General features: G+C 40.6%; 54 protein-coding genes and 5 pseudogenes (2 of these 59 cut by a window edge). 35 read left to right on the top strand and 24 right to left on the bottom strand.

Translation table 11 applies throughout. The features are described 5' to 3' along the window. A protein-coding gene (locus tag PGX00_RS01500) for a ComF family protein (protein WP_272132328.1) crosses the window boundary here: on the bottom strand, window positions 1–392 show its 5' portion. Its footprint begins 316 nt before the window's first position; only the first 392 of its 708 coding nucleotides appear in the window; it begins with the start codon at window positions 390–392; its stop codon lies off the left edge, out of view. A 79-nt stretch (window positions 393–471) separates the two neighbouring features. On the opposite strand from PGX00_RS01500, the gene bioH reads away from it, so the two are divergent. Both bioH and PGX00_RS01490 read left to right on the top strand, forming a co-directional pair. Further along, window positions 472–1,266 (top strand): pimeloyl-ACP methyl ester esterase BioH, encoded by a 795-nt coding sequence (gene bioH / locus PGX00_RS01495; RefSeq protein ID WP_272132326.1) that lies wholly within the window; start codon window positions 472–474, stop codon window positions 1,264–1,266. 106 nt (window positions 1,267–1,372) lie between these two features. Next, complete coding sequence (locus PGX00_RS01490) at window positions 1,373–1,843, top strand: ATP-dependent Lon protease (RefSeq protein ID WP_272132324.1); 471 nt, start codon at window positions 1,373–1,375, stop codon at window positions 1,841–1,843. 194 nt (window positions 1,844–2,037) lie between these two features. On the opposite strand, the pseudogene PGX00_RS01485 reads toward PGX00_RS01490, so the two are convergent. Further along, window positions 2,038–4,255: pseudogene (locus tag PGX00_RS01485) on the bottom strand (Tex family protein); the annotation flags it as partial. Between the two features lie 211 nt (window positions 4,256–4,466). On the opposite strand from PGX00_RS01485, the gene PGX00_RS01480 reads away from it, so the two are divergent. The 4 genes from PGX00_RS01480 to PGX00_RS01465 all read left to right on the top strand — a co-directional run bounded on the left by PGX00_RS01480 (window position 4,467) and on the right by PGX00_RS01465 (window position 8,247). Next, the gene (locus PGX00_RS01480) at window positions 4,467–6,353 is read left to right on the top strand and encodes a putative ATP-dependent zinc protease (RefSeq protein ID WP_272132321.1); all 1,887 of its coding nucleotides are present in this window, start codon (window positions 4,467–4,469) and stop codon (window positions 6,351–6,353) included. Then, window positions 6,353–6,913: a sigma-70 family RNA polymerase sigma factor gene (locus PGX00_RS01475; RefSeq protein ID WP_272132319.1), complete on the top strand. Its 561-nt coding sequence runs from the start codon at window positions 6,353–6,355 to the stop codon at window positions 6,911–6,913. The genes PGX00_RS01480 and PGX00_RS01475 overlap by 1 nt, the downstream gene beginning before the upstream one ends. A gap of 80 nt (window positions 6,914–6,993) precedes the next feature. Then, window positions 6,994–7,989, top strand: a complete 996-nt coding sequence (locus tag PGX00_RS01470) for a permease (protein WP_272132318.1) — start codon at window positions 6,994–6,996, stop codon at window positions 7,987–7,989. 21 nt (window positions 7,990–8,010) lie between these two features. Next, window positions 8,011–8,247 carry a thioredoxin family protein gene (locus tag PGX00_RS01465; RefSeq protein ID WP_272132316.1) on the top strand — a complete coding sequence of 79 codons (237 nt, stop codon included), beginning with the start codon at window positions 8,011–8,013 and terminating at the stop codon, window positions 8,245–8,247. Here the strand turns inward: PGX00_RS01465 and trmH are convergent. The 4 genes from trmH to gmk all read right to left on the bottom strand — a co-directional run bounded on the left by trmH (window position 8,244) and on the right by gmk (window position 12,144). Beyond that, window positions 8,244–8,930 (bottom strand): tRNA (guanosine(18)-2'-O)-methyltransferase TrmH, encoded by a 687-nt coding sequence (gene trmH / locus PGX00_RS01460; RefSeq protein WP_272132315.1) that lies wholly within the window; start codon window positions 8,928–8,930, stop codon window positions 8,244–8,246. The genes PGX00_RS01465 and trmH overlap by 4 nt on opposite strands. A 97-nt stretch (window positions 8,931–9,027) precedes the next feature. After that, on the bottom strand, window positions 9,028–11,148 hold the full coding sequence (spoT, locus tag PGX00_RS01455) for a bifunctional GTP diphosphokinase/guanosine-3',5'-bis pyrophosphate 3'-pyrophosphohydrolase (protein ID WP_272132314.1): 2,121 nt from the start codon (window positions 11,146–11,148) through the stop codon (window positions 9,028–9,030). A gap of 39 nt (window positions 11,149–11,187) precedes the next feature. Continuing rightward, entirely contained in the window at window positions 11,188–11,460 is a 273-nt protein-coding gene (gene rpoZ, locus PGX00_RS01450) for a DNA-directed RNA polymerase subunit omega (RefSeq protein WP_272132312.1), read from the bottom strand. A 60-nt stretch (window positions 11,461–11,520) separates the two neighbouring features. After that, the gene (gmk, locus tag PGX00_RS01445; protein WP_272132310.1) at window positions 11,521–12,144 is read right to left on the bottom strand and encodes a guanylate kinase; all 624 of its coding nucleotides are present in this window, start codon (window positions 12,142–12,144) and stop codon (window positions 11,521–11,523) included. A 799-nt stretch (window positions 12,145–12,943) separates the two neighbouring features. Between gmk and PGX00_RS01440 the strand changes: the two genes are divergently transcribed. From PGX00_RS01440 to PGX00_RS01420, 5 genes and pseudogenes are all read left to right on the top strand, one after another. Continuing rightward, a complete protein-coding gene (locus PGX00_RS01440) occupies window positions 12,944–13,900 on the top strand; it encodes a TRAP transporter substrate-binding protein (RefSeq protein WP_272132309.1) in 957 nt (318 codons plus the stop codon). A 66-nt stretch (window positions 13,901–13,966) separates the two neighbouring features. After that, window positions 13,967–14,445 (top strand): annotated as a pseudogene (locus tag PGX00_RS01435) (TRAP transporter small permease). A gap of 21 nt (window positions 14,446–14,466) precedes the next feature. Then, window positions 14,467–15,773 (top strand): annotated as a pseudogene (locus PGX00_RS01430) (TRAP transporter large permease). 383 nt (window positions 15,774–16,156) lie between these two features. After that, a complete protein-coding gene (locus PGX00_RS01425) occupies window positions 16,157–16,447 on the top strand; it encodes a helix-turn-helix domain-containing protein (RefSeq protein WP_114337649.1) in 291 nt (96 codons plus the stop codon). Continuing rightward, window positions 16,437–17,747: a type II toxin-antitoxin system HipA family toxin gene (locus PGX00_RS01420; RefSeq protein ID WP_272132308.1), complete on the top strand. Its 1,311-nt coding sequence runs from the start codon at window positions 16,437–16,439 to the stop codon at window positions 17,745–17,747. The genes PGX00_RS01425 and PGX00_RS01420 overlap by 11 nt, the downstream gene beginning before the upstream one ends. 210 nt (window positions 17,748–17,957) lie before the next feature. On the opposite strand, the gene PGX00_RS01415 is transcribed toward PGX00_RS01420, so the two are convergent. Then, window positions 17,958–18,824 (bottom strand): YicC/YloC family endoribonuclease, encoded by an 867-nt coding sequence (locus PGX00_RS01415; RefSeq protein WP_272132306.1) that lies wholly within the window; start codon window positions 18,822–18,824, stop codon window positions 17,958–17,960. Between the two features lie 166 nt (window positions 18,825–18,990). On the opposite strand from PGX00_RS01415, the gene rph reads away from it, so the two are divergent. After that, window positions 18,991–19,707, top strand: coding sequence for a ribonuclease PH (gene rph, locus PGX00_RS01410; RefSeq protein ID WP_272132304.1), 717 nt, complete (start codon window positions 18,991–18,993; stop codon window positions 19,705–19,707). Between the two features lie 191 nt (window positions 19,708–19,898). Next, window positions 19,899–20,540, top strand: a complete 642-nt coding sequence (gene pyrE, locus PGX00_RS01405) for an orotate phosphoribosyltransferase (RefSeq protein WP_272132302.1) — start codon at window positions 19,899–19,901, stop codon at window positions 20,538–20,540. Between the two features lie 64 nt (window positions 20,541–20,604). Here the strand turns inward: pyrE and lpxM are convergent, their stop codons facing one another. From lpxM to coaBC, 4 genes are all read right to left on the bottom strand, one after another. Next, the gene (gene lpxM, locus PGX00_RS01400; RefSeq protein ID WP_272132300.1) at window positions 20,605–21,558 is read right to left on the bottom strand and encodes a lauroyl-Kdo(2)-lipid IV(A) myristoyltransferase; all 954 of its coding nucleotides are present in this window, start codon (window positions 21,556–21,558) and stop codon (window positions 20,605–20,607) included. Between the two features lie 14 nt (window positions 21,559–21,572). Continuing rightward, complete coding sequence (gene lpxL / locus PGX00_RS01395; RefSeq protein WP_272132298.1) at window positions 21,573–22,517, bottom strand: LpxL/LpxP family Kdo(2)-lipid IV(A) lauroyl/palmitoleoyl acyltransferase; 945 nt, start codon at window positions 22,515–22,517, stop codon at window positions 21,573–21,575. Window positions 22,518–22,519: 2 nt separating this feature from the next. Next, window positions 22,520–23,110, bottom strand: a complete 591-nt coding sequence (gene slmA / locus PGX00_RS01390; protein ID WP_272132296.1) for a nucleoid occlusion factor SlmA — start codon at window positions 23,108–23,110, stop codon at window positions 22,520–22,522. A gap of 278 nt (window positions 23,111–23,388) precedes the next feature. Further along, a complete protein-coding gene (coaBC, locus tag PGX00_RS01385; protein WP_272132294.1) occupies window positions 23,389–24,606 on the bottom strand; it encodes a bifunctional phosphopantothenoylcysteine decarboxylase/phosphopantothenate--cysteine ligase CoaBC in 1,218 nt (405 codons plus the stop codon). Window positions 24,607–24,846: 240 nt separating this feature from the next. Here coaBC and PGX00_RS01380 point away from each other — a divergent pair, with 240 nt between their 5' ends. From PGX00_RS01380 to PGX00_RS01370, 3 genes are all read left to right on the top strand, one after another. Further along, on the top strand, window positions 24,847–26,520 hold the full coding sequence (locus tag PGX00_RS01380) for a methyl-accepting chemotaxis protein (protein ID WP_272132292.1): 1,674 nt from the start codon (window positions 24,847–24,849) through the stop codon (window positions 26,518–26,520). A 168-nt stretch (window positions 26,521–26,688) separates the two neighbouring features. After that, window positions 26,689–27,363 (top strand): RadC family protein, encoded by a 675-nt coding sequence (gene radC, locus PGX00_RS01375; protein WP_272132290.1) that lies wholly within the window; start codon window positions 26,689–26,691, stop codon window positions 27,361–27,363. 86 nt (window positions 27,364–27,449) lie between these two features. After that, the gene (locus PGX00_RS01370; RefSeq protein WP_272132288.1) at window positions 27,450–27,605 is read left to right on the top strand and encodes a hypothetical protein; all 156 of its coding nucleotides are present in this window, start codon (window positions 27,450–27,452) and stop codon (window positions 27,603–27,605) included. Window positions 27,606–27,622: 17 nt separating this feature from the next. On the opposite strand, the gene hldE is transcribed toward PGX00_RS01370, so the two are convergent. Beyond that, entirely contained in the window at window positions 27,623–29,050 is a 1,428-nt protein-coding gene (hldE, locus tag PGX00_RS01365; RefSeq protein WP_272132286.1) for a bifunctional D-glycero-beta-D-manno-heptose-7-phosphate kinase/D-glycero-beta-D-manno-heptose 1-phosphate adenylyltransferase HldE, read from the bottom strand. A gap of 91 nt (window positions 29,051–29,141) precedes the next feature. Continuing rightward, a complete protein-coding gene (gene lpcA / locus PGX00_RS01360; RefSeq protein ID WP_272132284.1) occupies window positions 29,142–29,726 on the bottom strand; it encodes a D-sedoheptulose 7-phosphate isomerase in 585 nt (194 codons plus the stop codon). 477 nt (window positions 29,727–30,203) lie between these two features. Between lpcA and rpmB the strand changes: the two genes are divergently transcribed. The 4 genes and pseudogenes from rpmB (at window position 30,204) to mutM (ending at window position 32,096) form a co-directional block, all read left to right on the top strand. Continuing rightward, entirely contained in the window at window positions 30,204–30,440 is a 237-nt protein-coding gene (gene rpmB / locus PGX00_RS01355) for a 50S ribosomal protein L28 (protein WP_004728407.1), read from the top strand. Window positions 30,441–30,453: 13 nt separating this feature from the next. Continuing rightward, entirely contained in the window at window positions 30,454–30,621 is a 168-nt protein-coding gene (gene rpmG / locus PGX00_RS01350; protein ID WP_084884015.1) for a 50S ribosomal protein L33, read from the top strand. 157 nt (window positions 30,622–30,778) lie between these two features. Further along, window positions 30,779–31,251, top strand: a pseudogene (locus PGX00_RS01345) (hypothetical protein). A 26-nt stretch (window positions 31,252–31,277) separates the two neighbouring features. Beyond that, window positions 31,278–32,096, top strand: a complete 819-nt coding sequence (gene mutM, locus PGX00_RS01340; RefSeq protein WP_272132218.1) for a bifunctional DNA-formamidopyrimidine glycosylase/DNA-(apurinic or apyrimidinic site) lyase — start codon at window positions 31,278–31,280, stop codon at window positions 32,094–32,096. A gap of 181 nt (window positions 32,097–32,277) precedes the next feature. Here mutM and coaD read toward each other — a convergent pair whose 3' ends face one another. After that, on the bottom strand, window positions 32,278–32,787 hold the full coding sequence (coaD, locus tag PGX00_RS01335) for a pantetheine-phosphate adenylyltransferase (RefSeq protein WP_272132216.1): 510 nt from the start codon (window positions 32,785–32,787) through the stop codon (window positions 32,278–32,280). A 134-nt stretch (window positions 32,788–32,921) separates the two neighbouring features. Between coaD and PGX00_RS01330 the strand changes: the two genes are divergently transcribed. Beyond that, a complete protein-coding gene (locus tag PGX00_RS01330; protein WP_272132214.1) occupies window positions 32,922–33,956 on the top strand; it encodes a glycosyltransferase family 9 protein in 1,035 nt (344 codons plus the stop codon). Here PGX00_RS01330 and PGX00_RS01325 read toward each other — a convergent pair. Both PGX00_RS01325 and PGX00_RS01320 read right to left on the bottom strand, forming a co-directional pair. Further along, a complete protein-coding gene (locus tag PGX00_RS01325; protein WP_272137881.1) occupies window positions 33,925–34,710 on the bottom strand; it encodes a glycosyltransferase family 2 protein in 786 nt (261 codons plus the stop codon). The genes PGX00_RS01330 and PGX00_RS01325 overlap by 32 nt on opposite strands. Then, window positions 34,701–35,789 carry a glycosyltransferase family 9 protein gene (locus PGX00_RS01320; protein ID WP_272132212.1) on the bottom strand — a complete coding sequence of 363 codons (1,089 nt, stop codon included), beginning with the start codon at window positions 35,787–35,789 and terminating at the stop codon, window positions 34,701–34,703. The genes PGX00_RS01325 and PGX00_RS01320 overlap by 10 nt, the downstream gene beginning before the upstream one ends. Before the next feature lie 98 nt (window positions 35,790–35,887). On the opposite strand from PGX00_RS01320, the gene PGX00_RS01315 reads away from it, so the two are divergent. The 3 genes from PGX00_RS01315 to waaA all read left to right on the top strand — a co-directional run bounded on the left by PGX00_RS01315 (window position 35,888) and on the right by waaA (window position 38,789). Then, window positions 35,888–36,592, top strand: coding sequence for a 3-deoxy-D-manno-octulosonic acid kinase (locus PGX00_RS01315; protein ID WP_407702367.1), 705 nt, complete (start codon window positions 35,888–35,890; stop codon window positions 36,590–36,592). 139 nt (window positions 36,593–36,731) lie between these two features. Next, window positions 36,732–37,523: a glycosyltransferase family 32 protein gene (locus PGX00_RS01310; protein ID WP_272132210.1), complete on the top strand. Its 792-nt coding sequence runs from the start codon at window positions 36,732–36,734 to the stop codon at window positions 37,521–37,523. A gap of 3 nt (window positions 37,524–37,526) precedes the next feature. Then, complete coding sequence (waaA, locus tag PGX00_RS01305) at window positions 37,527–38,789, top strand: lipid IV(A) 3-deoxy-D-manno-octulosonic acid transferase (protein WP_272132209.1); 1,263 nt, start codon at window positions 37,527–37,529, stop codon at window positions 38,787–38,789. A gap of 37 nt (window positions 38,790–38,826) precedes the next feature. Here the strand turns inward: waaA and PGX00_RS01300 are convergent, their stop codons facing one another. From PGX00_RS01300 to rfaD, 8 genes and pseudogenes are all read right to left on the bottom strand, one after another. Next, window positions 38,827–39,096 carry a hypothetical protein gene (locus PGX00_RS01300; protein ID WP_272132207.1) on the bottom strand — a complete coding sequence of 90 codons (270 nt, stop codon included), beginning with the start codon at window positions 39,094–39,096 and terminating at the stop codon, window positions 38,827–38,829. A 158-nt stretch (window positions 39,097–39,254) separates the two neighbouring features. Then, window positions 39,255–39,692: an O-antigen ligase family protein gene (locus PGX00_RS01295; RefSeq protein WP_272132205.1), complete on the bottom strand. Its 438-nt coding sequence runs from the start codon at window positions 39,690–39,692 to the stop codon at window positions 39,255–39,257. A gap of 412 nt (window positions 39,693–40,104) precedes the next feature. Further along, a complete protein-coding gene (locus PGX00_RS01290) occupies window positions 40,105–40,926 on the bottom strand; it encodes a glycosyltransferase (protein WP_272132203.1) in 822 nt (273 codons plus the stop codon). Continuing rightward, window positions 40,919–41,964 (bottom strand): annotated as a pseudogene (waaF, locus tag PGX00_RS01285) (lipopolysaccharide heptosyltransferase II). The gene PGX00_RS01290 and the pseudogene waaF overlap by 8 nt, the downstream one beginning before the upstream one ends. A 96-nt stretch (window positions 41,965–42,060) precedes the next feature. Continuing rightward, window positions 42,061–42,972 (bottom strand): glycosyltransferase family 9 protein, encoded by a 912-nt coding sequence (locus PGX00_RS01280; RefSeq protein ID WP_272132201.1) that lies wholly within the window; start codon window positions 42,970–42,972, stop codon window positions 42,061–42,063. A 229-nt stretch (window positions 42,973–43,201) separates the two neighbouring features. Continuing rightward, complete coding sequence (locus PGX00_RS01275; protein ID WP_272132199.1) at window positions 43,202–44,248, bottom strand: polysaccharide pyruvyl transferase family protein; 1,047 nt, start codon at window positions 44,246–44,248, stop codon at window positions 43,202–43,204. Window positions 44,249–44,311: 63 nt separating this feature from the next. Beyond that, the gene (locus tag PGX00_RS01270; RefSeq protein ID WP_272132198.1) at window positions 44,312–45,406 is read right to left on the bottom strand and encodes a glycosyltransferase family 4 protein; all 1,095 of its coding nucleotides are present in this window, start codon (window positions 45,404–45,406) and stop codon (window positions 44,312–44,314) included. 9 nt (window positions 45,407–45,415) lie between these two features. Further along, on the bottom strand, window positions 45,416–46,357 hold the full coding sequence (gene rfaD, locus PGX00_RS01265; protein WP_272132196.1) for an ADP-glyceromanno-heptose 6-epimerase: 942 nt from the start codon (window positions 46,355–46,357) through the stop codon (window positions 45,416–45,418). A gap of 310 nt (window positions 46,358–46,667) precedes the next feature. On the opposite strand from rfaD, the gene cysD reads away from it, so the two are divergent. The 11 genes from cysD to PGX00_RS01210 form a co-directional block, all read left to right on the top strand. Further along, window positions 46,668–47,582, top strand: a complete 915-nt coding sequence (gene cysD, locus PGX00_RS01260; protein WP_272132194.1) for a sulfate adenylyltransferase subunit CysD — start codon at window positions 46,668–46,670, stop codon at window positions 47,580–47,582. A 19-nt stretch (window positions 47,583–47,601) separates the two neighbouring features. Next, window positions 47,602–48,696 (top strand): SLC13 family permease, encoded by a 1,095-nt coding sequence (locus tag PGX00_RS01255; RefSeq protein ID WP_272132192.1) that lies wholly within the window; start codon window positions 47,602–47,604, stop codon window positions 48,694–48,696. Between the two features lie 11 nt (window positions 48,697–48,707). Further along, window positions 48,708–49,316 (top strand): SLC13 family permease, encoded by a 609-nt coding sequence (locus PGX00_RS01250; RefSeq protein WP_272132190.1) that lies wholly within the window; start codon window positions 48,708–48,710, stop codon window positions 49,314–49,316. A 27-nt stretch (window positions 49,317–49,343) separates the two neighbouring features. Further along, window positions 49,344–49,964 (top strand): adenylyl-sulfate kinase, encoded by a 621-nt coding sequence (cysC, locus tag PGX00_RS01245; RefSeq protein WP_272132188.1) that lies wholly within the window; start codon window positions 49,344–49,346, stop codon window positions 49,962–49,964. A 17-nt stretch (window positions 49,965–49,981) separates the two neighbouring features. Beyond that, the gene (gene cysN / locus PGX00_RS01240) at window positions 49,982–51,391 is read left to right on the top strand and encodes a sulfate adenylyltransferase subunit CysN (protein ID WP_272132186.1); all 1,410 of its coding nucleotides are present in this window, start codon (window positions 49,982–49,984) and stop codon (window positions 51,389–51,391) included. A 9-nt stretch (window positions 51,392–51,400) separates the two neighbouring features. Continuing rightward, window positions 51,401–52,471 carry a dTDP-glucose 4,6-dehydratase gene (gene rfbB, locus PGX00_RS01235; RefSeq protein WP_272132185.1) on the top strand — a complete coding sequence of 357 codons (1,071 nt, stop codon included), beginning with the start codon at window positions 51,401–51,403 and terminating at the stop codon, window positions 52,469–52,471. Continuing rightward, window positions 52,471–53,334 carry a glucose-1-phosphate thymidylyltransferase RfbA gene (gene rfbA / locus PGX00_RS01230; protein ID WP_272132183.1) on the top strand — a complete coding sequence of 288 codons (864 nt, stop codon included), beginning with the start codon at window positions 52,471–52,473 and terminating at the stop codon, window positions 53,332–53,334. Before rfbB ends, rfbA begins: the two co-directional genes overlap by 1 nt. A 14-nt stretch (window positions 53,335–53,348) precedes the next feature. After that, a complete protein-coding gene (gene rfbD, locus PGX00_RS01225; protein WP_272132181.1) occupies window positions 53,349–54,221 on the top strand; it encodes a dTDP-4-dehydrorhamnose reductase in 873 nt (290 codons plus the stop codon). 5 nt (window positions 54,222–54,226) lie between these two features. Continuing rightward, window positions 54,227–54,772, top strand: coding sequence for a dTDP-4-dehydrorhamnose 3,5-epimerase (rfbC, locus tag PGX00_RS01220; protein ID WP_272132179.1), 546 nt, complete (start codon window positions 54,227–54,229; stop codon window positions 54,770–54,772). Window positions 54,773–55,080: 308 nt separating this feature from the next. After that, window positions 55,081–55,287 (top strand): hypothetical protein, encoded by a 207-nt coding sequence (locus PGX00_RS01215; protein ID WP_272132177.1) that lies wholly within the window; start codon window positions 55,081–55,083, stop codon window positions 55,285–55,287. Window positions 55,288–57,062: 1,775 nt separating this feature from the next. Then, window positions 57,063–57,671, top strand: partial view of an ABC transporter permease gene (locus PGX00_RS01210; RefSeq protein ID WP_272132175.1) — the 5' portion only. It continues 204 nt past the right edge of the window; only the first 609 of its 813 coding nucleotides appear in the window; the start codon lies at window positions 57,063–57,065; the stop codon falls past the right edge of the window.

The following is a 57,671-nucleotide window of genomic DNA, read 5'->3' as shown; positions in this document are numbered from 1 at the left end:
TGAAAAAAGCGTTGCCAATGAAGGGGCATACTAGCAATGAGTGGAGCGGGATTATCTATTCTTTTAGACAGTAAGTAACTTAAATCATAACCGTATTTCAATCCTCCAGAATATTTTAAGTTGTAGATATAGTTAGAAAGTGGGGGCCTATAATCACCAACACAAAAAAGCCTGTCCCAAAGAGGAGGCTCGGTTAAGCAAGAGCCGCATTTAGCAACGGGTGCTAAGGTTTCTAAACCACATTGATAGCATCGTGGCTTGGCAGAAAAAAGGGATAAACAGTTGTGACACCAAATGATATCTTTTGTCTCTACGCCTTTGGTGAGACCACATAAATGGCAAACTGGGTTAGAATGGCGAGTAATATAGCGACGTAGTTTTGTTCCCCACATTAGAAGCTCCAATAGTCACTGTTGATATAAATAACTTGAGTACAGGTTAAATAATAAAAAAGGATTTAAGGGATAATTCATGAATGAAGTAGCAGATAAGATGATAGCCTCCCCAGCTTTATTCTGGCATCGAGAAGGGCAGGGTGAAAACCTAGTTTTGATTCACGGGTGGGGGATGAATGGGGCAGTTTGGCAGCAGACGGTCGAAAAATTATCAGCACACTTTACTGTTCATGTTGTCGATTTACCAGGTTATGGTCACAGCTCTGAATTACATGCAGACAATATTAATAGCGCAGCGGAAATGGTATTGGAACATGCGCCAGAGCAAGCTATTTGGGTTGGTTGGTCACTTGGCGGATTAATTGCTACCCATATCGCGTTGAATTTTCCAGATCGAGTTTCGAAGTTAGTGACTGTAGCGAGTTCACCTAAATTTGCAGCTGAAAAACGCTGGAGAGGGATAAAACCAGCGGTACTGTCCGCTTTCACAGAGCAACTTGTCGAAGATTTTCACCCAACGATAGAGCGTTTTATGGCATTGCAAGCGATGGGAAGCCCAACAGCAAGACAAGATGTAAAAGCATTAAAAAAGGCGGTTTTATCACGTCCTCTCCCAAACCCCGAATCGTTACTTGTCGGTTTAAATATGCTGGGGAATGTAGATTTACGGGGTGAGTTAAATCAAATCAGTATGCCATTTTTACGAATCTACGGTCGACTTGATGGTTTAGTGCCGATAAAAGTCGCGAATGACTTGCAAGAATTGTTATCAAATTCAGAGTATTATGTATTTAGTCAATCTTCTCACGCTCCATTTATGACGGAGTTAGATGAGTTTTGTTCACAATTAATACGATTTAGTGGTAAATAATTGAACAGTTTGGCCGATAAGGTATCTAACCAGTTACCAAATAGAGGAATTTATACTTAGGTATAGCCACTACTAAGTAAAAGGTTGTAGTAGAAGGAGGTTTGTTATGATTGTGTCACCGACCAATGTGAACGTGCCACTGATAGCTCCTTCGGTCAATGTTCAAACTGAACAAGCGGCGAGAGATAATAAGGTTCGTGAACCTGTTACGCCGCCAGTAGAACTGGCAAAATCCAATGCAGAAAGGCGTATTAAAGCAGATGATAAGCGCCGGAAACGACCTGCTTGGGAAGCGTCGGACCATCCTGACTATGGACTGGACAATGAGACAAACGCTAAGTCAGCGCAAAGTGAAGAACCTAAAGACACGTTGAGTCGATTGTTTGAATTGCTTGCACTTCAAACGTACTCGGAGAAACAGGGTTTAGGCTACACGATTCGCTTTCGGTTGCCTAAAAAGCTAATTGATGCAGCGATTACGTTAGGAAAAATGGAGCGTAGACGTACAGTGATAAAGTATCACTACGGTCATGCTGTAGCGCCAAACTGCCCTTCCGAGGTGATTGCGGTGCTATGAAAACTCTGAATAGAGTTATAGGTTCTTGGGTAAATAAGAACCTATAACTTATTTTTTACAAACCCCCTCGCCTTACCTTTTTGCTTTTTTAAACGCATCCGCAAAGGCACTATTTCCAAACGATTGATTTTGAGAGCCTGAGTTTTTAGGTTTATTGTTGCGCTCCGTGTTTGTATTGCGTTTTACCTGAGCTTTGTTGGCTTGCCCTGGCTCGTCGGTTAGCCGCATTGAAAGCGCAATACGCTTACGCTGGACTTCCACTTCAAGCACTTTTACCTTCACAATATCACCGGCTTTTACTATCTCACGAGGATCGGCCACATAACGGTCCGTTAAAGCAGATATATGTACTAAACCGTCTTGGTGGACACCGATGTCTACGAATGCACCAAAATTAGCTACGTTTGAAACAACGCCTTCAAGAATCATCCCAGGTTCTAGATCAGAAATAGCGTTAATGCCATCAGCAAAGGTCGCGGTTTTGAATTCAGGTCTAGGATCTCGCCCTGGTTTATCCAACTCTTTGATAATATCGGTAACGGTCGGAACCCCAAAGGTGTTGTCGGTATAGTCTATGGCATTAAGAGAGCGCAAGAACGGGGTATCACCAATCAGGGCTTTTATCGGTTTATTGTTCTTTTCTGCAACCAACTTAACCACAGGATAGGCTTCAGGGTGAACAGAGGATGCATCTAATGGGTTTTTCCCATCCATAATACGTAAGAAACCCGCACACTGCTCAAAGGCTTTAGGGCCTAAACGTGCCACCTTTTTAAGTGTGGTTCTGGTTTCGAAACGACCATTCTCATCTCTATATTTAACAATATTTTCTGCAATAGTATTAGAAAGCCCTGCTACACGATTGAGAAGCGCTGAAGAGGCCGTATTCACATCTACCCCAACCGCATTCACACAATCTTCTACCACGGCATTTAATCGCTTGGCTAATGCGGCTTGGCTAACATCATGTTGATATTGGCCCACACCTATAGATTTAGGGTCTATCTTCACCAGTTCAGCGAGTGGATCTTGCAATCGCCTCGCAATAGAAACCGCTCCACGTAAGGACACATCCATATTAGGAAACTCATTAGCGGCAAGCTCAGATGCGGAATATACAGACGCTCCAGCTTCGCTGACGATAATTTTTTGTGTGCTTAAATTGGCTTTTTTTAATGTATTCGCGACAAAATCATCGGTTTCGCGAGAGGCTGTGCCATTGCCAATAGCAATGAGGTCAACTCCGTGCTGTTTGATCAGTTTTTCAATTACATGAGCCGATTTGTCGATCTGATTGTGAGGCTGATGTGGGTATATAGTATCGGTTGCTAGTACTTTACCCGTCGCATCTACAACGGCGATTTTAGAACCAGTTCGAAGGCCCGGATCCAAACCTAGCGTTGCTTTTGGACCAGCAGGAGCGGCCATTAAAAGGTCTTTTAGATTGGAAGCGAATACTTCAATAGCATCCATTTCGCTGCGTTCTTTCATCGCCCCCATCATTTCGGTTTCCATATGGGTCGATATTTTTATTCTCCACGCCCAACTGATCACCTGTTTGCGCCATTTATTTGCAGCTGTATCGCTTAGGTTAATGCCATAGTGGTTCGTAATGATCTCTTCACAATAGGAGCTACGAATACTTTCATCTTGATTCGGATCAGCATTCATTGATAGCTGCAGAAAACCTTCATTGCGGCCACGAAGCATGGCTAAAGCTCTATGAGATGGTGTCTTACTCAGTTTCTCATTGTGTTCGAAGTAATCTTTAAATTTTTGACCTTCTTGTTCTTTCCCTTCTATTACTCGAGAAACAATCTCGGCCTGAGTGCTTAAGTATTGTCTTAGCTTGCTAATTAAATCCGCATTTTCAGCTATCTGTTCCATTATGATAGAGCGAGCACCATCGAGTGCAGACTTAGTATCAATTATCCCTTTCTCTGGATTAATGTACTGCTTTGCTTCTGTCTCAGGGTCGCTTTGTGCTTCTTTCCAAAGTGTTGTCGCTAATGGCTCTAAGCCCGCCTCTATCGCAATCTGTCCCTTTGTTCTTCTTTTGGGTTTATAGGGAAGGTAGAGATCTTCTAGTCGAGTTTTGCTATCAGCTTGATTGATGTCATTCTCTAATTTAGCAGTGAGTTTACCTTGGTCATTAATGGACTTAAGAATCGTTTTTCGGCGTTCATTTAATTCTCGAAGATAACTTAATCGAGCATCCAGGTTCCTTAGTTGAGTGTCATCTAAACCACCGGTTACTTCCTTACGATATCTTGCGATAAACGGGATCGTACTTCCCTCGTCAATAAGATTAATGGTTGCAGTAACCTGTTCTACTCGAACGTTAAGCTCTTTTGCTATCAGTTGGCTTAGGTGTTGAGCGGTGTTTTGTTGCTGAGATAGAGTTTGACTCATCCGTGGATCTCTTTAATTAATTTTCGCATTGATTTATAAATGGGGGCAAAACAGAGAATTACTAGGTTGGTATGTTTTATCTCAACCTATAATTGGCTCGATATCAGATTAATTACTTTTGCGTAACTTTGACATGAATTACTGTTGTTCTTGGCTACATTGACTAGAATGAATAAATTAATGAAATATCTGCATGTTACGGATTATTAGAATGAAAAAAATCACCCTTTCGCTATTAACAGCCTTGTTACTTAGCTTCTGTGCTAGTGCTAGTGAAAACAGTTATACAACGCAAAACCCCGCTTATGAACTGGATGGGCTATCCGTATTTGGTCGTGTAGAAAATGTCTATCTGACCGGCACAGATAAATACAAGCACATTCCATTTGACGGAAAAATAGATACTGGTGCTGATACAACATCTATTCACGCCGATAATATCCATATTTTGAGCAGTAACCCTAAGTACAAGGGATTATCAGATAGCGAATTACTTAAGTATATCGTGGACGAATTTGGAGGTTCTCAAAGTAATTGGTGGCTCGATGAGTTTGATACGCCAGAAAGAGACCTAAAGCTTACCGTAATATTTAATGTAACAAACCCGTATACTGGGGATGTACTGGAGTTTGAAAAAAGTTTAGCGCGAGTGAGTGTTGTCCGTAGTCGAACAAGTGAAGAACCTCTATATCGCCCTGTTATTGGGCTTACGATGAAAATTGGTGACGTGGAAATCGAGACGGAAGCGAGCCTGACAGACAGAGGCAACTTTAGCACTCCAATTTTAATTGGTAAGACTTTTCTAAAACAGAATGCATGGGTATTTGCAGGGTACGATTATTTACAAGAACAACCGAAGGCTACGCTGATTGGTCGCCAAGAAACGATGATGGTTAATGGTCTTGCTATGGATGTCAGTATTTCAATGGAGAGCAAATCTTCTGTTTTACACGCCACTAATATCAAGGTAGATAAAAAAGCCAAGCAAGTCAGTTTTGATACCAATGATAACGAAGGAAACAGCAAGTCCTTCACGCTTCCACTTATAGGAATGATTAAGTTTGGCGACATTGAACGGCCGGAAGTTTATATCCCCGTGAAAGGTGAAAAACACTTTGAAACAAAATTACACGTGTACTTGCGAGATCGTTCAAAGAGTTCTAGTCAATTAAGGTTAGGTAGAGAAGCTCTGAGCAAAAATTTTGTTATTAGCGCCAGTGAAAAAAATCTTTTGGACAAACCTAAGGAAGAATTCTCTCAACGCCTCAAAGATAAAAATCCACTTGTGGTCTCTCCTGAAGAGTTAATTTTGGTCGATGGCATCGAATTGAATGCCAAGCCTGATTTGAGGGTGAAAACGCCTGTTCTGAAGGTGAGTAGCTTCGAAATTTCCAGTGCGGATAAAGGACAGCAGGTAACCTATTTCCTACAAGATGATGTTGGTGAACAAAAGAAATTTGTGAAACCTATTCTAAGGAAGATCAGAGTAGGTGATACCGTAAGGCCAGTCATTAGAGTCAGGTTAGAAGCCAGTGGAAAATATAGCGAATACGACGTTGCCCTAGAAACCGTAGATAACAATGAGCAACAGATATTTATTATAGGGCAAGAATCTAAGAAAGGCGGGGTAATCATTAACACCCGAACCGATTTGCTACTTGAATCTCATACCTTAGTAAAAGCGGGCTATATAGAAAATGCCACAGTAGAAGGTTTAAATTTCCCTGTGAAATTGGATACTGGTGCCGATGTCAGCTCCATGCATGCTCAAAATATTAAGTTATACAAAAAAGAGGGCAAAGACATGGTCGATTTTGTCTATGAAAATGAGCAAGGTGATAAGAAGTCATTCACACGACAAGTGGTAAGAATGATGACGATAAAAGCTAAAGCAGGAGAGAAAGCGAATCATAGACCTGTGGTCAAAATGGATGTTCAGATTGGTGATATCCGCGAGACGGTAAAGGTTAATCTTCAAGACCGCTCCCGTTTTGGTTACAGCATGATTCTTGGCGAAAACTTCTTACGCCATGGTGTCGTGGTTAGCAGTGACAATAAGTTCCTACTTGGTGGGGCAGAAAAAGATATAAAACAGTAATGTTAGAAAGTGATTCCAAAAAACACGGTAAAGCCTTTCCGTGCGCAATACGTGCATGGCAGAAATATGAACAACCATTGCTTCAGTGGTTGTTCAAACAGACAGGCGATAAACAATTAGTACAAGACATTTTACAAGACGTTTTTGTTAAAGTGATGAATCAGCAAGCGACCTTTTGTGATGTAAGAAATACCAAGGCTTGGTTATTTCGAGTCGCTAAAAACTTGTTAATAGACCACGCAAGAAAGCGCACGTTTCAACCGATAAATTCTGATGTAGAGGAGGAAGAAGAGATCTTAGCACCGGTTGATCTTCTTGCATTGAGTTGCCTTCCTAGAGTCATTTCGGAGCTTAGTCAAGCTGATCGGGAGATCATTACTGCTTGTGATTTGGAAGGGGTGAGTCAGCAATCATTTGCCAATAACCACGGTTTGACCCTAGCAGCAACGAAATCTCGAATTCGTCGTGCAAGAGAAAAACTAAAACAAAACATCCAACTTTCTTGTCAGGTAAAACTAGATGAGAATCAGCAGGTTTGCTGTTTTACCCGTAGAGATTAAAAATAAATTTCATTTTTTATGAATCCTTTATAAAGCGGCTTCGTCTTTAAGATAAAGCCGCTTTATTTTATGGGATGTACATGTTTCAAATTTTTACTGATTTCGCATCATGGCTAGTTTTTGATTTGCTAGGGTTATCACCAGAGACTAAGTTGGGTGATGCGGTGCATTTCTTTGTAGAAGATACCACCAAGATATTTGCTCTTCTTATTATCATGATTTACTTGATTGCGGTGATACGTGCATCTTTGGATGTCGAGCGCGTGAGGGATTACTTAGCAGGGAAACATCGCTTTACTGGCTATTTACTCGGTGCCACTTTTGGCTCTATCACACCATTTTGTTCATGTTCAAGTATTCCTGTCTTCCTTGGGTTTACTTCCGCTGGGATACCACTCGGTATCACAATGGCTTTTCTTATTACGTCACCTCTGATTAATGAAGTCGCAGTACTGTTACTGGTTAGTTTATTGGGGTGGAAATTTACGGTTCTATATATCTTGATTGGCATTAGTGTTGGGATGTTGGGTGGTTTCTTTTTGGATGCAATAAAAGCAGAGCGTTGGCTGGTTTCTTTTGCTGCAGACGCTCTAAAGAGAGGGGCAAAAAATCAATTGGATCATCCTACCGAGGTTCAAAAAGCAGAAAAATTGTCTTTAAAGCAGCGTCATCAGTTTGCTAAAGATGAAACATCTGAAATTTTCGGTCGAGTGTGGAAGTGGGTTTTTATTGGTGTAGGAATTGGTGCCGCTTTACATGGATTTGTGCCGGATGGTTGGATTGAAGCTCATTTAGGTGAGGGGCAGTGGTGGTCTGTACCTGCCGCGGTTCTTTTAGGTATTCCTCTATATTCGAACGCAACGGGTGTTATCCCCGTAATGGAGAGCTTGATTGTTAATGGTTTGCCTATTGGTACAACCTTAGCTTTTTGTATGAGCACTGTCGCTGCGAGCTTTCCCGAATTTATTCTTTTAAAGCAGGTAATGAAGTGGAAATTGTTGGCGGTGTTATTTGCTGTGTTGCTAGTTGCATTTACGTTAGTTGGCTGGTTGTTCAATGCCATTTCATTTATTTAAACTTAAACAAAGGAAAGACCAATGAAAGTAGTAAAAGTATTAGGTTCTGGTTGTAAAAACTGTCAAATAACAGCCCAACTTATTGAAGAGGCTGCCAAATCTCAACAAGTTGAGATAGAGCTAATAAAAGTGAAAGATCTGCAAGATATTATGGCTTATGAGGTTATGAAGACACCAGCTGTCGTCATTGACGAGAAGGTTGTTCATAAAGGGAGTGTGCCTAAAGCTGACCAAGTCGCTGCGTGGTTTAAGTCTTAACGCCTTTGCATTTCGGCCCACCAGGCCGCATCAGCAACAATTTGACCCTCTTCATCTAAGGGAGGGTATTCTAGTTTTTTGCGCTTGGCGACTTTGGCAAGAACAGGGTGACCACGTTCAAAGAGTGTTTTGTGGATCACCTCTTCAGGTAGTACCGAGACGTCTCTATCATATAACCCCGCCAGTTGGCGTTGTCTCTGTGCTTCAAATAGAATAAGTGCACTAGCAACGGAAACGTTCAGAGATTGAACCATGCCTACCATAGGAATGATAATATCTTGATCCGCAAGCTCCAACGCGCCACTTGATATACCGAACTTTTCACCACCAAGAATAATAGCAGTCGGTTTGGTGTAATCAATTTCTCTGAAATCAACGGCATTGTCGGAAAGATTAGTGGCTAAAACCTGCATGTTTTGAGCTTTCAGTTCACCAACGGCACTTTCGATCGTTTCGTGAGTTTTTACTTCTACCCAGTTACGTGCTCCCGCAGAAGTATGGCTCAAGGTGCGCATATTCTTTTTGGGCCAAACCGCGTGTACTTTATGTATACCAGCCGCGTCAGCAGTCCGAATGATAGCAGAGACATTGTTTGGCTTATGGACTTCTTCCAGACAAAGAGTTAAATCGATTTGACGGGCTTTGAGAACAGTTTGAATGCGGTTATAGCGGTCTAAGTTCATTATATTTCAACGATTACTGGAATGTTCTGGGATAGATTATTGATTCTGAGTGCTTCTGATTTTAGGGAATAGAAGCACTCGAATTTAAGTGTTGTAACTAAGTTCTTCTGCGTTTCACTCTTAACGCATGCGGTATCACTCGAATTTTCTTCATGATTTCAGCAAGGTGTACGCGGTTTTTGGTCGTAATGGCTAAAGTAACCGTATACAGACGCCCATCTTTTTCTTCTGTTGAAATACCATGGATATTTGAACCAGTACGAGCCACAACATTGGTGAGTTCTGCTAGCGCACCTTGGTGGTTATGCATATCTATTTGTAATTCGGAGATGAATTCGTGTTCATGCTCACCAGACCATTCGACCGACATATACTTATCGGGTTCTTTCTGATAACCGCGTATATTTGGACAAGATTCAAGGTGTACAACCAAGCCGCGTCCAGGTGATACGTGAGCAATAATATGGTCACCGGGTATTGGGTGGCAACATTTCGCGTAAGTAAGCAGAATGCCATCGGCTCCCTTAATAGACAGCTTTTTACTTGATGTTGAAGCGATTGAACTTGTTTCGGTTAGTTCGTCTGCGTCACCTAGCAAGCGACGTGCAATAACTATGCTCATCAACTCACCCAAACCTATCGCTGCTAACATGTCGTCGAGTGACTTCATTTTCAGCTCAGATAAGACATGTTCTATATTTTCTGGGTAGATGGTGTCAACTGAGTGTCGACCCAATGCGTGATTGAGTAACCGACGGCCTAATGCTACCGATTCTTCACGACGCATGGTTTTTAGAACTTGACGAATTTTGGTTCGAGCTCTAGAGGTTACTACATAGTTAAGCCAAGCCGCATTTGGACGAGCGCCCGGCGCACTTATAATCTCGATGGCTTGACCATTCTTAAGTGATTTACTTAAAGGATAAGGTTGGCGGTCAACTCGAGCACCGACACAGGTATTCCCTACATCAGTATGAACGGCATAGGCAAAATCGACGGCGGTTGCACCAGCAGGTAATTCGACAATGCGCCCTTTTGGTGTAAATACGAAAATTTCATCAGGGAAAAGATCGGATTTAACGTTTTCAATAAATTCAAATGAGTTGCCAGCACTTTGTTGAAGCTCGAGTAAGCTCTGCATCCAACGTTGTGCTTTCACTTGCGCGGTGGTGCCTTTACGATCCCCACCGGCCTTATAAGACCAATGAGCAGCAACACCTTTGTCTGCCATTTGATCCATGTCTTCTGTGCGAATTTGCACTTCTACAGGAACGCCATGAGGACCGACCATGGAGGTATGTAGCGATTGGTAGCCATTAGCTTTAGGTACCGCGATATAGTCCTTCATCCTAGCTGGACGAGGCTTATAAAGATTGTGTACTTGGCCTAATACGCGATAGCAAGTGTCTGGGCTATCTACGATGACTCGAAAAGCGTAGATATCCATAATAGTATGGAAACGCTGTTCTTTGGTTTTCATTTTGTTGTAGATAGAAAAGAGGTTTTTCTCTCGTCCGAAAACTCGTGCATTTAGCCCAACTTCCTCTAAACGGCCTTCAATCTCAGAGTGAATTCGCTGAATCATCTCTTTACGATTTCCACGTGCCGTCTTCACTACTTCTTTAAGGACTTTGTAGCGATTTGGATAGAGAGCCTCAAAACCAAGTTCTTCTAACTCGGTTTTAATATTGTGGATACCTAGCCGATGGGCTAGGGGAGCGAATATCTCTAGCGTTTCTCGAGCTATTCGACGGCGTTTATCAGGACGAAGAGCGCCAAGGGTCCGCATATTGTGTGTGCGATCCGAGAGTTTAATTAGAATTACGCGAATGTCTTGCACCATGGCAAGCACCATCTTGCGAAAGTTCTCGGCTTGGGCTTCTTTTCTGTCTCGGAATTTAAGTTTGTCTAATTTTGATACCCCATCAACCAATTCAGCCACAGTGTCGCCAAATTGATTCGCAAGATCTTCCTTAGAAATTTCCGTATCTTCAATCACATCATGTAAAAGTGCAGCCATTAATGTTTCGTGATCCAAACGCATTTCTGCAAGGATTCGAGCTACAGCAACAGGGTGAATGATATAAGGTTCCCCGCTGGAACGGGTCTGCCCTTCATGGGCATCTTTTGCTACCACATAAGATTGACGCAGAGCCTCAAGTTGAGGCTCTGTTAGGTATTCTTGGGCAACATCTTTTAGGCTATCGAATAGATACAAATTAAAGGCCTGAGAGGTTACTTGAGTTATTCACTCGAATTAACGAGCGTGAGTGATGCTACTTACAGCCGCTAGTTCTGCAGCTTCTTGCTCTTGCTGCTCTTGGCGCTCACGTGCATCAAGAACGTCCTTAGTGATCAAGCCTTCTTCGATTTCACGAAGTGCAATTACAGTAGGTTTATCGTTCTCTTCTGGCACTAGTGAATCTTTTCCACCAGTTTGCATTTGACGAGCGCGGCGCGCTGAGATTAGTACTAGGTCGAAGCGGTTGCCAACTTTTTCAACTGCATCTTGAACAGTTACGCGTGCCATGTGGACTCCAATATGTTAACTAAATATTCTGAATGACGAGAAAGTATACAGTCTAAAGGCTTATTCTGCCAATAGTGCTGTGAGCATACCGTTATATTTCGCCGCTTGTTTGTCTTGTTTTAATCGTTCTGCACGAATAATGGCTTTAAAGTCCATTAATGAAGCATCAAAATCGTCATTAACGATAAGATAATCGTATTCGCTAAAATGTGACATTTCTGATTTTGCTTCACTCATGCGTTTTGCTATTACAGCTGCGTTATCTTGCCCTCTCGCATTGAGGCGACGTTCTAGTTCCCCATTAGAGGGTGGGATGATAAAAACGCTTTTAGCAAGGGGCATCTGTTTACGGATCTGGCGAGCACCTTGCCAGTCAATATCTAGGAAAACGTCGATTCCTTTTTGCAGGTTCTCTTCAATCCAGACGCGAGAAGTTCCATAGTAGTTACCAAAAACTTCTGCATGCTCTAGAAATTCGTTTTTCTCGATGAGCTCTTCAAACTTTTCTTTTTGAATAAAATGATAGTGTAAACCATCTTCTTCACCGGGGCGCATGCCACGTGTCGTGTGAGATACAGAGACTTTCATAGCGTAAGTCGGGTTTGTTTCCAGCAAAGCTGAAATTAAGCTAGATTTACCTGCACCACTAGGCGCTGATACTATATAAAGAGTCCCTTGAGCCATCTCTTTCATCCCACACTAAATTAAAGTTTTGCCTAATCGCGAATCACTGATCTGCGGACCAAAACAAGATAATAACGGCTTCTGATGGGTTAAACCAGAGGCCGGAAAAATGGACGCGAAGAGTAGCACAAGTTATTGCCTATTCTCAACCTATAGCTGACAAAGATCCACAAGATTACATAACCCGATCCAAAGCGCTGTTACATTAACCCTATAGAGTTTTCAACTTCAGGTTGTTCTTATTTTGATCGACAAAAATGTTTCTATTTAGTTGAAGGCTTTTTATTCTCAGTACATTAGAACTAAATCAAAAAAACACCACACCGCGTACCTGATTACTTCAAACAGGGTGTTGCTATCCTATTTCATATTATCAATCATTAACTTACCCCTTAAATAATACTTATCATTAGAATGGCTTTGCATTTCTTGTTTTATCAAAGATAAGCATCCCTTTCTGTGGCAAGATGGATTCGCTTGGCTGCACGTAATACCTATTTAATATATTGATTTAATTATACTTTTTAATTTCAGGGGTAATATGGGTACGATAAGTGGTTATTGGTTTTAGGAGGTGTTAGTTGACTATGTTCAACTTCTTTTTCAATGCACACACATAAATATGTTAACAGTGATGTGAGTCATATTTTGATTGTTTGAACTGAGATCACAATCATATTTAAAATATATTAATATTGTAATACATAATGGTTTTCGTAATATGAAATTATTGTTTTAGGACATAAAAGAGTTGCTACAACACATTGCAATAATTGATTTTTTAATAAGGAAATAGACGATGAAAAAGATATTGATCCCTTTGGTAACCACTTTGCTGTTAGCACCTAGTGTTTATGCTACACAATTAACCCTTGGCCACGCTATGTCTTTAGAAAGTGCTGCGCATAAAGGTATGGTTATCATGGCGGAGAAAGTAAAAGCCAAATCTAATGGTGAGCTTACTATTAAGATTTTTCCAAATGCACAACTAGGTTCTGAACGCGATCAAGCTGAGCAAGTGGTTACTGGCGCGATCGATATGGCCAAAATCAATGGCGGTTTAGCTGAATCTTTTGAACCAACTTTTAAAGTTAACGCTATTCCTTTCTTATTCCGTGACGTCCCACACATGAGAACATTCATGAGAAGTGATGTTGCTGAAGAGATGCTAGGCACAAGTAAAGGTAAAGGTTTCATTGGTCTTACGTTTTATGATTCAGGTACACGTAGTTTCTACGCTAAAAAACCAATTAACTCACCTGCTGATCTTGCTGGCATGAAAGTTCGTGTTCCTGGTTCTCCAACCATGATGGAAATGGTTAATCTATTAGGCGGAAAGGCAACACCAGTACCATTCAATGAAGTCTACACTGCGTTACAACAAGGAGTTATTGACGGAGCTGAAAATAATATTTCTAGCTTAGTTGAAATGAAACATAGTGAAGTTGCTAAATTTTACTCTATGGACCAACACATGATGACACCTGATGTGATTATCATTTCAGAAAATAAATGGAATTCATTGACAGCAGCAGAGCAAAAAATGCTAAAAGAAGCTGCAGCTGAGTCTCTTGAAGAACAGATCAAAATCTGGGACGAAACAGATAACATGAACAAAGAGAAAGGAATCAAAGAAGGCGTAACATTTGTTGAAGTTGATAAAGCCCCTTTCCGTGCAGCTGTTAAACCTATGATTGATGAAGCTAAAAAAGATCCTAAACTAGCTTCATTCATTGAGAAAATTGAAGCGCTTTAAATAGTATTGGTAAAAATATAATTTTGCCTTGGCTTCGCTGAGGCAAAATTTTTGAGGTATAACCCCATGTTAACAACTTTCAGAAACCTACTTAATAGGTTGATTCTCTTTGTTTCTTCTTTTGCATTAATGTTGCTTGTGGTGACTGTCACTTGGCAAGTATTTAGTCGTTATGTGTTAAATGACCCAAGTAATTGGACTGATGAACTCGCTCGCTATACGATGGTTTGGCTTGGCCTACTAGGAGCAAGCTACTTATTCGGTATAAAAGGACATTTAGCAATAACGTTATTGGATGGTTCTCTGAAGGGGAAAGCACATATAGGATTACATGTACTCATCAATGTAATCTCTGGCGCATTTGTCTCTTTAGCAATGCTTAAAGGTGGCGTCGCTCTAATGGAAAGAACCACACAACAACTATCACCTGCATTGCAATTACCAATGTCTACAGTTTATTCAATATTACCTATTTCAGCCGCCATTATTCTCATTTATTTGGCAATGAATACGGTTGATCTTTTTGTGAACCTAACAAAAAATAAGTTTTAAAAGGACTCTATATTATGGACTTGTCCATTGGTGTTTGGCTACTAGGCCTATTTTTATTCATGATTGCGATAAGCATGCCAATTGCAATCGCAATTGCAATGTCATCTTTGACTATCATGTATTTCATTTTGCCATTTGAAGTGGCAAGTATTACTGCGGGTCAAAAAATCTTTACCGGTATTGATAGTTTCAGTTTATTGGCTATTCCTTTCTTTATCCTCGCCGGGAACATAATGAATGTGGGTGGTATTGCTGGTCGACTTATCAACCTCGCAAAGCTCATGGTTGGTTGGATTCCAGGATCTCTTTTACACGTTAACATCTTTGCCAATATGATGTTTGGTGCCGTTTCTGGATCAGCCGTTGCTGCCGCAGCTGCGGTTGGTAAAACCTTAGGCCCTGAATTAGAAAAAGATGGTTATGATAAAAACTTAGCAACAGCAGTAAATGTCGCATCGTGCCCTGCAGGATTACTGATTCCGCCGAGTAATTCACTCATCGTATTCTCAGTGGTATCGGGGGGAACATCCGTTGCTGCATTGTTTATCGCAGGTTATGTCCCGGGTATTTTAATGGGTCTAAGCTGTATGGTCGTCGCTTATTTCATTGCAAAAAGAAAGGCTACAAAACAAGCGCTAATGCCGGCTTCACAACCAAAGATGTACTGAACATTTTTTGGCAAGCAACGCCGAGCTTAGGGCTTATTTTTGTTGTTATTGGCGGCATTATTGGTGGTGTATTTACCGCAACAGAAGGTGCATGTATAGCCGTCCTTTACTCTTTTGTGCTGTCACTCTGTTACCGAACGCTCAAGTGGTCGCATTTCTCAATAATTTGCAGAGAAACAGTTCAGGTCACCGGTATTATGCTGTTCTTGATTGGTGCTTCGACCATCATGTCATGGGCAATGGCCTTTACAGGTTTACCAACGATGATCAGTGACTGGATGCTATCTATCTCAGATAATCCTATTATCATCTTTATTTTGATGAACCTTATCTTGCTGATCGTTGGTATGTTTATGGACCTTACACCGGCTGTATTGATCTTTACACCAATCTTTATGCCGATTGCTGAGCACCTTGGTATGCATCCAATTCACTTTGCGATGATGATTATCTTTAACCTATGTATCGGTATTGCAACACCACCAGTTGGTACTGCATTATTTGTCGGTTGTAGTGTCAGTGGTTCTAAAATAGAAAATGTAATCAGAAGTATTATGCCGTTCTGTGCGGTACTCATAGTTACATTGTTATTAATTACATTCATTCCAGAAATTAGTTTAGCGCTACCTAGAGCCTTTGGACTGATTAACTAATTGCTCTTGATTGTTGTATTGAAAACAAACAAAGCCCCGCAATGCGGGGCTTTGTTTGTACAGTGATAAGTAGATGTATTAGGGATACGCTATTCAATGTTTTGGATCTGAATATAGGTTAAGATATTAAACTGATTAAAAATCAAGTGGTTATATCTTTATTATTCATTGGTAACCATCAAGTTAACCACCAGAGGTTCATTTCCTAGACACAAGCCTGTTAGGCGATGAATTACCTTAACCCCTTGCTAGACGCAAAGTATCAGCTTTTAGTATCTTTCTTCCGTCATATGATTGTTATTCATCTCTTAATAGGCATTATGGTATCCATAAATCAGAAAATACAGCTATAATAGACATTATTATATCCATTTAGGCTGCGTATGAACTTTTCACTTTTAGATGATACCGATGTAAGCCAAGCTTTTGCTACTCATCTGCGGGGTTTGCGTAAACAAGCGAAGCTATCGCGAGAGGCACTGGCACTGCGTAGTTGTGTACCTGCTTCGACCATAAAAAAGTTTGAACTCACCGGGCAAATTTCATTTCGTCAGTTGCTGCTTTTGTGGCAGTCGCTGGATTCACTAGACAGGCTTTATCAACTGACACAAACAACGGCTGACCGTACCGCTTTACCGACCAGTATAGAAGAGGTGCTTAAAGATGAGCTTTAAATCCATTCAAAAGTTGAATGTGGAGCGCACTCTCACAACGGGCGAAACGGTATCGGTGGGTGTATTAGCGCAAAACCGCCAAGGTGTTTTCTTTCAGTATGATGAAAGTTATCTAAGCCGGTTTGGCAATTTATCCCCTTTTACTCTTCAAGGCGATGTGCGATTACAGCAAGCACCGAAAGAGCCTCACCAAGGTATACACGGCGTTTTTGGAGACAGCCTTCCCGATGGTTGGGGGTTGTTGTTGCAAGATCGTGTGTTTCGCCAACAAGGTATAATACCCGCACAAGTAACAGCAATGGACAGGCTGGCTTTTGTTGGCCAGCAAGGAATGGGGGCATTGTCTTTTACGCCTGTATCAGAGCTCTCATTAGATCAGCGTTCAGATATTGATTTGGAAACACTTGGGCTTGAAGCCCAGACCTTGTTCGATCAGTCCCTCTCTGATGAGTTAGACGGTAGCACTCAGCAAGTGTTAGCAACGTTGGTAGCAGTCGGCAGCTCCGGCGGTGCTCGCCCTAAAGCGCAAATTTATATGCCTTCTGGCGACGCAACGCAATGCCGCACCTATGCACAACCTGGCGATGAAGCATGGTTAGTTAAGTTTACTTCGAAGAACTTAGCATTGGGCCACGAAGAAGGTTTGTGTGAAGCGGTCTATTTAGAAATGGCTGAGTTGGCAAAATGTCAGCCACCGATTTGGCAGTTAATTGAAGCACCTGCAAGTAGCGGCGCTAAAGCATGGCTTGCGTTAAAGCGTTTTGATTATTTACCAGCTCAGGAGAAGGTTGGGCGCTTACATATGCATAGTGCTTGTGGTTTGTTGGATGCTGATTTTCGAAGCCCGAGCTTAGACTACAGCGACCTTATTAAAGCCAGTCGTCAACTCTGTAAGTCACCAGCTGCCGGACAACTTCAATTTCGACGCGCAATGTTTAACTTATTTGCCGCGAACCAAGACGATCACAGTAAAAACTGGGGTTTTTTACAAGCCGATGATGGCAGTTGGCAACTCGCCCCATTTTACGATGTAACCTTTAGCCCTCACCCTTTTAATGAACATGCCACCGCCTTTGCAGGGTACGGAAAAGTGCCACCACTCAGAGTGATGCAAAAGCTCGCTGCCAGTGCAGGTTTTGCTAATTGGAAGGAAGCACAACAATGCATTCAAGAGGTCGTTGATGCCATTAGTCAGTTTAGGCCGCTTGCTGAGCAACACGGGGTGAGTAAAACCACTGTGTTAGCGATAGAAAAAACACTCGCAGAGCGTAAGCAAGAAAATGCGGCACTGCTGGTTTGAGATGATGTTTTTTTAAGATGACGTAGCATTAAGATAAATAAGACGAGTAGATAAAACATGAAGCCAGGTCGAAATGAACCTTGCCCACACGCTATTAACCACCGGCTAGTGGTGGTTGATAGCGAGTTAAAGAATACGGCGCTGGAAAAATGTTTTATCTAAGTTGTTGTATTTTAGTTGTTTGAATGCAATAAAATATGGTTGTAACTATTATTCGATATTCTGGATCTGCTCTCTCATCTGTTCAATAAGCACTTTTAGTTCAACGCCTGAAGCGGTGATGTCTGTACTGATCGATTTAGAGGCCAGTGTATTTGCTTCGCGATTGAACTCTTGCATCATAAAGTCGAGCTTTCTGCCGCATGCTCCACCTTTTTTCAGAATATTGTTTGTTTCTTTAACGTGAGAATCTAAACGGTCTATCTCTTCGGCTACATCTACTTTTTGAGCAAGCATTATAAGTTCTTGCTCAACGCGCGTTGCTTCAAGTTCGATTTTCGCTTCTTCAAACTTCTTAATCAGCCTTTCACGTTGCCATTCAAGGATTTCTGGCATACGAGCACGGACTTTAGTGGCTTCATTAGTTATGGCATCAAGGCGAGTCGTGATCAGCGCCTTCATATTTTCCCCTTCACGTCCACGAGCTTCAATAAAGTCATTTACTCCTTCATCAAATGCGGCCAGTAAATCCTGGTTTACCGTATCCATGTCTTGCTCGGGTGTTTCCATTACTCCTGGCCATTGCATAACCTGAAATGGGTTAATACGGTTACTTTCACCAATAAGGCCAGAGACTTGATTTGCCGCATTAATCACTTGTTGAGCTAGCGATTCGTTGATGGTGAGCTTACCTTTAGCCGCAGGGTTCGCTTCAAAGCGTAAATGACACTCTACTTTGCCTCTAGCAAGACGTTTACGAAAGCGCTCACGCAAAATAGGTTCCAAACCACGAAACTGCTCTGGTAAACGGAAATAAGTTTCTAAATAACGTTGGTTTACGCTACGAATTTCCCATACTGCGCTACCCCAGTCGCCTTTCACTTCTTTACGAGAGTATGCCGTCATGCTGTAGATCATTGATATTTCCTTGATAGTCGAAATACACGATTTTTGAATTTAAGTAATAAGTGCAAGATGGTAGCACGGAATGGGGCGAGGTCTCTATAGCGTGTCTAGGAACCCGGTTTGTTTTCCGCTATAATCTTTGCCCAATTGAAAACCATTACATAGTAGGTAAATATCCATGCGTCCAAACGACAGAAGCGCTGTACAAGTTCGTCCAATTAAAATGACTCGTAACTATACAGCGTATGCTGAAGGTTCTGTATTAGTTGAGTTTGGAAATACTAAGGTATTATGTAATGCCACCGTAGAAGAGAATGTGCCTCGTTGGCTAAAAGGTAAAGGCAAGGGTTGGGTAACGGCTGAATACGGCATGTTACCAAGAGCAACGCACACTCGTAACCGTCGTGAAGCCGCAAGTGGCAAGCAAGGCGGACGTACAATGGAGATTCAACGTCTTATCGCTCGTAGCTTACGCGCTGTTGTCGATCTTGAAGCGATGGGTGAGATAATGGTTACAGTTGACTGTGATGTTATTCAAGCTGATGGTGGCACAAGAACAGCGTCTATTTCTGGTGCAAGTGTTGCGATGGCTGATGCGTTCCAACATTTGGTTGCTGAAGGCAAACTAAAGCAGAATCCAATGAAAGGCCATGTTGCGGCAGTGTCTGTTGGTATTGTAGAAGGTGAAGCGTTGTGTGACTTGGAATATGTAGAAGACTCAGCCGCTGATACCGATATGAATGTTGTCATGACAGAAGAGGGTAAAATGATAGAAATCCAAGGTACCGCAGAAGGCGAACCTTTCTCTCATGAAGAGTTAATGGATTTACTGGCTCTGGCTAAACAGGGCATTGCCGATATCATTGAAGTGCAGAAAGCAGCACTAGTAGATTAGTTTTTTAAATGGCTCCGAAAGGGGCTATTTTTTTATATACATTAGTTTTTTAGTTAAGGTATACCGATTCAACTAATTTATTGTTCAGAAGAAATGTATTCGCTACAAGTTTGCCTTGAGCTGTCTGCGGAATCGAATTTATTTTGAACATATAATTAGGTGTAAATGGTAATAAGTTTTAGGGAAAGAAAATGAAAGCATACCAACGTGAGTTTATTGAATTTGCATTAGAAAAAGAGGTTCTTAAGTTTGGCGAATTTACTTTAAAGTCTGGACGTATAAGTCCGTACTTCTTTAATGCGGGTTTATTTAATACCGGAAGAGATCTTGCTCGATTAGGTCGATTTTATGCTGCGGCATTAATGGACTCTGGTATTTCATACGATGTGCTCTTTGGCCCAGCTTATAAAGGTATTCCTATTGCAACAACGACAGCCGTTGCACTAGCCGATCATCATGATGTGGATAAACCCTATTGTTTTAATCGCAAAGAAGCGAAAGATCATGGTGAAGGTGGAAACCTTGTCGGCAGCGCGCTAGAAGGCCGTATCATGTTGGTAGACGATGTTATTACAGCGGGTACCGCTATTCGTGAATCTATGGAGATAATCCAAGCCAATGGCGCAGACTTAGCTGGTGTACTTGTTGCGATTGATAGGCAAGAGAAAGGAAAAGCGGATCTTTCTGCAATTCAAGAAGTAGAGCGAGACTTCCAGTGCCAGATCGTTTCTATCGTTAGCCTTTCGGACCTTATCTCGTATCTCGAAGAGCAAGGCAGTAGCGTAGAGCAGCTAGAAAAAGTGAAAGCTTACAGAGCCGAATTTGGCGTATAGAAGCTTCAATACTTAGCGAAAACTATCAGACAAAAAAAGTGACCCTACTTTGGGTCACTATCGTTTAATTATATATCTTACTTCCATCTCTCTGGGTTTCCAGTAGATACAGGTTCCACATATATTGCTCTGGTCTTTGCAAGATTAACGCTTCAATTGCTTGGTTCATTCTTCTTGCATCTTGTTCTTCATCTCCCGTTGGGAAGTCTTCAAGTGCCGGTAAAATATGAACTTCGTATTTGCCAGTTACATCATTATAAGCTGGTAATATAGGCACTACCTTCGCTTTAGAAAGCCTAGCCATCTTGCCAAAACCTTTTAACGTCGCTTTTTCAGTACCAAAGAAGGGGACAAAAACCGAGTTTTGTGGGCCATGGTCTTCGTCCGGCAACCAGTATCCTACATAACCATCTTTAATTGATCGAATAAAGGGTTTTATTCCTGCGCTTCTTGCAAATATACGCCCCCCGTACTGCATGCGTTGTACGTGCATTAACCAGTCCCCAATAGGGTTGTTTTGCGGCTTCATGATGGTCGCGATTTTGTAGCCTCTTGCTGCCAACATAATAGCAGGGTAGTCAACAGCCCATGCATGTGGGGCTAATACAATGACATTTTCCCCTTTGTCTAAATGAGGAATAATATTCTCTTCGCCCACCATGATACCGCGATTTTGATTGTGGCGAGTCGATCTAACTAGCAGCTCTGAATAGCCAAACATAAATTGGGCTGCTTTTGCAAAGCAGTTATCCAAAATGGATTGTATTTCTTGTTCGCTTTTTTCTGGAAAACAGAGCGTGAGATTGATTCTGGCTCGACGAACCACACGACCATTTCTCTTTACTATCTGTTTTGACAGTGATTTTGCAACTGCATCTCTAATTTTAGGGGGAACAAAAGCAAATACGATGGCGAATAGTACACCTATCCATGTAGCCCAGTACTTAGGATGAAGGAATTGCCATTTAAAGGTCGGGTTATACAGATGTTTATTGGTGTTGTTATCGTTAGTTGTCATGCAAACCTATACCTTTAGAGATAGCGTTCATTTGTTTTTGAGTGATCCGGCATCGATTTGAAGCGTTTATGCAGCCACATCCATTGATCTAACCCTCTTAAAATAACCTTTTCTAGAGACTTGTTAAGTAGAGCTGCCGCTGCGGTCATGTCCTTTTTAGGGTATATTTCATGCATAGAATCGTCGAGAATAATCTCATACGTTCCAGATGCATTTCTAAATCCAGAACCAGTGATGATGGCGCAGTGGCTAGGGTAAGCGAGTATACTCGGCCCCGTTGTTGTACAGGCTTCTTTAACTGCAAAGAAAGGGACGAATACAGATTTGTTATGGCCGTAATCGTGGTCAGGTAAATAAAAGAGTCTCTCTCCTTTGCGTAATACACGAATCATCTCTTTTAAATTACGGCGGTCAATAACAGTATTTCCGTTTTGAGTTCTCCCCCTGTATTGAATAAAATCATAAGCGGGGTTTGAATGAGGGCGATACACACCGTGACCATGTTTGCCTACAACTCCAAACGCTCTAGCGGAAATTTCGAGATTCAGTGCATGAACGAAGCAAACAAGAACACCTTTACCCTCTTGTTCAAAGGTATCGAGTTGTTCCATATTTTGATATGTCATCAGGCGCTTAAAGCGCCACGTCGGCCAAAACCACGCGATACCGGTTTCTATTAGCGCTAAGCCAGTATTTTTGAAGTTTTCAACCACAATAGCGTTGATTTCGTCTTGGTTTTTTTCTGGGAATGCTAATTCTAAGTTACGCGTTGCAATGCGAACGCGTTTTTGTCCAAAACGCATTCCAAATTTCCCTATGGCTCTACCGAAACTAAGCAATAGACGATAAGGCAAAATATTGACAAAAAAAGCCAATAAACCGAATCCAAGCCAAACACTCCAATATTTAGGGTACAGCAAGGCAATAGAAAATGCGGGTTTGATACGTTTATTACTCATATTTATTGAATCTGAGCACTGAGCAGCGCCCAATATTCCTCAAAATTTTCAGTGGGTTGATATTTAAAATCAGAACGAACGAATCGATTTAAGCTTCCTTCTACTTGCCCTAGAAGTTGCGCCGCCAAGATAGACTCACTCACTGGAAAGGATTTACCTTCGCGTATTTGTCGTTCTCGTAATATTTGTCTGAGCTGCGTTTCTATTCTTTCAAATAACTGATTAATACGACCGCGTAAACGTTCATTCTCAAACATCAATGCGTGACCTGACATGATTCTTGTCAGGCCTGGGTTTTTTTCTGCGAAAGCTAATATTAACTGTAGAACCATACGGATTCGCTGCAAGGTGTCTTTTTCTTCGTCAAGTATGCGATTGATTCTAGACATTAGAGTATCTTCGATAAATTCAATTAAGCCTTCGAACATACGAGCTTTACTAGGGAAGTGGCGATAAAGTGCAGCTTCAGAAACACCAACCTGTTTGGCGAGTTTCGCCGTCGTGATTCTAGATGCGCCATCAGTCGTTTCAAGCATATGGGCTAACGCTTGAAGAATTTCCTCGCGACGATTGGACTTTTTGGTTCCGGTCATGTTTCCGATTCCTTTGCATATCCTTAATTACTGGTTGAGTATTTTTATCTTCTTACCGTAAATAAGGTGGCTACAAACTAACAATTCTGAAAATCCATTTGTTGAACGGCTTTTACAGTTGTAGCCTTAAGTTGAATAGACTTTTTGAAGCACCACTATGAATGAAGTTGGTGCTTACTATAGATTTCTTACCGATTATTGCTTACTTATTCGACCAAATCCACCCTAGAATTACGATGGTGAAGCAAATTCAGACACAAGATTAATTTTTGTCTGCTTTATCCCATAAGCTCCGTTATTTTTTCCATTATTTGTAAAGAAAGTGCTTCTTTAGATTCTAGTGGTAGAGACTTTTCTCCATGTTTCCAGTAAAGAGTCAAAGCGTTATTGTTGGAATTAAATCCTTGTCCTTCAACAGAAACATCATTGGCACAAATAAGGTCTAAATTTTTCTTGTTTAGTTTACCCCTAGCATATTGTTCAACGTTTTGCGTTTCGGCCGCAAAGCCAACAGTATAAGGTCTATTGGTTTCGAGTTTCGCTACACTAGCAACGATATCTGGGTTTTTAATCATACAGATAGACATCTCATCTGAGTCATCGGTCTTTTTGATTTTTTGGTCTGAAACGACATCTGGGCGGTAATCGGCTACGGCTGCACATGCAATGAAGATATCGTTAGTAGTGGCATTATCCATAACGGCGGCGTGCATGTCTTGAGCACTTTCTACATTAATTCTATTTACATTTTCAGGCGTGCTTAGTGCAACAGGGCCACTAATTAAGGTTACATCGGCACCGAGCTTAGATGCGGCTTGAGCGAGTGCATAACCCATTTTCCCTGAGCTGTGGTTAGAAATAAAGCGCACAGGGTCGATGGCTTCTCTTGTTGGGCCTGCGGTTATCAATACCGACTTACCTTTTAATAAGGCTTCTGGCTTAAAGAATATCTCACACTTCTCCACTAGTTGCATAGGTTCTAGCATGCGTCCGTACCCCACGTCACCGCACGCTTGCTCACCGGCAGCTGGGCCCCAAATGTGAAAGCCTCGCTTTTTTAATGTCGCTATATTTTCTTGAGTCGCCACATTGGTATACATCTGTTGGTTCATCGCGGGAGCGACGGCAACTGGTGCGTTTGTCGCTAATATGACCGTGGATAATAGGTCATTACCCATACCAGCAGTAATTCGGGCAATTAGATCTGCGGTTGCAGGTGCGAGTAAGACAATATCTGCCCACTTGCCTAGTTCAATGTGTCCCATAGATGCTTCTGCTGCAGGGTCTAATAAGCTGTCAGAAACCGGGTTGCCGGATACCGCTTGCATCGTTAACGGAGTGATAAACTCTTTTGCTGCGTTGGTCATTACGACTTGAACTTGTGCGCCTCTTTCGGTCAGGCGTCGGGTTAGTTCGGCACATTTATAAGCGGCAATACCACCACTGATTCCAAGAAGGATTTTTTTCCGGCTAAAGATTGCATGTTGATTCTCCATTTTATGAGCAAACCATATCACAAAATTATGAAAAATCACCTGTATAGCGATGAAACAGAAATGCAAGAGAGGTCACATTGCTCTAGCCCAAGTACGGCTAAACTTTCAAATGATAATTAAATATGTAAGTTAATACGGGGTGACAGCACAATAATCACAAAGAAGTTATGTTCAAAGTTAAGAACACCGTATTTCTGCCGTTAACAATTTATAATAAATAGTAATGTTTGGAGAGCGTGTATGGCACTGAAGAGTCAGGGCAAATTAGCATTAATCACCATAATACCTTTGGTTTTAATAACCCTATTAGTAACAGGCGTTTTTTACTGGAATGGTATTAAAGATCTCGAATCCCAAGCGACTAGCTATCGAAATGAGCTGATTACAACGCATAAAAATACACTTATTGCCCATCTTCGTATGGGTCGAACGGCGGTTCAATCACTGTATGAATCAGACAAAAATGGTGAGAACAAAGAAGCAGCAAAAGCGATACTAAAAGCGATGCGTTTCGCTGACGATGGATACTTCTTTGCTTATAACTCAAAAGGCATCAACACGCTTCATGCGGTTAAACCTTCTTTAGAAGGTAAAGATTTGTCTAAACTAAAAGATGAAAATGGTGTTCTTATTATCGATGACCTTATCAAAGCCGCTAAAGGTGGAGATGGTTTTCTAAATTTTGTATGGGATAAACCATCAATTAATGCGACAGCGCCGAAGTTGGGTTATGCCGAGTACCTACCTAAATGGGACTGGATACTAGGTACAGGTGTTTACGTTGATGAAGTGGATTTGCAGGTAGAAGCCTACAAAGTACAAAGAAAAAATCAGCTTTCTAGCGACTCTACTTTTGCCATGATTGTCTCCTTTATTGGTTTGATCATTACTTCTGTGGTGATTAGTTTTATTACTAGACGGGCACTGATACCTCTGCACACGATGCTTGAAAAACTAAATGACATCTCACAAGGTGATGGTGACTTAACCGCTCGCCTTGAAACCAAAGGCAACGATGAAATTGCGGAGTTAGGCCAAGCATTTAATCGGTTTATGGATAAGCTTCAGCCAATGATGAAAGAGGTTCAAGCAAGTTCGGTTTCGGTTCGGCAGGCAGCGAAAGATTTGGACCAGCAATCGAGCCGGTCGGTACAAACCATTCATCATCACAGCCAAGAAACAGAAAAGGTGGTTACTGCTGTCACTGAAATGGCAGCGACCTCTCGTGAAGTTGCTACCAATACCAATTCAACGGCCGATGCGATCACTTCTGCAAATGTTCAGATAAGTGATGCACAAAATGAGGTATCACAGGCGATGAACAGCCTGACTGAGTTGGTAAATGATGTGAATATCACCTCTGATGCAATTAAGTCTCTCAGTGAGCAAACCGAACGGATTAACAGCGTTATTGAAGTTATCGGCGGCATCGCGGAACAAACCAACTTATTGGCATTAAATGCCGCAATTGAAGCTGCTAGGGCAGGGGAATATGGCCGAGGTTTTGCCGTTGTAGCTGATGAAGTTCGATCGCTAGCAAGCAGAACCCAGTCTAGTACGCAAGAGATTGACGAGATGCTAACAGCGCTTCAATCTGGAGTGAAAACAGCGGTTACAACCATGTCTGCAAGCCAAGAGCGAGGAGAAAAAACGGTAAAAGACTCCTCGGTAATACAAGAGCGCCTCACTGATATACAGCAAGCCGTAAGCACCATACATGATATGGGCATTCAGACTGCTTCAGCGGCAGAAGAGCAAAGCGCGGTTGCAGAAGATATCAACCAAAACTTAGTCGCTATTCAGCAAATCGTTATTGAGCTCAGTGAGGAGCTGCAAAGTTCAGAACAGATAAGCTCTGCATTAGCGGCTTCTGGTAAACAAGTAAAAGACTTAGTTGGTAACTTTAAGGTTTGAAGCTTGGTTAAATAACGTGGTGAGAGAAATAAAAGTTTAGGCTTCTATTTTTTCTCATCACGACTACCTTCAGTATTATATTCATTTACTTGGCTCGCATAGCCATCGTTATGTCGTTTTATCTTGCTTCTTATCTGATACATATCTTGTCTTTGTAGAGGATATGTTATGACAATCAAAAAACTCCCACTTGAATCCCAACCAAGAGAAAAGCTGCTTTTGCGCGGAGCACAATCTTTATCTGATGCCGAGTTGCTTGCCATATTTCTTAGAACAGGAATAAAAGGCATGAATGTCGTTGCGCTTTCCGACTTTCTCATTTCAGATTTTGGATCACTTAGAAAGTTATTTAGCTGTAGCAAAGAGGAGTTTTGTCGACACAAAGGCTTGGGTGAGGCAAAATTTGCTCAACTCCAGGCTGTACTAGAAATGGCAAAAAGACATCTCGCAGAGACAATAAGTAAAGGAGACATTCTCAGTGCCCCAAGCAATACTAGGCTGTACCTTTCAAGCCGCTTGAGGGATAGAGATAGAGAGGCATTTTTGATTCTTTATCTCGATAGTCAGCACCATGTCATTCTGGATGAAGTCTTGTTTGAAGGTACCATCAATGCGGCGAATGTTTATCCTAGAGAAGTGGTAAAGAGAGCGCTTTATCATAACGCGGCCTCTATCATTGTTGCGCATAATCACCCATCTGGTGTTGCAGAACCAAGCTCTTCAGATAAAAGAATAACGGATAGAATTTCTGATGCGCTTGCCCTAGTCGATATTCGCTTGTTAGATCATTTTATCGTGGGGGATGGGGAAGTGATGTCGTTTGCAGAAAGAGGGTTATTGTAATTATTCGTTTGTTGTCACTTGGCAATTTACGTGCCTCCCTCGTCATTCTCACACCCTTCGTCATTCCCGTGAAGACGGGAATCTGGGTGGATTTAGATCTCCACTTTCGTGGAGATGACGAAAGTACAAGCGAAGATGACGAAAGTACTAGCGGAGATGACGAAAGTGCTAGTGGAGATGACGAAAGTACTCGTGGGCATAACTCGGGTATTCGTAGGTATGCCCAGCTTAATGGTCTTTAACTACATAATATGTAGCATTAAATACCCGATTTAATCGCTTCAATGATTTCCGTTGTTGAGCAACCATCTTCAAAGTTAAGCACACGAACCGCACCGCCTGCAGCGATAACTTCTTCTCCACCAGCAATCTCTTCTGGTTTGTAATCACCACCTTTAACGAGCAAGGACGGTAATACTTCTGAGATCAAACGCTGTGGTGTTTCTTCACTAAATGGAACTACCCAATCTACAGCACCTAGACCCGCAAGTACGGCCATTCGACGATTAGTTGGGTTGACGGGTCTACCCGGTCCTTTTAATCCGCGCACAGACTCATCAGTGTTAACCGCGACAATAAGACGATCACCGAGTTTTGCCGCTTGGTTTAGATAAGAAACATGACCAGCATGTAAAATATCAAAACAGCCATTGGTCATAACCACAGTTTCACCTTTGCTCTTTGCCTTTTCTACTGCTTTAACAAGAGCATCTTCACCGATAATACCAAAGTCGGTATCTTGGCTACCATGAACGGCTTCGGCCAATTCAATCTCAGATAACGTTGATGTGCCGAGTTTACCAACCACAACACCCGCTGCTGCGTTTGCTAATGCACAGGCTTGATCTAATGGTTTACCAGCAGCAACAGAGGCTGCTAATACAGAGATAACCGTATCGCCAGCACCAGTTACGTCATATACCTCTTGAGCTTGAGTTGGAAGGTGGAATGGCGCTAGGCCTTTACGAAGTAGCGTCATACCGTGTTCACTACGTGTAATAAGCAGCGCCTCGAAGTCAAACTCTTCGATTAGGGCTAATCCTTTCTCGATAAGTTCTTCTTCTGAATTTATTTTGCCAACCTTCAATTCGAATTCAGCCATATTTGGCGTTAATAATGTCGCCCCTCGATAGCGTTCGAAATCGGCACCTTTCGGATCAATAAATACAGGAATGTTGGCTGCTCGAGCCTTTTGTATGAACTGTTGGGCGTGCTCAAGTGCGCCTTTCGCATAGTCAGACAATATGACGGCCTTGGCCGTTGGCAGCGCATTTTCCATGCGAGACAATACGAGTTTAGGATCAATGTTCGCAAACTTATCTTCAAAATCTAGACGAATTAACTGCTGTCCACGACTGATGACTCGAAGTTTGGTAATGGTTGGGTAATCTGGTAGTGCGACAAAGTCACAATGAACCTTCAAGCCATTTAGCGTATTAGTGAGAACTTTTGCTGGCTCATCATCGCCCGTTAGACCAATGATATGAACGTGGCCACCTAGAGAAGCAATATTCATCGCAACGTTCGCTGCACCACCGGGACGTTCCTCGTTGTTTTCAACTTTAACAACAGGTACAGGGGCTTCTGGTGAGATACGACCTGTTGGGCCATTCCAGTACCGGTCAAGCATAACATCACCGATAACTAAAACATTCGATTGACTGTATTCAGGCAAAATAGGTTTCATACAAGTTTCCAAATATTAAGACTAAAATGGAGCTTAGCTTAAGCGCAAACTCCATATACCGTTGGGGGCAGTATACTATAATGCAGTATGTTTACCCTTGTTCTTCCATCTCTTTTTCTATTAACTGGATGACTATATGGATAATTTTAATATGGATCTCTTGAATACGATCCGCATATCCGAAATGAGGAACTCTAATTTCTATGTCAGCGATACCGGCCATCTTTCCGCCGTCTTTGCCAGTTAACGCAATTGTTTTCATCCCTTTCAATTTTGCAGCTTCGATAGCTCGGATGATATTTCCAGAGTTTCCAGAGGTAGATAACCCAAACAACACATCGCCACTGCGCCCGACCGCTTCTACATAGCGAGAAAACACGAAGTCGTAACCAAAATCGTTACTCACGCATGATAAATGGCTTGGGTCTGATATGGCGATGCCTGCATAACCTGGTCGGTTTTCTCTATAGCGGCCAGTAAGCTCTTCCGCAAAATGCATAGCGTCACAGTGAGAACCACCGTTACCACAAGATAAAACCTTTCCGTCTTGTTTAAATGAATCCGCTATCATTTTAGCCGCGGCTTCAATTTGCTTGATATTGTTCTCATCACTTAAAAAAGTGTTCAGAACATCAGCCGCTTCTTTTAGCTCGTTCTTTATTAAATCTTGATACATAACTAGCCTCATTCTTCATTTACTAGAGATTATTGCACATTGTTCAACGAGTTTACCTACATTCAGGATAGCTTGTCTTTAGCATTCGCTATTTTATGGGGTTTCGATAATCGTTTATTCTGAAAGAGTGATTAATTTTTGATAATTTATAAGGCTTCGGCCTTTTGTAATCGTAATCATAATCTTATTTTAGGAAAAGCAAAAAAACACTTATCTTTTTCAATTTTTCTGCTATGATTCGCGCACTATTTTTTGAACACAAATCAGCTCTGCTCAAAAAAAGATCACAAAATCCTGCAAAAGGATCTATTCAGGTCTTGAGCAATGTACTTCAAGTTAGTATAATGCGCGACCTTTGATAGCCTTGTATGGATTTCCATAACGGTTTTTAACCTCAATTCTTTACTTAATAGTAGATGTAGAGAGGTTCGGCCACCAAGGTTGATATCGAGCTGAAACGATTTTGGAGAGACTTAAATGTCCCGAGTATGCCAAGTAACTGGTAAGCGTCCAGTAACGGGTAATAACCGTTCACACGCACGAAATGCTACTAAGCGTCGTTTTCTGCCGAACCTACAAACGCATCGTTTCTGGGTAGAGAGCGAAAAACGCTTTGTTAAACTACGTCTAACTGCTAAGGGTATGCGTATTATCGATAAGAAAGGCATTGATGCTGTTCTTGTTGATATCCGTGCTCGTGGCGAGAACGTTTAAGAGGAATTGAACGATGGCTAAAGGCATTCGTGAGAAGATTAAACTTGTTTCTTCAGCTGGTACAGGACACTTCTATACCACTGATAAAAACAAACGTAACATGCCGGGCAAATTTGAGATCAAGAAATTTGATCCAGTTGTTCGTAAGCACGTTATGTACAAAGAAGCAAAAATCAAGTAATTGATTGACAGTTTCAATAAAAACCCAGCTCTTGTAGCTGGGTTTTTTGTTTTTTAAAGGTTAAAAAAGCGAGTGCTCAAGCTTCCCCTAGCAGTTTAGGCCATTAGTTGCTAAATTATTGATACGTACTGTTTATCGTGTTGTTAGGTATTCTTCCATGAAAAAAATGTCCCGCCGTGGCTGGAACAACGTTCTTATTTTTGCTGTTATCGCTTTTATGTTGGTACTTAACTTGCCGACAATCATTAAGAACAACTTCATGGAACCAGAGCAAAGTGTTTATCCCTATGTGATGGATCCTCAATCCGATATCAAAGAAATGCACTTTTCCACTTTGTCTATTCAAAGAGATAACCTTGCATGGGTTGCCAATAAAGATCTCTCAATTTCCCCCTTGAACTTGTGCAAAGGTGGCATCTGCTTGCAGGTACAGAAGTGGATGACAATACATTCGCACAATTAAAAGAACAGCTACCAAAAGCTAATACGCTAGAAATTTGGTATGTAGACAAGGAAGAACCGCAAAGAGTGACCTATTACCAAACACCTCAATTCTGGCTTATGAAAAGCTGGGAAGAAAAATGGATTGCGGTTTCGGTTGAAGAAGACTACCTTTTCCCTTATCTATAAATTATCTAGTTGGCCATCTATTCTCTATGCCTGAACTCCCAGAAGTTGAAGTTAGCCGAATGGGTATTACGCCCCATTTGTCTGGCAAAACCATAAAAAAAATCATTATTCGTCAGCCTAAACTTCGTTGGATGATCCCAGAAGAACTCAGCCAGCTTAGTGGGCAAGTGATTTTAAGTATTCAACGCCGAGCAAAATACCTTCTATTAAAAACAGAGAAAGGGAGCATTATTGTTCATTTGGGGATGTCTGGGTCATTACGAGTATTACACGAAGGTCATGAACCCAGTAAACACGATCATGTGGATCTGCTTTTAACCGATGGAACCATACTGCGCTATAACGACCCAAGAAGGTTTGGTGCTTGGCTTTGGCAAGATAAAGAACAAGAGCATGAGCTATTCAAACACCTTGGCCCAGAACCTCTAGAAGAGAGTTTCAATGCTGACTATATGTTAGAAAAGGCGCAAGGAAAGCGCGTTTCTATGAAGCAATTTATTATGGATAATAAAGTTGTGGTTGGTGTTGGCAATATCTATGCGAACGAAGCACTATTTTTAGCAAAAATTCACCCAGAAACGGCTGCGGGAAAACTAAAAAGCAGTAAGTGGAATAAATTGGTAGAAGTAATTAAGCAAGTGCTTGCTACCGCGATTAAGCAAGGTGGCACAACGTTAAAAGACTTTAGTCAAGCGGATGGTAAGCCTGGTTATTTTGCGCAGGAACTGCGTGTATATGGTAAGGCTGGAGAGCCTTGTCCTATTTGTGGTGAAAGTATTCAACAATTGAAAATAGGGCAAAGAAATAGCTATTTTTGTGAAAAGTGCCAGCGCAAGCAGCGATGACAATATATCATTTTTATATTTCTATGGTTTCCTAGCATTTCTGCGTACTTCGCACGCAGCCTCGACATTCCGCTCCCCTATGTCATTCCTTCACCCCTCGTCATTTCCTCACTCTTCGTCATTCCCTCGAAGGAGGGAATCTGGATAAATTTAGGTCTCCACTTTCGTGGAGATAACGTTTTCACTGGAGTGTCGAGGTGTTTTTAGTCAATTCTATTAAGGCGGTATTGACCGCTGGTGGGACAAACTGAGCAACATCGCCACCATGTATGGCGGTTTCACGGACAATTGTTGAAGAAATAAAGGCGTATTGTTCCGAAGGCGTTAAGAAGACACTTTCTAACCCTGGCGATAAACGTCGATACATGTTGGTTAAGCCAAATTCATATTCAAAGTCTACGGTGGTTCTTAAACCTCGAATCAACAGGTTAGAGTCTTCTGATTTAGCAAAATTAACCAGAAGTCCTGAAAAGCCTTTTGCCGTTACGTTAGGAATATGAGAGGTTACCTCAACCGCTAATTCAACTCTTTTCTCCAAGGAAAACATGGTGTTCTTGGATGGGCTAGAGGCGACAGCAATTAAGACTTCATCAAACATAAGTGCGGCGCGTTCAATTAAATCAAGATGCCCATTAGTAATAGGATCAAATGTTCCTGGATACAGGACTTTAGTTATTCTTTTTTCTGTCACAGGTTTATTCTCGGTTGAGTGCGTGAATTATCTTGCCAAATTTTAGCAAAAAACCTCAAAATTACCTATTCATCTAGGTATGATGTGACTAGATATACATTAAGGTCTAGTCCATCAGGTTTTGGGTACAGTAAATGAAGAAAATTCTTGTAGTTCGCAATGACAAAATTGGTGACTTTATGCTGGCATGGCCTAGCTTTGCCATGCTTAAAAAATCGATGCCTGATAGTCATATCACGGCGCTGGTGCCTAAATATACGATTCAACTTGCGAAACTGTGCCCATGGATAGATGCGGTTCTTGTTGATCCGACTGAAAAAGGCTCGAAAGCAAAGCAACAGCAACTGGCGAAAGAACTTAAAGACAGTCAGTTTGATGCCTCAATCAATTTGTTCTCAACCACCTATAACGCCTTGCTGGTTTGGAAAGCGAAGATACCATTTAGGTTAGCGCCCGCGACAAAGTTTGCGCAGATTTTTTATAATAAAAGAATAAAGCAAAAACGTTCTCAGTCGGCAAAGCCTGAATTTGAGTACAATCTAGATTTAGTCCGTGCGTTCCTGAATGATATTGGTCAACGTGTTGTAGAGCCTAACACCCCGTATTTGAGCTTTAAATCTGAAGAGCTGAAAATTCAGAAACAAAAACTGGCAACGCAATTATCCTTAAATTCGGATAAACCGTGGCTTTTTGTTCATGCAGGCAGTGGCGGCTCCGCAAATAATCTTTCTTTACAACAATATGCGGATCTCATTGCCGGAATAGATAAAGAAAATGAAGTAGTGTTGACCGCAGGACCGGGTGAAGAAGAAAAGGCTGAAGAGCTAAAACAATTGCTCGAAAAAAGCGGTAAGTCTTCTGTTGTGTATGATAAAAACGAAGGGTTGGTAGACTTTTCTCGCTCTATTGCTTGTGCCGATCTGTTTGTTGCCGGCTCTACAGGGCCTTTACATATTGCCGCAGCGATAGATGTCCCTACTGTCGGTTTTTTCCCAAGAAAACGTTCAGCAACACCTTTACGCTGGAAACCGTTAAACTCTGAAGGAAGACACTTAGCCTTTTGTCCTCCAGAGGCCTCTGATAAGGAAAATCAGGTTGATATGAGCCGTATTGACATTAATACAGCCCTAAAAGAGATTAATCCTTGGGCTTCTCAGTACTTGTCTTAATCCATAAATCTGCATATTTTACGAAGGTAGAGTGTGCAGATAGCAAGGACAATAGAAACCCTTGCTTGCCATCAAGAAAGCCCGCCTTAATGACGTACATTTTTAAAAAGCAGGTAATGGCGTGAATAATGCCTTGAGAAAGGCTGCTTTTCTTGCCTTTCTTTTGTCGTTGCTCTGCCCACGCCTCTGCGTATCCTGCTGATTTAACTAGATAATGACGCATATCGTTGTAGGTGTAATGAATAGCGTCACCTTTCAGGTTCGCTATTGTCATTGAACTAGATACTTCAACTTTCTCATGTACGAGCGCATCATTGTATTGAGTTAATGCGGTTGGGTATAAACGCAACACGCGGTCAGGGTACCAACCACAATGGCGGATATATCGACCAAACACCCAACTAAGGCGAGGGAATTGATAAATAGTGTTGGCTTTGTTCTCTTCTACAGCACTTAAGATGCTCTCTTTTAGCTCTGTTGTGACTCTTTCGTCCGCATCGAGCCAAAGTACAAAATCTGATTCAACATAAGATTGAGCGAGCCGACGTTGTGGGCCAAATCCCGGCCACTTTTCGTTGACATAAAACTTATCAGTATACTGTCTGGCAACCGCTTCGGTGTCATCGCTGCTCCCAGAATCTAGAATCACAATTTCATCTACCCAATCTTTGACGGTATCTAAACACGATTTTAGGTGTTGAGATTCGTTTTTAACGATTAAAGCAACGGCTAAAGTTGGTTTGCTCACTGCGATACCTCTGATTCTGACTTAAGGTTGATGGATAATGAATAGTCGTTAACGAGTTTGTCGAACATGGCAGTAACACTTTCTGGTTGGATACGATTCATTGCCTGTTTGTCTTTTACTCTTGCTCTCCAATCTAGCTCTTGGGGTGTCTTTCCTGTTTCATCTTTAATTGCTTCTTCATAAGCCGACACAACATATTGAGTGTATTGGTATGGTCCGGTTCTCTCTGGGTTATGGTGTGCGTAAAGGCCGAGTACTGGTGTGTTCATCGCGTTCGCCATATGAGCTGGGCCTGTGTCTGGTGCAATGACAAGGTCCGCATAATCAAGCAAGGCCAGCATCTCTTTTAGGCTGCTTTTACCCACAAGATTGGTAACAGGTTTCTCAAGAGCTTGTTCAATCTGTTGGGCGAGATCTAACTCAATTTGAGCAGGGCTGCCGGCGAGTAAGACATTCCACCCTAACGATTGTGCGTGTTTAATAACGTGAATGTAGCCTTCGGCGTGCCAGTTTTTATACGCCTTACTTGCCGCAGGAACAATGACAACATTTCTTGTTTGAGTGGAGAGTTGATTTTTGGCCCATTCCCCGTCAGATTCCGAGTAGTCGATGGACCATTTCGGTGTAATATCTTGAACTCCCAATTCTGTACAGAAAGCGAGTAACCCATCAAGAACATGAGTTTTGTTTGGGGAAGGAACGCGAACATTAGTAAACCACGTCTGAAAATCTTGGCTGCGAATGGCATCAAAGCCGAGCTTATATTTTGCTTTTATTCCTAGAGTAGCAATACTTGCCCTGATCGCATATTGCATATGAAGTAACGCATCAAAGCGTTGACCTTTAAGGCTTTTCCAAAGTGTTGTGTAGGCCTTCCATCCTTGTTTTTTGTCAAAAACGACCACTTCAATCCCATTCAGATCTTGGATTAGCTGCGCTTCGAGTTTGCCTGTAATCCATGTGATTTTGGTGGTTGGCCATTCTCGCTGGATTGCTTGCACTGCCGCCACGGTATTACACACGTCACCGATTGCCGATAGCCTGAGGACGCAAATTGAATGAGGAGCAGATGAAAACAGAGCCATGAAAAGAGTTCGCTATTTATTTGATTGCTAAGAATTATGCAGTCAGGGCGGATAAATGTAAAATGGTACAAGTCGCTGGTGATAGATGGAATGAGCAATTGAAAACGATAAAAAAGAGAAATGAGCGCATTTGGTACGATGAAATGTTGCTAAATGAATCGCCAGAATCGATTTTCGACCCTAAATTCTGGGAAAATTCGGGCAACGTGCTTGGTTCTGCACAAGGCAGGGGGACAACGTGGTTTGTTCAAACCGAAACTATTCCTGCGGCTCTTAGGCATTATCGTCGGGGCGGCTTGTTTGGAAAGCTAGTTAAAGACCACTATATATTTACAGGGTGGGATAAAACTCGTAGCTATCAAGAATTTCAATTGCTTCTCAAATTAATACAAGCAGGCGTCAACGTGCCGAGGCCAATCGCTGCCAGAGCCTATAAAAGCCACTTTAGTTACCAGGCAGACCTATTAAGTGAAAAGATAGAAAATGCCCGTGATCTTGTTTCTATATTGCAACAGCGTACGATTTCTGACTCTCTTTATCATGAAATAGGTAAAGAAATTAAAAAGATGCACGATACACAAGTTAATCATACGGATTTGAATATTCACAATATATTGGTAGACGACACAGATAAGGTTTGGATAATCGATTTTGACAAATGCTGTGTTGAACAAGGTGACAACTGGAAAGCGGATAATTTGAGCCGCTTAAAACGCTCTTTTGTTAAAGAGGTAGGCAAGCGCAGCATAAAGTGGTCTGAATCAGATTGGGGGGCGCTTTTTTCTGGTTATGGGAGAAAGTGAGTGCTTTGCCTCTAGGTACCCGCTTATCAAGCTAGCCTGATAAGCGGGTACCTTGTTATACTGGTCGCTATTCGGCAAAACGACATTCTTGATGTTAAGTATTTAGAATAAATAACTAATTTAGATAAAGAGAGAACTAATGAACGACTTCCCTATTCTTGTTTGTAATCGTCTTATTCGTTTAACAGGAAATATTTTTAAAATACTGTCGTATCCTTTTCATTTTGTTCTACCAAAATATCGATTTACCATACCCGCACATTCACCAGCCAAAATACGCCTTTCTGGTGAACGACGTATTCCTCGTACTATTTGGCAAACTAACTTTACCAACAAATGTTCCTTGCCAGTCTACCTTAACTACTTGTTTAATAGGTTAATGTCACTTAACTGTGACTATAACTATGTCAGTACAGAAGCTCGTGATGATTATATGAAAGAGAATGCGTTACCTGAGGTCTATGATGCGTATTCTCGCCTTACAAATGGTGCAGCTCAAGCCGATTTATGGCGATTGGTTGTCTTGAATCAGCAAGGTGGAGTTTATATGGATATTGACGCAACCCTTGTATGGCCTTTAGATAAACTGTTGGGTAACGAAGATGATGCTCTTTATATTAAGATCAGTAAAAATACTCGATTTACCAATTATTTCATTGCGTCTTTACCTAGTAATAACGACTTGCAAAAAGCGATAGAGCAAGTCGTATATAATGTTAATCACTACGATCCTAAAATGGGCGTATACTTCAGTACCGGCCCAGGGGTCTTTGATGAGTTATTTCGTGATAGAGATGATGTTAATTCAAGAGATCGTAAATTTGTTTGTATTCAAGGCACGTTTACTAACGAGTACTTTCAATATATAGATAAACCCCGTGGCAAATGGACTCATATTAATAAAGAAGATCTAGTGAAAAAACGAGACTAAAGAATGTTTATACGGCTGTGTTACACAATACTGCTGGCATTAGCCGCACCTTTTTTATTGTTTGGGTTGTATAAAAAGAAGGAAGGTAAGCCCTCAGTGGGGCATCGTTGGAAAGAACACTTTGGTGTGACTCCTAAGCTATCTATGCAATCCGAGCCCATATGGATACACGCGGTTTCTGTAGGGGAGGCGATTGCGGCGACACCTCTAATTAAAGCGATTAAACAACGCCACCCTGAACAATCCATCGTGGTCACTACTACAACGCCAACAGGAGCAGATCAGGTTGCTAAGCTCGGTGAATTAGTCGAGCATCGTTATATGCCAATAGATTTTCCATTTGCAATCAAGGGTTTTTTAAAGGCACTAAAGCCAAGCCAGTTATTGATTATGGAAACAGAGCTCTGGCCAAATACGCTTCATACAGTAGCAAAGGCTAATATTCCTATCACGGTAATGAATGCTCGCCTATCCGAACGTTCTTGCCAAAGTTATGCGAAGGTTCAACGTGTCTTTGACTTACTAGCCAACGAGTTAACCCATATTCTATGTCAGCATCAAGATGATGCAGAACGCTTCATTCGTTTAGGTGTTGAGCGCAATAAAGTGAGTGTCACCGGCTCCCTTAAGTTTGATATCGAGATGGATGGCTCTATTATTCACAGTGGCGCATCTTTGCGTGAAAAGTTAGGTAAACATAGGTCTATATGGATTGCAGCAAGCACTCATCAAGGCGAAGATGAACAACTTATCTCGGTACATCGAAAGTTACTGGTTACATTTCCTAAAGCCTTGCTTGTATTAGTGCCTCGACACCCAGAACGCTTTGCGTCGGTAGCCAAACTCTGCGCGAATCAAGGGTTTAACACAGTATTAAGAACCGATGAAAAAGCATCAGCGGAAAGTAGTCAAATCTATATTGGTGATACGATGGGTGAGATGATGACGCTTATTGCCGCAAGTGATATTTGTTTTATGGGCGGGAGTTTATTAGGTGATAAAGTTGGAGGGCATAACTTGTTAGAGCCAGCAGCTTTGGGTAAGCCGATTGTGACTGGCCCAAGCTATTATAATTTTTCCGATATAACCAAACAACTGACCCTGGTAAATGGTGCGATCGTCGTTGCACACGAAGAAGCATTGTTGTCGACGCTTTCAGATTTATTCACAAACCCGAAAGCAGTAGCAAAAATGGGTAGTGCTGCTTTAAAGGTAGTTGAACAAAACAGAGGCGCTTTAGATAAAACGTTATCAGCTATTTTGTAATAAGAATAAAATAGCTTTTATTTTAGCGGCGCAAGGATTAGCCATCGCTAATGCCATCTTTCAGCCTTTCTTCTAGCGGTGCTGACGTGTAAGTGATCGCAAAACTCCATAAAATCATCATTACATAGGTTTGGTAGCTAAGCTGGTTACTATAAAAAACACCAAAAATGCAATAGGCTAATACAAGCAAAAAAGCAGACTGGTGCAATGCGGTATTTTGTGCTCTAGACTTCTTCAGGCTTAATTTCAACATGTAGAAAATGGTAATGAAAAATAACCCGGTATAAATAAGCCCCATACGATTCATCAAATTCCAAAATGCATTGTGGTGATCTCTTACAGAGAACTGGTTATTCGTTTCTTTATATAGCCTTTTAAGTTTATTTTCGGAAGAAAGGTGTTTCTCAAACTCTGCTCCATTCTCGTTTATACCGACTCCAAAAATGAATGCTCGGGGATCTTCGACTAGATTTTTTTAGCAAAAATAGCTGCTTCTTCCCACATTTTTAGGCGTGCGATATTAGAGTGTTCATCTTGTACATTAAAAATAGAAACCACTCTATCTTCATAAGGTTTTATTTTATCTGGAAATGTGAAATGTAAAAACGTTGCAGCAAAGGAAATTATGACAATGGTTCGTACTAAATATTTTTGGTTATAAAACATAAAATAGAAAGCAGTAGTCAATGTAATAACTAGTATTGGAGCTCGACTGCCTGAAAGTACAATGTAAACTATTAAAGTGAATAATAATGGCCTGACGAGGTAGGCGGGTTCTCTCGAGTCCTTTTTGAATGCTTGAGGCAAAAGTAATATGAAGGTATAGGATAATATTTCACCCCATCGGCCTACATCCCAAAAGCTATCTAGCCGAGATATAGATTTTCCTTGTAGAAAATTCATAAGCGAATAGCTTAATGCGACCAGAAGGCCAAGGACCATACTATAAGCAAAAAAACGCCTAAAGCTCTTGAATTTAAAAAAATAGAATGAGACAGGGATAGCGAATAGAGGGGTCGCTTTTCTAAAAAAATCGATTGTACTAGTCACCCCTTCATTAGATAAAAAGCTAGTGATAGATCCAGTGATAATTAGAGTGACTAAAAGTTTAGCCACTCCAGACAGTTCTATATCGGAGTAAAGGTAGCTAAAATTCTTAAAGTATAAATAGGTCAATACTATCAAAATAGGAAAAAGGTACAGCCCGCCTTTAAAGGTGAAAATAGAGATACCTAATAGGCAAAATAAGACTAGTTGTATAGATGTGTGTATCTTAGGGTCTTTTTTTCGAGCCATTATTGAAAGAGATGGACGACTAGTTTTCATTGTATGCCTGTTCTAAACCATTTAAAGCAATATATTGTTGCGTTTTTTTAGTAACTTCAAAAATATCTAATACTGCTTGAGTTCTAGGCAGTTCTTTGTGCATTAAATGTAGAATGTTTGCTTGGTAAAAAACATTTTTTACCTTGATACCAACCCCACGCATTCTAAATTCGATGTCGGTATCTTCTCCAATGCTTGCAGCCTCATAAGTATTGTCGAACCCGTTCACTAACACCAGATCCGATTTAAAAGCAGAGAAATTGCACCCTACAATACCTTTATCTTTTCGATTTAAGAAGGCTAATAATATCTTGTTTTTTATCCTAAACCCCTTTTCAATATTTTTACCTTTAGAGGTAAGGTAAAGTGCTAGGACTTTAAGATTGTTTCTTGCAAAAAAGGATTCTGGGTTAGCTTGAGTATAAAGTTCTTCACCTAATTCTTCAGGAAGATCGACCCTACGCCCATTCAAAAGATAACCTTTTTCGCTGTTGGAAAGATGATCTTCAACGAAGTTTGTCTGTGGGATGCAGTCACCATCGATAAAAATAAGGTATTCGCTACTTGATATTGAGATCGCTTTGTTCAATATGCGATTTTTTCTAAAGCCATTATCTTTCTGTGAAACGAGTTTTATTGCAAAGGGGCTCGTCACTATTTTATCTTTGACGTATTTTACAGCATCATCATTTGAACCATCATCTGCGATAATGACTTCAAAATTATCTTTTTGACTTTCTAAAGCCGTTAATATCAGGCCTAACGCCTTAGTATTATTATAAAATGAGATAATTATTGAAGCATCAAACATTTTTTATTCCAACCTGAGTTTTTTTCATAAGTTGTTTAATTACAATATCAGGTGAAAGTTCTTTAAGACACTTCAAATGACCTAATGGACATTCTCGTTTAAAGCAAGGTCGGCAATCGATATCAGTATGCAGAACCTCGACATTTTTGGATAGCGGAGGTGTGTACATTGGAGATGTAGAACCATAGAGTGCAATAATATTGCATCCTACCGCCGCCGATACGTGCATAAGTCCAGAGTCATTGCTAATGACTGTATGACAACAAGCGAGCATATCCAACACTTCGATTAATTTTGTTTTACCTGCTATATCAAAGCAATACGGTTTACAATCATCTGATAGCGAAGCAAGAATTTTTGACGTGGTTTCCTGATCTTTTACCGAGCCAAATAACCAAACCTGTTGGCCAGATTTTATTGCAAACTCGGCTACTTGTGCGTAGTACTCTTCTGGCCATCTTTTCGCTGGTCCAAACTCAGCACCAGGGCATAAACCAACAATAGGGCGATCACATTGAAGATTTAGTGATTCTCTTATTAATTTTTGGTTTTTTTGTCCACCGTTAAAGATGGCTTTGCTATGCTGTCGATAGAAACACGGTTTAACATTTCTTCTAGTGGGTAAGCTAAAGCCACATACCTTTCGACCATGTATTGGAAGTCTTTTTTATTTGGTCTTAAATCGTTTAAGAGTCCATACCTAAACTCACCTTTCCAACCCGTCCGATTTTTAACACTTGCAAATAAAGGAATGAGTGCAGATTTTGCAGAATTAGGTAATACATAAGCTTGGTCATAATCGTTGTTTTTTAGTTGACGTGCTATTTTCAGCCGTCCTAACAAATCAAAACTACCATGCCCAATTGGCATTTCGATCGCATTATTGACTTCAGGCATACGTTCTAAAATTGGTTTGCACCAAGCAGGGGCTAACACATCAATACAAGAGCTAGGATGCAGAGTTTTAAGTTCTTTATATAAACTTTGAGACATTACCATGTCTCCGACCCAAGAAGGCCCAATAATTAGAATTTTCATATGTCTGTATACAACTGTAGGTTAAGCCGATTCTATCATCAATAGAATCTAGCTTGAATGAATACGCTGTTTTAAATCCGTTAATATGTGAGTCATTTATACCAGTTGTTCTATTTTTTCTTTCATAGTAGACCAATTTATATCGTTTACTGACGGTGGTGAGCATTTATTAGTGAAAATAGTAATAGCTTTGTCTGAATTTGGCCCCCATTGGGCAAAGTTTTTAGGGTCGGGGTTGTAGATCCCTAATTGGGGCTTATTGAGCCCCGATGCAATATGTACGATAGCCGTGTCTACTGAAATTACGTAGCTAGCTTGTTCGATCAATGCGATCACATCAAAAATGGTTTCACTAATATTAAAATGAGTAACATTTTCAGGTAAGGTCTGACACATTTTCTCAGCGTCTGCCTCCGTGTCGGGAGCTGACAAAAGAATGATAGGTAGTTCTGGTGTACTTTCGTTTATCAACGTAACTAATTTATGCACACTGTCATGATTGAGTTTTCGTGAGTGTCCACTGCCAAAGGGATTAAGGACTAAAAAATCGTTTTGTATTGAATTCGAATTTAGAAACTGGGTAGCCTTATCTTTCGATTCACCCAATACAGGAATGATGTATTGAGTAGATGATGCCGGTATACCAACTGATTCAAGAGCAGCGCTAAACTTATCTGAAAAATGTAGATTTTTTGTTTTTTCCCCTAGCTTAATATCCACTAGTTTTAATGTATCATCTAAGCCTGCAATATGATTGGCGTTAACCTTATTGAGAAAATACATATCTTTCATTTTCATGTTATCGTTTAAGCTAATAATTAGGTCTACTTCTCCTAACTCTTCTGCTAATTTTTTGAGTTGCCAATATTTAGGGCGCTTAGGTACTTGATAAATAGTATCGGCACCAAAATGTGTTTTAAATAACTCAGACATAGCAGGCGTTGTTACAACACTTATTTTACATTGAGGGTCAAATAACTTCAGAGTGTTGATAGATGAAGATGACACAAAAGAGTCACCAAGCTTTGCATCCCACCTTAAGAAAGCCACATGTTTAAGTTTTATGGATTTAGAGTGGCCCTTTTTTTGTCAAATAAAACGATACCAACTTTTCTACGAACAATGTCTCGAAAACGTTGTAGTAACGAAATAGGAGTATACAGCTTGTTCACTTTCAAAAAATCCTTACTAGCCAGTTTGAAAAACGAAAAAGGCTGGAAATATCCAGCCTATATTATTAAAGGTTTTGTGAGAAAAGCTGTAAATATTTCTGCTTTGTCTCTTTTTTATGCTCCAAAAGTTCTGAGCTAAGCTCTTCGATATTATTGATGAGATCTTTTGTAGTTGCGATAAGCTTTTCTTCACCCTCGCCTACATTATGAATTTTTGCTTTGAAGCCTTTTACAGTAACAGCTCTAGGATCGTGAGCAATCATGATTCCAGGGATGCCCATGGAGGCACACATGCCGACACCGTGAACCCTATATCCAATGATAAGATCATATTGAGAATAAATATCTAAATAATCCTTTGAATCAAATGAATACCGTAATTTCTGTTCTGGAAAATCTTTTTTGAATTCGCTTAGTTCATCGATATAGTGCGCCACAAACTCAATTTCATAATCAGAACCAAATTCAGTGATAATACGATTGTAAATTTGCATCAAATATTCATAAGTCTCTTTAGAAACATTATTATTTTTTGCTGAATTATTCGTTCCATAAATTAATCCGATGCGCTTAACTTTTTTTACTAGCGACTCTGTAGGGCTAGAAAATAAAGCAGGACATGGTAGGAATTTAGCTGAAACATCACTCAATCCGTCAGTGGTGTTTTGATCTCGGCAGGTAACAACTTTAGCTTTTTTGAATACAGCCATTTCATCTTTTGAGAATGCAGATTCATTGAACTCGAACTTCCCGTTGGTACCTAAACCAAGAAAAAGAGTAGGTAGGTTATATTCTAGAATAGATGAATAGAGTTTTTGCGTTCTCATTCCTCTCCATTCAGGTGAACCTGCAAAAATAACCATGTCAGCATAGTCCATAGGAAGTCTATCTTTTACTGAGTTATCATTGAATTTTTCAATAAAATCCTTACCCAAGGCATTGTCCACCGACTTAATTAAGTCGTATTTTCTGTGTCTTCGTATTTGAGGGTTTCGATTATATATTACTGGGTTAAACTCACCCAAGTGTTCTTTGAGCAAGTTCATACATCCCATAAGTATAAACTCATCTCCTGGGTTCCATTGTCGAGTTGTAGAAAAAATGACATTCATATAGCGTCCAAATTAATCAATAAAGTTTGAGTGTGTTTTATAATTAGCTAGCCAGTTGTTTAACTAGCTGAGAAATATGGCGTTCCATTGAAAATTCTTTTTTGCTCTTTCTCTGGAACGTTGACTGTTGCTTGATTTGAGTTCTGGTTTTAATAAGTACGTTTTGATTGCTTCAGAAATCGCTATAGGCGACTTCGGATCACATAATAGCGCGCTATCTTCCAATATCTCCGGTAGCGCCCCGGTATCCGCTGCGACGATTGCCTTTTCTGCTGCCATCGCTTCTATGGCGGTTAAACCAAACGCTTCATTAAAGTAGGGCAGACAAACAATATCCATAACCGAAAACATGGCAGGCGTGTCTTTTTGAAAACCTGCAAGATGTATTCGATCTTGATATTCGCTTTCTGAGGCTAATTTTTTCATCTCAATTGTATATTGCGGGTCTGCACCTTCTGATTCACTTAGGCCGCCAACAATAAGCAGGTGCACATCTTCAAATTTGTTAGCAATCAGTTGAAAAGCCTGAATGAGTTCACGTTGCCCTTTCCCATTGCAAATTCGACCTATCGTTCCAACAACGGTGGCAGATTCTGGAATATGAAGCGTTTTTTTTGTCTCGGCAATTAAACCGGGGTCTTTAATAGGTTGGTCAGGTATATCGGTTCCTAACCAAAGCCTTTCTATTTTGTTTTCAGGGACGGGAAGCGCCTTTAGGTTTCTTTTAAGGGTTTCATCGCTGATGGAAAGTACCTGATCAACATGGGAATATACCCATTTGTGATAAAAATCTTTTTTCGGGCGAGTAACGCCCATATGCTCGGTAAAAAGAGTTCGTCGGCTAGTCAGGATATTCAAAAGTGCAGAAATAAGGATGTCACCAGACTTATGGCAATGAATAACCTCTATGTTTCTTTCTTTTAACCATCGATTTATTTTGAGAATCTCTGAAAAGATTAACTTGCCTTTACTTTCAACTTGATAGGTTTCTAACCCTACGTCTGCCATACCTTTTGCAACACGAGTACCAGATACGCACAAGCCATATACCTGATAACCACGCTCAAGGCACTCTTTTCCTACTCGGATAGGGTACATTTCTAAGCCTCCCCATCCTTTGGAGAGGCAGATATGCAGTATTGCTTTAGGGGTATTCAAATGAAGAACCTATGAATTTTTAATGGCCATGTATTCAGCAACGCCTTCGGCCACGGTTTTAAATTGGTGATCACAACCAGCGGCACGCATTTTAGTTAGGTCTGCTTGAGTAAACTCTTGGTATGCGCCTTTTAAATGGTCTGGGAAAGGAATGGTTTCTATTTCCCCTTTGCCATGGTGTTTAATAACAGCTTTAGCGACCTGTTCAAACGATTCTGCATTGCCAGTACCTAAATTAAAGATACCGGAGGCATTATTTTGCATGAACCAAAGGTTTACTGCCGCCACGTCGCCTACATAAACAAAATCACGTCTAAATCCTTCACTACCAGAAAATAGCTTAGGGTTTTCACCGGCATTCATTTGATTATTTAAATGGAAGGCAACAGAAGCCATGCTTCCTTTATGGTCTTCGCGAGGCCCATATACATTGAAGTAACGAAACCCAGTAACTTGAGAGAGTGATTCATCGTGTTTTTCTGCAACTTGCCATAGTCGGCGAACATAATTGTCAAATTGCTGTTTGGAATACCCGTAAACATTTAACGCACCTTCATATTGTGGTTCTTCAACAAAGGTTTCAGTTTCACCATAGGTTGCAGCAGATGAAGCGTACAAGAATGGAATCTCTCTTTCTAAGCAGTAGTGAAGTAGCTCTTTTGAATACTCATAATTGTTGAGCATCATGTATTTGCCATCCCACTCTGTTGTTGCAGAACAAGCACCTTCATGGAAAACGGCTTCAACTGGGCCAAAGTCTTCTCCGGCCATTATTTGTATTAAGAAATCATCACGATCCATGTAGTCAGCAATATCAAGGTCAACTAAGTTTTTAAACTTCTTACCATTTTTAAGGTTGTCTACAACGAGTATGTCGTTGTGACCTGCGTCATTAAGTGCTTTAACAATATTGCTGCCAATCATGCCAGCGCCACCAGTAACTATGATCATAATTCTTCTGTCCACGTGTTCTTCAATTAGGATGATTATAGCAGGGATAAAGTGTTATCTGATAGATCCAATTGATACTGATTGATCGCTAAACTAAGTTAATGAAAGCGGATAATTTATTTGGTAAATCTATTATCTATTCAGTCAAAGTAGAAGGTAATGGTTAACTACTGTACAATATCTCCATCTTTATTGATAAAAACCACCGGTTTACTAGACTAAAATTCGCTTATGGTTATTGCTCGTTAGGGAGCTATCTAAAGGTGGTCGTTTACAACGTCCCATGAAGTAACAGCATCAGGAAGCTATAATGAAAATATCTCCGTCAGGTATGACACACTTAAAACAACTAGAAGCCGAATCAATTCACATAATGCGAGAAGTCGCGGCTGAGTTTGATAATCCGGTGATGCTATATTCCGTGGGTAAAGACTCTTCGGTTATGCTGCATTTAGCTAAAAAGGCTTTTGCTCCGGGTATCCCTCCGTTCCCATTAATGCATGTCGATACAACATGGAAATTCAAAGAAATGATTGAATTTCGTGACTATATGGCAAAAAAAATAGGTATGAAGTTAATTGTTCATCAAAACCCTGAAGGCGTAGCGATGAATATTAGCCCTTTTGTACATGGTAGTTCAAAACATACTGATATCATGAAAACCCAAGGTTTAAAGCAAGCGCTAGACAAATATGGGTTTGATGCCGCTTTTGGTGGTGCTCGCCGAGACGAAGAAAAATCACGAGCGAAAGAGCGGGTGTATTCTTTTAGGGATGAACATCACCGCTGGGACCCTAAAAATCAAAGACCTGAATTATGGAACATATATAACGGAAAGGTAAATAAAGGCGAAAGTATTCGCGTCTTCCCTTTATCAAATTGGACTGAATTAGATATCTGGCAATACATATACCTAGAAGAAATTGAGATCCCTTCTTTGTACCTATCGAAACCTCGCCCCGTTGTTGAGCGTGATGGCATGCTTATTATGGTGGATGATGAGCGTATGGAAATTAAAAAGGGCGAAGTAGTTGAAGATAAAATGGTTCGATTCCGTACTTTAGGTTGTTATCCGTTAACTGGAGCGGTCGAATCAAACGCAACAACGCTACCAGAAATCATTCAAGAAATGTTGTTAACGACAACGTCAGAACGTCAAGGTCGAGCAATTGACCATGACAGCTCTGGTTCTATGGAAAAGAAGAAAAGAGAAGGGTATTTCTAATTTGAATTTGGCGTAGTATATGCTTGTTATTTCAATTGTTATTATTACTCTTTTGGCTGCGCTTATATTTTCTAAGGTGCGGCCTTCTTTGCTTTTTACTTGCTCTGTTACCGTATTATATTTGACTGGGCATGTCTCACAGCAAGAAGTATTAGCAAATATTGTTAATACATCAGTGTTAACGCTTATTGGATTAATGTTGGCTTCGTTAGCATTGGAAAAAACACAGTTGTTAACCTGGATATCGAGCAATATTTTTCATCCGAGTTACAACCAAACTATTTTTCGCCTAGGCTTCGGAACCGCAATAGCGTCTGCACTGCTAAACAATACAGCCGTAGTCGCAACCATGATAAATGGTATACAAAAAAATCAAGAGCACGCAGCTTCCCGTTTACTTATACCTCTCTCTTATTTTGCTATTGTTGGTGGAACGTTAACTCTAATAGGAACATCAACTAATTTAATTATTAATGCGTTGGTTGTAGAGCAGGGGCTCCCTACTCTTACCTTTTTCAGCTTTTTACCAGTAGGGTTGTTACTATTTTTGATTGTTGGAGGGGTGATCGTGTTTTCATCTCGTCATTTGGCTCGTGTTGTTTTAGTAGAAGATGCACATGATTCCTATTTTATTGATGCAGAGGTATTAGCAAATAGCAAGCTTATCGGAAAAAGTGTTATTCAGAACCGATTACGAGCATTAGATGGCTTGTTTCTGGCCGAGATTGTTAGAGGTAAGGAGTTGCTTTCTCCTGTTAGTCCAACAATGGTGTTGCAAGAAGGTGATAAACTGATTTTTACAGGCGATGTTGGTCAAGTAAAACAGCTTAACGGCCTAGATGGTGTAGAGGTTTTTGCTAACAGCAGTAAACTTCTTTCTAGCAACTTAGTTGAAGTCATTGTTAGCCCTGAATCTATTTTAATAGGGCGCACTCTGAAAGAGACAGAGTTTCGGTCTAGGTTTGATGCGGCAGTAGTGGCTATTAAGCGTCAGGGCCATAGGTTATCAGGTAAATTAGGTGAGCAACCTATTTATGCTGGTGATAAGCTGGTATTAGCAACAGGTCAAGACTTTAGTAAACGACAGAATTTAAGTCGAAATTTTTCTTTTTGAAAGGGAAATTATTGCAAGAACCGCTAGATATTAAGTCGAACTATTTAGCGGTTTTTGGTTTTTTGGCTGCTATTTTAATTTCGATACTTACTCCTATATCTTTGCTAGAAGCGATAGTTGCCTATCTTATCGTGATGGTTGCGAGTAATGTTCTTGATGGTGCAACGATAAGACGGCGCTTTCCTTTCGAAATGTGGCTTATTTTGGGTTGTGCTCTATCTATTGCCCAAGCATTTAGTCAATCTGGTTTAGCAGATTTTCTGTCAGACGGTATATTTTTATTAGTTGGTTCTCAGAATCCGTATTTTGCATTAATTACTCTTTTTATCATTACAGTAATACTAACTGAGACGATTACCAATGCGGCGGCGGCGGCAATCATGCTTCCTATCGGACTCTCGTTGTCAACTATCTATAATGTAAGCAGTCTGCCATTTATTATGGGAGTGGCTTACGCGGCAAGTGCGTGCTTTATTAGCCCGTTTGGCTATCACACTAACCTTATGGTGATGAGCGCGGGAGGATATAAGGTGATGGATTTCATAAAGACTGGTTGGAAGGTTTCACTGGCATATACAATAGCCGCGTTAATCGTTATACCAATAGTTTTTCCATTTTGAATACGAATGAAGAACTAAAGAGAATATATGAAACAGAAAAAAACGAAAGACACCATAACTGAAAATATCGTATGGCATAATACGGTAGTTACCCATGAAGCACGAGCGAAACTGAAGAATCAAAAACCTGTCCTTTTGTGGTTTACTGGTCTAAGTGGTTCCGGGAAATCCACAATCGCTAATGCAGTAGAAAGTAAACTGTTAAGCCTTAGAAAATTTAGCTATCTACTTGACGGTGACAATGTAAGGCATGGTCTAAACAAAGATCTTGGTTTTAGTGATGACGATAGAGTAGAAAATATTCGCCGCATCGGTGAAGTGGCAAAACTGTTTGTTGATTCTGGACAGATTGTTCTGACTGCCTTTATTTCACCTTTTGCCTCGGACAGAGAACAAGTAAAAAATTTGTTTGAAGAAGGGCAATTTTTAGAGGTTTATATTGATACACCAATAGAGGTCTGTGAACAAAGAGATCCTAAAGGTTTATATAAAAAAGCAAGAGCCGGTGAAATTAAAAATTTCACCGGTGTAGGCTCTGAATATCAGCCACCTTTAGACCCTGATATTCATATAAAAACCTTGGGAATAACGATCGAAGAATGTGCCGCAATGATAATAGCGGTTCTTGTTGATAGAAAATACATTTAATTAAGGATGATTAAACGATGTCTCATAGTTCCGATTTAATCGCACAAGATATTGAAGCTTACTTAAAGGTTCATGAAAACAAAGATTTATTAAGATTTCTTACTTGCGGAAATGTCGACGACGGTAAATCAACATTAATCGGTCGTTTGCTGTTTGATAGTAAGTTAATTTATGAAGATCAAATGGCTGCGATAGAGAAGGATTCTCAAAAATTCAATACCACAGATGAAGCGTTTGATTTAGCGCTGTTAGTCGATGGTTTGCAGTCGGAGAGAGAGCAAGGTATTACTATTGATGTGGCATATCGATATTTTTCGACAGAGAAACGTAAATTTATTATTGCCGACACCCCAGGGCATGAGCAGTATACGCGTAACATGGTGACTGGCGCATCAACTTGTGATTTAGCTATCGTAATAGTAGATGCCCGTAGAGGTATTCAGACGCAAACAAGAAGACACAGTTTTATTTGTAGCTTATTGGGCATTAAGCACATTATTGTGGCCATTAATAAAATGGACTTAATGGAGTACGATCAAGGCGTATATCAAAACATTAAAGCCGATTATCGTGAAATGGCAAAATCTTTCAATATAGAGGATATCCGTTTCGTACCGATCTCGGCGCTAAAGGGCGATAACGTAGTTACACCAAGCGAGAAGATGGATTGGTACCCAGGAGCAACTCTTATGAAGCTCCTTGAAACGGTGAAGGTTAATAAAGATCAAAATTTAGTACATATGCGCTTCCCCGTGCAATATGTAAACCGACCTCATCTAGATTTTAGAGGCTTTTGTGGGATGCTTTCTTCGGGCTACATTAGTGTTGGCGATAATATAACAGCACTGCCTTCTGGAAAGTCTTCTAAAGTCAAAGTTATCTATACTTATGATGGTGAACTACAAAGGGCTCAACCAGGGCAATCAATTACTCTTACTTTAGAAGATGAAATTGATATTTCTCGTGGTGATATGATAGTGCACACTGGCAACGAGCCAATAATGAGTAATAAAATAAATGCTCATTTAGTTTGGTTAGACGATAACCCTTTGCTTGCTCAAAAAGGTTATATCTTCAAATTTTCCACTAAGTCTTGTAGTGGCAAAGTTTCTGTAATAAATCATAAAATAGATGTTAATTCGTTAGAAACGCACGCTGAAAATAGTGTGTCATTAAATCTAAATGAAATTGGTCAAGCATCCATTGATTTAGTAGAAAAAGTTGCGGTTGATAACTACGATGACCTACCTCAAACCGGTGCGTTTATCATTATTGATAGGGTATCTAACGCAACCGTTGGTGCAGGTATGGTTAATTCAGCAGACGATGCTAACGTGGAACATACAAGAGAATATTCCCAAGTAGATATAGAACTTAATGCATTTATTCGTAAAAACTACCCTGAATGGGATTGTTTAAAAATATAACAGGTAGATATGAAGATTTTAATAACAGGTGGCGCGGGATTTATTGGTTCTGCTGTAGTTAGGCATATTATCAATAATACGCAAGATGAAGTAGTTAACTTAGATAAATTAACGTATGCAGGGAACGTAGAGTCACTACTAGAAGTAGATGCTAATAGCAGATATACATTTGAACAAGTCGATATTTGTGATGCAAAAGAGTTGGAAAGAGTGTTTTCTACCCATCAGCCAGATGCTGTCATGCACTTGGCTGCGGAATCTCATGTTGATCGCTCTATTGACGGCCCTGCCGCCTTTATTGAAACCAATATTGTTGGCACCTATACGTTATTAGAAGCGACGCGTTCTTACTGGAATGGTTTGAGTGCTGAGCAACAAACAGCATTTCGCTTCCATCATATCTCTACCGATGAGGTTTATGGTGATTTAGAAGGGACAGATGATCTATTTACGGAAGAAACATCTTATGAGCCTTCAAGCCCGTATTCGGCATCTAAAGCTTCAAGTGATCACCTAGTTAGAGCATGGTTGCGTACCTATGGCTTGCCAACAATTGTCACTAATTGCTCAAATAATTACGGCCCATACCACTTCCCTGAAAAATTAATCCCACTGATCATTCTGAATGCGATAGATGGTAAGGCACTGCCAGTGTACGGTGATGGCATGCAGATAAGGGATTGGCTCTTTGTTGAAGACCATGCGCGCGCGCTCTATAAAGTAGTAACGGAAGGCATTGTTGGGGAAACCTATAACATTGGCGGCCATAATGAAAAAGCCAATATCGATGTTGTGAAAACAATTTGTTCATTGCTAGAAGAACTGGTACCGAATAAACCAGAAGGTGTTGAGAGCTATCAAGACTTAATCACTTATGTAACCGATCGCCCTGGACACGATGTACGATACGCCATTGATGCATCAAAAATTGAGCGTGAACTTGGTTGGAAGCCAGAAGAGACCTTTGAATCTGGCATTCGCAAGACGGTAGAGTGGTATTTAAACAATAAAACCTGGTGGAGCCGTGTACTAGATGGTTCTTATAGCTTAGAGCGTTTAGGTTCTGGAGAGAATAAATAATGAAAGGAATTATTTTAGCGGGGGGCTCGGGTACACGCCTTTATCCGATAACACGTGGTGTCTCTAAACAACTGCTACCCGTTTATGATAAGCCGATGATTTATTATCCCCTTTCGACCTTAATGCTTGCAGGAATAAAAGATATTTTAATTATCACCACACCTGAAGATAACGACAGCTTTAAGCGTTTATTGGGTGATGGTAGTGATTTTGGTATTAATTTAGAATACGCCATTCAACCAAGCCCAGATGGCTTGGCTCAAGCGTTTATCATTGGTGAAAAGTTTATTGGCAACGATAATGTTTGCTTAGTTCTAGGTGACAATATTTTCTACGGGCATAGGTTTAGCCAAACGCTGATCAATGCAGCGAATCGAGAAAGCGGTGCGACCGTGTTTGGTTATCAGGTGAAAGACCCTGAACGTTTTGGTGTGGTGGAATTTGATAACGATATGAAAGCGATATCGATTGAAGAAAAACCAACTAAACCTAAATCCAACTACGCCGTTACTGGGCTTTATTTCTATGACAACCGTGTGGTGGACTTTGCTAAAAACGTTATTCCATCAGAACGGGGTGAGCTTGAGATTACGACTATCAATGAGATGTATCTTCATGACGGGTCTTTAAATGTAGAGCTCCTTGGGCGTGGATTTGCCTGGTTAGATACCGGTACGCATGAAAGCCTGCATGAAGCGTCATCATTTGTACAAACCATTGAGCATGTTCAAAGCCTAAAAGTAGCGTGCTTAGAAGAGATAGCATGGCGTAATGGCTGGTTGAGTGACTTGCAGATAGAAAACCTGGCTAAGCCAATGCTCAAGAATGATTATGGACAATATTTAATGTCACTCATTAAGTAATACAGGAAAGTACCATGAAGGTTTTAATTACTGGATGTAACGGTCAGGTGGGCAAATGCCTGACGAAAAACTTAGCAGAAAATGCAGAAATATTGGCTGTCGATTACCAGGATCTAGATATTACAGATCAAGCGGCAGTATTTAATGTTTTCCTCGATTTTCAACCCGATTATATCGTCAATGCGGCTGCGCACACCGCTGTTGACCGAGCTGAAGAAGAGGTTGATTTATCTTTTAAAGTAAATAGAGACGGGCCTAAATTTTTAGCCGAAGCTGCTCAGGCTTGCGGCGCGGTGATTTTGCATATTTCAACGGATTATGTCTTTGGTGGTGAAGGGAGTGGCCTCTATACCGAGAGTGATAAAACCGATCCGCAATGTGTTTATGGTGAAAGCAAATTAGCAGGTGAAGCTGCGGTAGTTGAGAACTGTGAAAACCACCTAATATTGCGCACTGCGTGGGTTTTTGGTGAGCACGGGAATAACTTTGTTAAGACGATGCTTAAGTTGGCAGAAACACGCGATGCGCTAAGTATTGTTGGTGACCAATTTGGTGGGCCTACGTACGCGAAAGATATTTCAGATGCATTGGTAAAAATGATAGAGAGTATTGAAGCGGGTAAGCAGCCTGAATGGGGTGTCTACCATTTCTCGGGGTTGCCTCATGTTAGCTGGTTTGAGTTCGCTGAATACATCTTTAATACGGCTCATAAGGAGGGTATTTTAGACACGATCCCTCAATTGACTTCTATTCCAACATCTTCTTACCCTACCCCGGCTAAACGACCTGAAAACTCACGTTTAGATTGCCAAAAAATAGAAAATCAATTTCAAATTAAACCAAGTGATTGGCAAGCTGCACTAACCAATATTCAAGCTTATAAGTGACCGTTATGAAAGTTATCGATACAAAAATTCCAGATGTAAAAATAATTGAGCCTACCGTACATGGTGATGAGCGTGGTTTTTTCATGGAAACATGGAATGAGATCCGATTTAATCAACTCGTGACCAAAGCAAAGTTTGTACAAGACAACCATTCAAAGTCGGCCAAAGGCACCTTAAGAGGTTTGCATTACCAAACGGAAAACACACAAGGTAAATTGGTGCGTGTCATTTCTGGAGAGGTTTTTGATGTTGCCGTGGACGTTCGTAAAAACTCACCTACTTTTGGTCAATGGGTAGGCGTTTACCTATCTGAAGAGAACAAAAGGCAACTATGGGTACCAGAGGGGTTCGCTCATGGCTTTTACGCCACATCTGAAGAAGCCGAGTTTGTCTATAAATGCACGGATTATTACAACCCAAATGCTGAGCATACAATTATTTGGAATGATCCGGAGATTGGGATTGAATGGCCAATCTTAGATGGCCAAGAGTTACTTATGGCAGCAAAAGATGCTGAAGGTTTAGTGTTAAAAGAAACACCACACTTATAGTTATAAGTGAAGGATATTATTTCCAGTTCATGATATCCTTGCCGCGCTATTTTTTTACTGAATAACGTGCTTAAAATTTGAGCTATATATCGCCAATTAGGAGTGAAACCTAAGGGCGGTAGCGTGTTTTTTCTTAACCATAGATAAAGTGCTAAAAATAATAAGTTTTTTCAGTTTGATAGATTGTGTTTGACAGCGGAAATAGTTAAGTAAATAAATGAAAACTCTTTTGGCTGTTGACAGTGGTTTTATTAGTTTGACTATAATACGATAATATAACTGAATCCATGAAAGATGAAGTGAACAACATGGTTAAATTGACTTATGTAGATAATTTGGAGTATTTAATCGGTGTTGAATCTAATGAACGGTATGCATTTGAACAAGTCGATATCTGTAAGGCGAAATATCTGGAAAGGTCTTTATTACTTATCAACCTAATGCTGTTGTGTACTCGAGTACCTAATCTCATGTTGAGCGTTCCATCGATGGAGCAGGCGCGTTTGTTAAACTAATATTGTTGGCACCTATACGGTCTTAGAAGCGACGTGTTACCACTGGAATGGGTTGAATATTGAGCAATAAGCTTCATTTCGCTTTCATAATATCTTGACCGATGGGTTTTATGGTGATTTGGAAGGGGTAGATGATCTTTTTATGAAAGAGACATCCTAAAAACCTCCAAGATCGTATTCCGTCTATAAAACGTGAATGATCGTCTAGTTAGAGTATGTTTGATGGTTGCCTCGATTAAGTAAGATGAAAACGAATAAACCAGTGGAATCTATGAGCATTCGGGACCAGACCAGACCAGACCAGACCAGACCAGACCAGACCAGCTGAGCTGAGCTGGTTTCTCAAGAGCATTTAGGTACATGCCTTGATAGAGATTAAAATGTACTGGCGTTTGGGTGTCAGCATGAATGAAGATACATGTCGTATTCAGCGAGAATTGACTTGAGAAAGTTGAGTTGTGGTTTGCCATATTACGCTCAACATGTTAGCCAATGGGAACACCTTTGAAGAAGGTTTAGAAAGAAAGCTGTGAGCAGAAAATAGGAATTGCGACTACCTTTCACGAGTCCTTGCGGGGCAAGGAGTTGAGTAACCTTATCGTGTGTGAGCATGGCTTCTACGCCCTAGCTCAGAGAATAAGTGCTACATTCATGGAAAGGTGTCGAAGAGGAGGCCAACTGCAGAAAGTAGTACGTTTTTCTCGTCCAAGAAACAAGCAATACCATCGCTCCACAGTATATCGGTAGCTTAAGCAAGGCTATAAAGACAGCATTTATTACCCAAACGAAGCTCAGACGCTGTTGATTAAAAAGCGCAGATTAGTACGTAAATACCGCATATCCCAGGAAAGTGTAGGTTCTGTCTGCTTTCTAGAAGCGGAATGGAGTCTGAAGCAGGTTTCCAATGTAGTAAACGATAGTGGAGCAGAAGTCAATAATGAGTGGATTTATTTATTTTTCTCTCAATATAAACGCTTGGGCAATAGGTTGTATCACCACTTAAGGCAAGAACACAAGTAGTAAAAAAAGAGAAAACGTCAGAGATAAAGAATGCTGTTTTGATTGAAGATAGGGCAAGCATCGTTGACAGTAAGGAACTGTTTGGTAGCTGATAAATCGGCGCAGTACTAAATGTGCATGGCAAAGGTACAATGATAACCATTTTAGAGTGTAAGACTCGATTTTACGTGGTAAAGAAAGTGCCACCTAAGGAGTGGTTCATGTAACCAGAGCCACAATTGAACTACTAATGCCTTACAAAAAATAGGTCCATACCATCACGGCAGATAACGGATGAAAGTTTGCAGGTCATGAAGTCATAGCAAAAAGAATTAGAGGTAAGAGTGTACTTTGCTCACTCTTACAGTTCTTTGTAACGTAGGCTAATGGCTAATGGCTAATGAGAATACGAAGGCAATATGTGAAGAAAAGAACCGTCCTAACGACAGTAACGGACAGCGATATAGAGTTCGCTTTGTCGCGGATAAATTATCGACCAAGAAAAAGTGTTTGATATTGGAGATTGTCACAATTCGCAGTTGAATTCGGATATCACTAATGAATAAGTGGAGTTTGTTTACAAGTGTATAGACTAATATAAGTCGCAAACCGAATATTGCATTCTATAGAATGAGCTAGATATTGGGATTAAATTACTTATAAGCAATAAAAATAACTACTATTGTCCGAAAAAGGGAAAAATGTATTAGGTATGTTAAGATTCCTGATCTTTATGAGCATATATTTATGAGGTTTATTTTAAAGGGTAAGTGTAAGTGATTTTTATTAAAAATACATTCAAATTTTTGAGAGATATATATCTAAGTAAAAACCTAGTCTTTACGTTGGCAAAAAATGACTTTAGAGAGCAGTTTTTAGGTTCATACTTGGGATTAGTTTGGGCAGTATTGAAGCCATCGTTGTTTATGGCCATTGTCTGGTTTATTTTTTCGATTGGTTTTAAAGGGCATGCTGAAGAAGATGGTATGCCATTCATTTTGTATCTAATGTGTGGATATATACCATGGTTCTTTTTTTCTGACGCAGTAAACGGAGGAATGAATTCAATTGTTTCGAATAAGTACCTAGTAAAAAAAGTAAATTTTAGAGTGAGTATACTTCCCATTGTTAAAATCACTTCCATATTCTTTATCCACTTAATATTTTTGGTAATATTAGCGATAGTATTTTTGTTTTATGGATACTTTCCGACAATTTATTGGTTGCAGTTGCCATTTTATATTTCGATGATGTTTTTCCTCGTATTAGGTATGTCTTGGTTTCTCTCTGCTTTAAGAGTTTTTTCCAAGGATATATCACAGATTGTTAGTGTTATTTTGCAATTAGGTTTTTGGGTTACTCCTATATTCTGGTCTCTTTCGAAG

The sequence above is a fragment of the Vibrio algarum genome (genome assembly GCF_028204155.1).
In the GTDB taxonomy this organism is placed as follows: Bacteria; Pseudomonadota; Gammaproteobacteria; order Enterobacterales; family Vibrionaceae; genus Vibrio; species Vibrio algarum.
The sequence above is the reverse complement of the archived record's forward strand: the minus strand, read 5'-3'. Positions and strand labels throughout refer to the sequence as shown.

Excerpts from the sequence above, each read along its gene's own strand:
- bioH (WP_272132326.1), top strand. The coding sequence starts at position 472 with ATGAATGAAGTAGCAGATAAGATGATAGCCTCCCCAGCTTTATTCTGG.
- PGX00_RS01490 (WP_272132324.1), top strand. The coding sequence starts at position 1,373 with ATGATTGTGTCACCGACCAATGTGAACGTGCCACTGATAGCTCCTTCG.
- PGX00_RS01480 (WP_272132321.1), top strand. The coding sequence starts at position 4,467 with ATGAAAAAAATCACCCTTTCGCTATTAACAGCCTTGTTACTTAGCTTC.
- PGX00_RS01475 (WP_272132319.1), top strand. The coding sequence starts at position 6,353 with ATGTTAGAAAGTGATTCCAAAAAACACGGTAAAGCCTTTCCGTGCGCA.
- PGX00_RS01470 (WP_272132318.1), top strand. The coding sequence starts at position 6,994 with ATGTTTCAAATTTTTACTGATTTCGCATCATGGCTAGTTTTTGATTTG.
- PGX00_RS01465 (WP_272132316.1), top strand. The coding sequence starts at position 8,011 with ATGAAAGTAGTAAAAGTATTAGGTTCTGGTTGTAAAAACTGTCAAATA.
- trmH (WP_272132315.1), bottom strand. The coding sequence starts at position 8,930 with ATGAACTTAGACCGCTATAACCGCATTCAAACTGTTCTCAAAGCCCGT.
- rpoZ (WP_272132312.1), bottom strand. The coding sequence starts at position 11,460 with ATGGCACGCGTAACTGTTCAAGATGCAGTTGAAAAAGTTGGCAACCGC.
- gmk (WP_272132310.1), bottom strand. The coding sequence starts at position 12,144 with ATGGCTCAAGGGACTCTTTATATAGTATCAGCGCCTAGTGGTGCAGGT.
- PGX00_RS01440 (WP_272132309.1), top strand. The coding sequence starts at position 12,944 with ATGAAAAAGATATTGATCCCTTTGGTAACCACTTTGCTGTTAGCACCT.
- PGX00_RS01425 (WP_114337649.1), top strand. The coding sequence starts at position 16,157 with ATGAACTTTTCACTTTTAGATGATACCGATGTAAGCCAAGCTTTTGCT.
- PGX00_RS01420 (WP_272132308.1), top strand. The coding sequence starts at position 16,437 with ATGAGCTTTAAATCCATTCAAAAGTTGAATGTGGAGCGCACTCTCACA.
- PGX00_RS01415 (WP_272132306.1), bottom strand. The coding sequence starts at position 18,824 with ATGATCTACAGCATGACGGCATACTCTCGTAAAGAAGTGAAAGGCGAC.
- rph (WP_272132304.1), top strand. The coding sequence starts at position 18,991 with ATGCGTCCAAACGACAGAAGCGCTGTACAAGTTCGTCCAATTAAAATG.
- pyrE (WP_272132302.1), top strand. The coding sequence starts at position 19,899 with ATGAAAGCATACCAACGTGAGTTTATTGAATTTGCATTAGAAAAAGAG.
- lpxM (WP_272132300.1), bottom strand. The coding sequence starts at position 21,558 with ATGACAACTAACGATAACAACACCAATAAACATCTGTATAACCCGACC.
- lpxL (WP_272132298.1), bottom strand. The coding sequence starts at position 22,517 with ATGAGTAATAAACGTATCAAACCCGCATTTTCTATTGCCTTGCTGTAC.
- slmA (WP_272132296.1), bottom strand. The coding sequence starts at position 23,110 with ATGACCGGAACCAAAAAGTCCAATCGTCGCGAGGAAATTCTTCAAGCG.
- coaBC (WP_272132294.1), bottom strand. The coding sequence starts at position 24,606 with ATGGAGAATCAACATGCAATCTTTAGCCGGAAAAAAATCCTTCTTGGA.
- PGX00_RS01380 (WP_272132292.1), top strand. The coding sequence starts at position 24,847 with ATGGCACTGAAGAGTCAGGGCAAATTAGCATTAATCACCATAATACCT.
- radC (WP_272132290.1), top strand. The coding sequence starts at position 26,689 with ATGACAATCAAAAAACTCCCACTTGAATCCCAACCAAGAGAAAAGCTG.
- hldE (WP_272132286.1), bottom strand. The coding sequence starts at position 29,050 with ATGAAACCTATTTTGCCTGAATACAGTCAATCGAATGTTTTAGTTATC.
- lpcA (WP_272132284.1), bottom strand. The coding sequence starts at position 29,726 with ATGTATCAAGATTTAATAAAGAACGAGCTAAAAGAAGCGGCTGATGTT.
- rpmB (WP_004728407.1), top strand. The coding sequence starts at position 30,204 with ATGTCCCGAGTATGCCAAGTAACTGGTAAGCGTCCAGTAACGGGTAAT.
- rpmG (WP_084884015.1), top strand. The coding sequence starts at position 30,454 with ATGGCTAAAGGCATTCGTGAGAAGATTAAACTTGTTTCTTCAGCTGGT.
- mutM (WP_272132218.1), top strand. The coding sequence starts at position 31,278 with ATGCCTGAACTCCCAGAAGTTGAAGTTAGCCGAATGGGTATTACGCCC.
- PGX00_RS01330 (WP_272132214.1), top strand. The coding sequence starts at position 32,922 with ATGAAGAAAATTCTTGTAGTTCGCAATGACAAAATTGGTGACTTTATG.
- PGX00_RS01320 (WP_272132212.1), bottom strand. The coding sequence starts at position 35,789 with ATGGCTCTGTTTTCATCTGCTCCTCATTCAATTTGCGTCCTCAGGCTA.
- PGX00_RS01310 (WP_272132210.1), top strand. The coding sequence starts at position 36,732 with ATGAACGACTTCCCTATTCTTGTTTGTAATCGTCTTATTCGTTTAACA.
- waaA (WP_272132209.1), top strand. The coding sequence starts at position 37,527 with ATGTTTATACGGCTGTGTTACACAATACTGCTGGCATTAGCCGCACCT.
- PGX00_RS01300 (WP_272132207.1), bottom strand. The coding sequence starts at position 39,096 with ATGAATCGTATGGGGCTTATTTATACCGGGTTATTTTTCATTACCATT.
- PGX00_RS01295 (WP_272132205.1), bottom strand. The coding sequence starts at position 39,692 with ATGAATTTTCTACAAGGAAAATCTATATCTCGGCTAGATAGCTTTTGG.
- PGX00_RS01290 (WP_272132203.1), bottom strand. The coding sequence starts at position 40,926 with ATGTTTGATGCTTCAATAATTATCTCATTTTATAATAATACTAAGGCG.
- PGX00_RS01275 (WP_272132199.1), bottom strand. The coding sequence starts at position 44,248 with ATGAATGTCATTTTTTCTACAACTCGACAATGGAACCCAGGAGATGAG.
- rfaD (WP_272132196.1), bottom strand. The coding sequence starts at position 46,357 with ATGATCATAGTTACTGGTGGCGCTGGCATGATTGGCAGCAATATTGTT.
- cysD (WP_272132194.1), top strand. The coding sequence starts at position 46,668 with ATGAAAATATCTCCGTCAGGTATGACACACTTAAAACAACTAGAAGCC.
- PGX00_RS01255 (WP_272132192.1), top strand. The coding sequence starts at position 47,602 with ATGCTTGTTATTTCAATTGTTATTATTACTCTTTTGGCTGCGCTTATA.
- cysC (WP_272132188.1), top strand. The coding sequence starts at position 49,344 with ATGAAACAGAAAAAAACGAAAGACACCATAACTGAAAATATCGTATGG.
- cysN (WP_272132186.1), top strand. The coding sequence starts at position 49,982 with ATGTCTCATAGTTCCGATTTAATCGCACAAGATATTGAAGCTTACTTA.
- rfbB (WP_272132185.1), top strand. The coding sequence starts at position 51,401 with ATGAAGATTTTAATAACAGGTGGCGCGGGATTTATTGGTTCTGCTGTA.
- rfbA (WP_272132183.1), top strand. The coding sequence starts at position 52,471 with ATGAAAGGAATTATTTTAGCGGGGGGCTCGGGTACACGCCTTTATCCG.
- rfbD (WP_272132181.1), top strand. The coding sequence starts at position 53,349 with ATGAAGGTTTTAATTACTGGATGTAACGGTCAGGTGGGCAAATGCCTG.
- rfbC (WP_272132179.1), top strand. The coding sequence starts at position 54,227 with ATGAAAGTTATCGATACAAAAATTCCAGATGTAAAAATAATTGAGCCT.
- PGX00_RS01215 (WP_272132177.1), top strand. The coding sequence starts at position 55,081 with ATGGTTAAATTGACTTATGTAGATAATTTGGAGTATTTAATCGGTGTT.